Genomic DNA, 56392 nt, shown 5'->3' with positions numbered 1-56392 from the left:
CCGCGAGGCAGGCCAGGCGCCGGCGCGCAGCGGAGGCGAGTTCACCGGCGGGCCCGGTGGCGACGCCGTCACCTCGGAGCAGTTCAAGCGCATGACCGCAGGTCAGCGCAACGAGCTGTTCAAAACCAACCCTGACCTGTACCGCAAGCTCGCGGGCCGCTAGCCCGCCCATCCATCCAGGAGCCCACCGTGGCACTCACCGACTCCCCGAAGCTCTACGCGCCCGAGGTCTGGGAGGACATGGCGCAGGCCGAGTTCACCGGCCGGGTCGTCGTGGCCAACGCCGCCCTCTCCAACGACACCCTCGTCGGCGAGCCCGGCGACACCATCGACTTCCCCGCCTGGGACGCCCTCAGCGACCTGGACGACCTGGCCGAGGGCGTCCCGATGACGCCCGAGGCGATGACGCAGTCCGCCACGAAGGCCACCATCAAGGAGGCCGGCAAGGCGGTCGAGATCACCGACAAGGCGATGCTCACCGGCCTGGGCAACCCGCAGGACGAGGCGATCCGCCAGTTCGGTGTCCTGGCCGCGCGGAAGGTCGACGCCGACCTGATCGCGGCGGCCACGGCGACCGTCGCCAACGGGCGGACCCGCCCGGACGGCACGGTGGTCGGCAACAGCGCACCGCTCACCCACACCCTGGCGGCCGGCCAGACCGCCATCACCTGGGACCACCTCGTCGACGCCACCGCGAAGTTCGGAGACGACTTCGAGCTCGACGAGGTGTACGGCCTGTTCATCCGGTCCGACGCCAAGGCCGCGATCCTCAAGGACGACCAGTTCATCCAGGCGGCGCAGACGCAGTCCGGCAACGACATCGTCCGCCGCGGCTTCATCGGCCAGGTCGGCGGCATGAACGTGTTCGTCACCGACCGGCTGCCCGCCCGCACCTCGCTGATCGTCAAGCGGAACAGCCTCGGCGTGCTGTGGAAGCGGCGGCCGATCGTCGAGCAGGACCGGGACATCCTGAAGCGCACCAACGTCGTGACCACGAACCTGCACTACGCGGTGAAGCGGATCAAGGACAAGGGTGTCCTCGTCCTCACGACGGCGGCGGCCTGATGGGCGTCGGGATGCTCCGCCGCTACCACACGCAGGCGCCGGAGCACGTCAACGAGCCCGGGGACGTGGAGGCCTCCAAGGAGGCCCAGAGGGTCGACGAGATCCCGCCCCACGACCCGCCCCCGCCGTCGGACCCCGACGGCCCGGCCCCGGACGACCCGCCGCCGTCGGAGCCGCCGGCCGGCAACGCCTCCCAGGAGGTGTGGGCGGAGTGGGTCATCGCCTCTCGCCCCGACCTCGACGAGGCCGAGGTGCGGGCGATGAAGCGTGACGAGTTGCGCGAGCAGTACGGGCCGCGGCCCGAGTGAGTCGTGGGGGCGGTCGGGTCACCTCCGGCCGCCCCCGCCAACCCCGCCCAGGGAGGGCACGTGGCGTACGCGACCATCGAGCAGCTCAACAACAAGCTCGGCAAGACCCCGGTCAACGCGCAGCAGCTCCTCGACCGGGCGAGCCGGGACGTGGACCGGGCGCTGCTCTGCGCCGTCTACGACCCCGAGGACCAGGACGTCGTTGACGCGCTGCGGGAGGCGACGCTGGAGCAGATCGCCGCGAACCTGGAACACGGCAACGTCACCGGCGGGGCGGGGGCCCGCCGTGGCGGGTTCAACCTCGGCCGGCTCGCAGTCCAGCCGTCCGCCGACCCAAACGACCAGCCGGTCCGAATCGGCGGCCTCTGGGAGCAGGCATGGACCATCCTTCAGTCCGCCGGCCTGACCGGTCACGGGCCACAGAGCAGGTGAGCCGTGGACTGGACCGAGTTCGTCGCGCTGTACATCCCTTCCCCGCGCACCATCCGGGTGGAGGCGCTCACCGGCTCCGGCGCGTACGGCGACGTGTACGCCGACCCCGTCGACGTGGCCCCGTGCGTCGTCGACGACACCAACCGGCGCGTGACCGTCCAAACCCAGGACGCCGAGGGCGCTGAAGCCGTGTCGGCGACCACGGTGTTCGCGCCGCCGACCACGATCGCGCCGCCCGGCTCCCGGGTGCAGCTCGACTCCGGCCGGGTCACTCGGGTGCTCGCCACCTCGTTCCTCGACGCTCACGGCTGGGACTTGCCGGAGCACGTCGAGCTGTCCCTGGAGTGACCGATGGCAGACGACTTCGAGCTGGCCTGGGATGGCGACAAGGTGCTCGCCCTGATGCAGGACGCGTCCTTCGACGGCACCGAGGTGGCCGCCGAGCACCTGCTCCAGGTGTCCAGTGGCCTCGCCCCGCATGAGGAGGGCGACCTGGAGCGGTCCGGCGAGGTCAGCTCCGACCGGGCGTCAGGCCTGGTCGCGGTCAGCTTTGACCGGTCCTATGCGGTGAAGCAACACGAGGACATGACCCTGCGGCACGACGACGGGCGGCAGGCGAAGTACCTGGAGGAGCCGATGGGGACCGAACGCGACGTCATGCTGGCGCTGATCGCGAAGGCCGCCCGTAAGCCCCTGGGCGGCTCCTGATGGCGACCGGTGACGGCTGGACCTCCCGACTGCTCGCCGGCCTCGCCGAGCACCTGGCCGCCGCCGGAATCGGCACCTGGCGGCCGTCCGGCAGCTACCAGGCGGGCGAGGTGGGCATCTACATCCGCGCCATCCCCACCAGCCCGGACCGGATCATCACGCTCGCCCCGTACGTCGTCGCTTCCCCGCCCGGGATGGCCGACGTCACCCAAGGGGTTCAGGTCCGCTGTCGAGGGACGAAGGACCCGAGGACGGTCGAAGACCTGGGCGACGGCATCTTCGACGCGCTCGACAGCGCCCACGGCCTGACCTGGGGCGGCATCCCCATCGTGCAGGTGTACCGGCAGTCCTACGCGGCGCTGGGCGCCGACGCGAACGGCCGGTGGGAGACCAGCAGCAACTACTACGTCGAGGCCATGCGCCCGACCAGCAACCGCACCGACTGACCGGAGGAATCACGTCATGGCGACGACCCCCACCGACCGCAGGACCATGCTCGCCCGGCGTCTCCGGGTCGACATCGACACCGCCGCCTTCCCGGCCAGCCAGTACCAGCGGCTGATGGGCGTGCAGGAGCTGAAGCCCGTCGACGAGCTGCGCACCGAGTCCGACGAGGCGTACGAGGACGACGGCGCCGCCCGCGAGTCGGTCACCGGCTACAACTGGCGGCTGGAGGTGAAGATCCTCCACTCGACGAACGCGGCCGGCACCGCGCTGGACCCGGTGCACGCCTTCCTCCAGGCGAAGTACCACGCCGCCAAGAACGGCGTGGCCAACGGCGAGTTCGGGGTCCGCTGGTACGACCGCAACGGCGTCGGGGACGCCCGCGAGGGCCGCGCCTACGTCAAGCAGTGGAGCCCGGACGGCGGCAACGGCGGCGCGCAGGACACCGTCTCCGTCGTCATCCAGGGCCAGGGCCCGCTCGACGCCCAGGTGGTCAACCCGGCCGCCGACCTGACCCCGGCCGTGACCGGCCTGGCGCCCGCCGGCGGGCCGACGGCCGGCGGAAACCTCGTCAACGTCTACGGCACCCACTTCACGGATGCGACGGCAGTGGACTTCGGCGCGACCGACGCCGAGGACTACGTGGTGGTCAGCGACTCGCACATCGTGGCGACCGCCCCGGCCGGCGTCGCCGGCACCGTCCAGGTGTCCGTCACCACGCCCGACGGCACCAGCCCGAACGTCGACGCCGACAACTACACGTACGCCTGATGGCCAACAAGCTCGCCGACCTCGACGAGTACTGGAGTCCCGGACTCACGCTGACCGTCAAGGGCCGGGAGTACACCGTGCCCCTGGCGTCGGCGGAGCTGGGGCTCTGGTGCCGTCGCATCGCCCAGATCACCGGCGACGTGCACGCCGCCTCCACCGAGCAGGAGATGCAGGGCGTAGTCGCCCGGATCGACGCCCTGCCGCAGCTGCCGGGCGGTGACGACGTCAGCCTGCCGGAGCGGGTCCTCGGCCCCGTCTACCAGCAGATGGTCGCCGACCGGCTGCCGGACGCCTACATCCAGTTCTGCGGCCAAGCCGCCTACATCTGGATCATCGGCGGCGAGGAAGCCGCCGAGCGGTACTGGACCTCCGGAGGCCGCCCGGAAGCATGGGGCCCGACGAACCGAGCGGGGCGTCGGGCCGCTGGGCGGACCAGTACGGACGCGGGGAACGGGACCCGCACACCGGCCTCTACGAGTGGTACGAGGTCCCCGACGACGTCCGGCGGGAGCGGTCGGGCGAGGCGGTCTCGTGGGAGACGCTCCTGAGCCACTGGCGGCTCATCGAGGCCGACCTGCACGACGTGTACGGCATCGACGTCGAGAACCGCGGCCTGATGCGCCGCCGCTCGTGGCGGTGGCTGGAAGCCCGGATTACCGGCCTGCTGGTGGCCGACACGCGCCTGTATCGGGCGCTCACGCCGGAGCCGGAAACACCCACCATCCCGGGCCTTCCCGGGGCCTGAGCCCGGAGGGAGGGCACCGTGGCGCTCAAGCTCGGCGAACTGGTGGCCTACCTGAAGGCCGACGACACCGCTCTCGACCGAACCCTGAAGGCCGCTCGCGGGAAGATGGAGCAGGCCGGCGAGCAGGCCCGGCAGCACGGCCCGGTCATCGGTGCCGCGCTCGCGGCCGGTATCGGCGCGGGCCTGCTCGGCGGCCTGGAACTGGAGGGCGCACGGGCGAAGCTGGCCGCGCAGATTGGCGACCCGGTCCTCGCCAAGCAGCTCGGCGAGGTGGCCGGCGAGGTGTACGGCCGCGGCTTCGGCACGTCCGCCGCCGACGCGATGCTCGCCGCCCGGTCCGTGATGCAGGCAGGGCTCCTGCCGAAGGGTGCCGATGCTGCGGTCATCGAGGACCTCACCGTCAAGGCCCAGGCCCTGGCCAGCACCTTCGACCTGGACGTCACCCAGGCGGCCCGGGCGGCCGGCCAGATGGTCAAGACGGGGCTGGCCAGCAACGCGGCTGAGGCATTTGACCTGCTGACCCGTGGCTTCCAAACCTCGGGAGACCAGGCCGGGGACCTCCTCGACTCGATGTCGGAGTACTCCACCCAGTTCCGCAAGCTCGGACTGTCCGGAGCGGACGCGATGGGCCTGATGAATCAGGGCGTGCAGGCCGGCGCCCGCGACCTGGACGTGGTCTCCGACGCGCTGAAGGAGTTCGCCATCCGCGCGGCTGACGGCAGCAAGACCAGCGCCGCCGGCTTCGAGGCGATCGGCCTGAACGCGCAGAAGATGACCGCCACCTTCGCCGCGGGCGGCCCGGCCGCCCGGGAGGCCCTCGGCACCGTGCTGGAGCGGCTCCAGGCCATGAAGGACCCCACCGAGCGGGAGGCCGCCGCCGTCGCCCTGTTCGGCACGAAGGCCGAAGACCTCCAGGGTGCCCTCGCCGGCCTGGACCTCGACACTGCTGCCGCCTCCCTGGGCAAGGTTGGCGGAGCCGCCGGCCGGATGGGTGACCAGCTGGAGCAGTCGGCCAGCCAGAAGCTGGAGGCGTTCAAGCGCAAGGCCCAACAGGCGCTCGTCGAGAAGCTGTCCGAGGCCCTCCCGACCATCGAAAAGGTCGTGGGCTGGCTGGACAAGCACTCCGGGATCATCGGCCCGCTCGTGACCGGTCTCGGCGCGCTCGCCCTGATCGTCGGCGTGATCCTCGGCATCTACAAGACGTGGATCATCCTCCAGACCGCCCTCAACATCGTGATGATGCTCAACCCCATTGGCCTGATCGTCATCGCCGTTCTCGGGCTGATCCTCGTCTTCGTCGGCCTGTGGATGAAGTTCGAGGGCTTCCGAAATTTCTGGAAGGAGACCTGGGAGGTCATCAAGACGGCCGCCCTCGCTGTCTGGGATTTCCTAGTCGCCGCAGCGAAGAAGTGGTGGGAGACGTTCTCCGGCTTCTGGACCGGCGTCGGGCGTTTCTTCAAGAAGCTGTGGAACGGCATTGTCGACGGCGTGAAAGCGGCCTGGGAATGGATCGGCAACACCTTCGATAAGGTCGTCAAATTCGTGTCCGGGCTGCCGAAAAAGATCGGCAAGGCTGCCGGTGGTATGTGGGACGGAATCAAGAACAGCTTCAAGAGCGCCGTGAACTGGATCATCCGGAAATGGAATGACCTGTCGTTGACGATCGGCGGCGGCTCGATCATGGGCGTCGGCATCCCCAGCGTCACGCTGCACACGCCGAACATCCCGATGCTCGCCAAGGGCGGCCACATCCTCGGCTCCGGCACGGCCCTCGTCGGTGAGCGCGGTCCCGAGCTGGTGCACCTCGGCCGCGGGGCCACCGTGCAGCCGCTCTCGTCCGGATCGGCCATGGCCGGGCTGATGCGGCTCCTGGTCAGCGGCGAGTTCCGCATCCGGGGCGGCGACCTGGTGCTGGTGCTGCGCGAGCAGGTCGCCTCGCTCGGCGGCGACGTCCAGAAGTCCATCGGCAGCAACACGTAGGGGGTGGGTGTGTCGTACCTGACCGGCGATTCCCTGCTGGTGCGGATCCGGATCGCGTTCGGCGCGACCATCAGCGCTGACCCGGCAACGTGGGCGTGGACAGACGTCACCGACTGGTGGCATGTGCCGGGCGAGGTGCCGATCAGCTGGGGCCGGTCGGATGGCGCCGACCGGCCCGAGACCTCGAAGATCAGGCTGACCCTGAAGAACACCGACGGCCGGTTCACAAGCAACCATCCGATGTCGCCGTACTGGCCGCACGTGGTCACCTGGACGCCCATCGCCGTCGACGTCGACCTCGGAGATGGAGCCGGCTGGCGCAACCGATTCAGCGGCTACATCCGACGCTGGCCGGTGGAGTGGCCCAGCGGATCGTCCCGCCAGGCGCTCGCCACGATCGACGCGGTGGGGATTCTCGGACGGCTTGGCCGCGGCTCCCCACCCTCCCAGTCCCCGATGCGCCGCTCCTACACCGCCAGCCAGCCCGTCGCGTACTGGCCGCTGGAGGACGGGTCGACGGCCGCCAGCGTCGCCTCCGCCCTCGCCAGCCAGCCACCGATGACCATCACCGGCCTGGTGTCCACCGGCGAGATCCCCGACGATCAATGGTGGTCCGGCGACACCCAGTGGGGCACGTCCACGCTCGCTGACGTGTCCGCCGGAGGGCAGCTCACTGCGCAGATGCCGGCGGACGCTGTAGCCGCCACATCGACCGCGTGGTCGCTCCTCGTCGCCACCGGATCCGACATCGGCCAGGCAGCCGGCGACCAGGTGATCGTGGAGGTGGAGACCCCCACCGCCACGCCGTACGTCCGCTGGCAGGTCCGCTACATCAAGGCACTCCTGCGCACCCAGGTGGTGGGCATCAACGCTGCCGGTGCGGCGACCGTCGTGCACGACGGCAACGGGGTGACCGTGGGTCTACAGGTGGTGTCCCTGGCGGTATGGCAGGACGGCCCGTCGGTGCGGTGGGGCTACGACTACTCGTGGACCAGCAACCAGTGGGGCGCGACCGGCACGGTGGCCGGCACGTCCGGCGGCCTGGCCCGGATCAGGATGAACCCGACCGGGCAGACGCAGGCGATTGGCTGGGCGTACGGCCACCTCGCGGTGTGGCCGGTGGTCCCGCCCCCGGCGACGACCGGCCCGGCCCGCCGCGACCAGTACGGGCGGTTCGGCGGCGGGTCGCTGGTGTCCTACGACGGTGAGGCCGCCACCGACCGCCTCGCTCGCCTTGCCGCCGAGGACGGGGTGCCGCTGGTCATGCCGGCAGTCCCGGTGGACGGGATCCGGCGGATGGGCCCGCAGCCGGCCGGCACACCCGTCGACCTGTACCTCGATTGCGAGCAGGTCGACCACGGGCTGCTGTACGAGGACGGCTTCGGCCTCGGGTACCTGCCGAGGCACCACCGGTACAACGCTGACCCCGCGCTGGTGCTCGACGCGGATGATGGGCAGCTCGGCGCGGATCTGGCCCCGGCGTCCGATGACCAGCAGATCCGCAACCAGTGGACTGTCGAACGGCCGAGAGGCAGCTCGGCGGTGGCGGTCGACTACACCTCGGTCGACGCCCAGGGCCTGGTCCCTGCCTCGTCCACCGTCAACGTGTGGACCGACGACATGCTGCCCGATGACGCCTGGTGGCGGCTGCATCTGTCGACGACTTCGGGCCTGCGGTATCCGCAGCTGGGGATCAACGTGGCGGCGCACCGGGAGCTGGCGTCGGCGTGGTGCGAGGTGCGTCCTGGTGGCCGGGTGCAGGTGGTGAATCCTCCGCCGCAGGCCCCGCCTGGGGTCATCGATCAGCTGGTGGTGGGGGCGTCGGAGACGATCCGTGGCCGCCGGCATTGGCGGGCGGTGCTGAACACGGTGCCGTCTACCCCGTGGCAGGTGGCCACGGTGGACGGGCCGCAGCGGATAGGCGCGGCCGGCTCGACCCTCGCCGCTGGTATCACCGCGTCGGCGACGTCGCTGCTGCTGTCCAGCACCGCCGAGACTGGTGCGTGGACGACCGCCGCAGCCGACATGCCGCTGGACATCAGGGTCGGCGGGGAGCAGGTCCGGGCGTCGTCGATCGCGTCGTCGATCCTCGACACCCTCGACCGGACGGTGTCGGGCGGCTGGGGGCCGACGTGGTCGGTGGTGATGGGCTCCGCGGCGGCGTTTTCGGCGGACGGGACGCGCGGCGTGATCGGGCTGACTGGCACCGGCCGACACGGGGCGGTCATCGACCTGGGCAGCGCGGATCAGGACGTGATCCTGTCCATCCGATCACCGGCGACCGCTACCGGCGGGTCGATCATCCACGGCTGGATGGCCCGGTACGTCGACGCGGACAACCACTACTACGTTGAGGCGCAGTTCCGCACCGACGGGCAGATCTGGTTGTCCCTGAACGTCCGCTCCGGCGGCGTCAACACCACGTACACGGGTCCCACCGCCGTGCAGGCGTACACGGCGGGCTCCACCTACCGGCTGGGTGTGCAGCTCATCGGGTCGACGTACCGGGCCCGGGTGTGGCCGGGCGGCACCCCGCCCGCGTGGCAGGTCAGCCGTCCGGCGACTGCGGCCCCCGCCGGCACGCGCGCCGGGCCGCGGGCGCTGCTCGCGGCGGGCAACACCAACCCGCAGCCCGTGGCCGTCAGCTACGACAACGTCGAGGCGCTGATACCGCAGCGGGTCACCCTGTCCGCGCGCAGCCTCAACGGGGTCGCCCGCGCCTGGCCGGCCGGCACCGAGGTGGACGTGTGGCAGCCGGCACACGCAGCCCTGTGAGGAGGAGCGGTGGCGACTGACTGGCGGCCGGGGATGCGGCTGACCAAGGCGCGACTCGATGACGGGTCGGCCGTGACGTGGACGACCAACAGGACGATCCGGGCGGAGCAACTGCGCACTGCGTACGGCCGCGACATCCGGGCCGGCGACGACCTCACCTCCACCCGGATGAACCCGTAGGGAAGGCGACATGCGAGCAAGGAACATGCAGGCCCTCACCGAGGCGGTCAAGCGCCGACACCCGGGGGTGGTCGTCTACGGCATCGGCGACGCGGCCCACAAGCTGCGGGCGTCGGACCACAACGAGGACGACCTGTCGGGCAGTAGGGCTGCGCAGTCGGACGGGGACAGCGACCCGGAGCACCGGGCCATCGACGTGATGCTCGGCCCCGCGTTCAGCAAGGCCGACGCCGACCGGCTGGTGGACGACCTGGTCAGCGACCCGGCGTCGCGCGCCCGGCTGTTCAACATCATCTGGAACGGCGGCATCTGGTCCCGCTCGTGGGGATGGACCAGGCGGACGTTCGGCGGCGACCCACACCGCGACCACCCGCACATCGCAGGGCTGGCCGCGGACGACGAGAACGGCGCCGGGTGGCCGGCAGTCGACGGAGGAGGAGGTACCGACATGTTCTGTCGGCACGGGGACACGGGCGAGCACGTCCGGCGCTTGCAGTACCAGCTCGGCAACGTCAACGCCGAGATCAAGAAGCTGGTCGGCGCGGTCGACGGGCGGTACGGCGACGCGACGGCGCGCGGGCTGGCCACCCTGGTCAAGCTGCACAACGGGCGGACCGTCGACGGACGTAACTACGGGGCGACGGAGTCGATCTACCTCGACTTCCAGCTCGCGAAGAAGTGGGGCGGAGGCGGTCAACCCGGCCCGCAGGGGCCCCAGGGTGACCCGGGTCCGAGCGGCGTCACCATGCCGCAGGTGCTCGATGAGCTGACCCGCCGCCTGGCCTCGTGAGTGCCTCGTCCGACGGCGCCCGCCCGCCAGCCGGCGACTTCCTGCTCTGGCGGGAGGTCGACCGCCTGGACCGCCGCGTCGACGAGGTGGCCGCGCGAGCCGAGCGGCTGATCGTCGAGGCGCGCGCGGAGCTGGGTGCCGACGTCGATCGCATCAGCGGCCGGGTCGACCGCCTCGACGAGCACGGGTCGCGGGGGGTGGAGGCCCTGCGGCTGGATCTGCGGAGCCTCCGCAAGGACCTGGAGGAGCACGAGGTGATGCACGCCCAGGCGGCCGTAGAGCAGAAGGCTGCGAGACGCTGGACGATCGGCCTGGTCGCCGGCCTCATCGCTCCGCTGTATCCGCTGATCATCGCTGCGGTCGTCCGATGACCGCTGCCGCCTCGGGGGCGGCAGCGGCTATCAACGGCCGTCGTGGCGGGTCTTCCGCCAGATACCGCCCGTCGCCTCACCCTCGGCGTAGATGCTCTCCAGCACCGCCCGCGCCCCGGCCTCGTCCGGGCGCTCCCAGCGCCGCGGCTCCTGCTGCCGCGCAGGGCTGTTCAGCAGCACCTCCCAGATGCCTGACCCGTCCATGCGCTCGATGAGGCGCACCATCGCCTCCGCGACGGTCGGGTCAGGCCCGTACAGCAGGGCCGACTCGCGGACCTGCGGGTGACCTGCCATGACTCAACCCTAGGAGCATCGTGAAGATCTTCGGTCGTGAGCCCACCCTCTACATCCAGGCCCTCTCGGCGCTGCTGGGCGTCTTCGTGACGTTCGGTCTGCCGGGCCTGTCGGCGACGCAGGCCGCCGCGATCGTCGCTGTCCTATCCGCGCTCCTCGCCGCCGTCAACGCGGCGATGGTGCGTCCGGTCGCCCCGGCTGCGTTCGCCGGCCTGGTGACGGCCCTGGCGGTGCTGGTGGCCGCGTACGGGATGGACGTGTCGCAGGAGACCGTCGGCGCGGTGCAGGTGGCGGTGGTGGGTGTCCTGGCGCTGCTGACGCGCACGCAGGTCACGCCGGCGGCCGACCCGCGGCAGTCGATTCGGGTCTGACCGTCCCGGTAGGATCGATGGCGCGGTGCTGCCGGTGACGTCCCGGTCAGGCACCGACCAACGTGCAGCGGCCCCGCTCTCCCGGTTCGGGAGGGCGGGGCCGTTTCGTCGTTCCAGGCTGGACGCGGGAGGTAAGCGGTTTCCTGGGTGCTGCCGGGTGGGGGCCCGGAGGCCCCCGGCCCGGTCAGACGAGGCAGGCGAGGGCGTCGATCTCGGCCTGCTTGACCTCGTAGCGGTGGCAGCCGATGCAGGCCTCGTACTTGCCGCCGTTCGGGTGCCGCCGGACGATGGCGCCCGGTCCGCCGCAGCACTCGCATCCCTCGGGGGCCTGCTCGCCGATCTCCCGCTCCGTCATGTCCGTCTCCCTCGCTTGCCTGTGCCCATAGCCTAGCGCACGTGGTTGACAAACGTCAACCGATAGGGCCAGGTCAAGCCGAAAAACTCGCCGCGTACCACGTTGACGCACGTCAACCGGACCCATATCGTGGTGGGCATGACCAGCCCGCCGCGCGACCCAAAGATCCCCGACCTCGTCTCCCTCCAGGAGGCGGCCGACATCCTCGGCATGAGCAAGCAGGCCGCCCTCAAGCGGGCCGAACGTGGCCAGCTCCTCGGCGCGCGGGCCGGCAACGCCTGGGTGTTCCGCCGCGCCGTCGTCGAGGCCGCCCGGCCCGCGCCGACCCAGGAGTAGGAACACGCTTACCTGGCCGCGCTCCCCCGGTACGCGAAGCGCCCCCGCACGGCTCGGCCGGCGGGGGCGCTGTCGTGCGTCGGGGTCAGCTCGCTGCAGCGATCCGCTCGGCCCGGACGTCCCGGATCCGCCGCTTCGCCGTCGCCTCGCTCACCTCGAACTCGTCCATCACGTGGCGCACGACTGTGGCGTACGGGTGGCCGCGGTCGAGCATCGTGCCGATCACGTCCTCGATCGTCGCCGGCTCCTCCTCGTCCTGGGCGCCGTCGAGGTCGAGGTCCTCCTCCTCGTCGACGGGCACCGCGGCCGGGGCGATGGACCGCACCCGCCGGCCGTCCGGGAGGGTGATCAGCCGCCCCCACCAGCCGGTGTCACGGCCGGTGTCATCGGTGTCAGACACCGCGCTGACCTGCGCGTTGACACTGATATCAGGGTCATCCCCCTCGGTGGGGGAGGGGAGGCCCCGGGTGCGCATCCACCAGTCGTGAAGGGTCGCGCCCGCGATCCAGACGACGACGACGATGCCCAGGGCGATGGGGCCGCCCCAGCCGCGCTGAGGCTCCTCGGCGGCGGCAAGCAGGGTGGTGGTCAGCATCAGGCAGCTCCGAACAGGAGGGAGGGAAGCGGAACGATGAGCTTGGTGGTGATGTCGAGCAGGGTGCGGGTGAACTGTCCGATCAGCCCTTCCGGCAGATCGGACATCAGCCCGAGGGGAATGGCGACCAGCCACATGCGCAGGTTGAGCCGGTAGAGCGGCGACTGCGGGAAGGACAACGTCGCGAACCTGCCGAGCTTCTTGCTGGACTTGACGGGCAGCAGGCAGCCGAGCGCGTAGATCCACAGCAGGGCGATCAGGAACCCGACGACCGCGTTGATGCTCGCGCCGGCGATGTAGGCGTCACCGGTGGAGTCGAGGAGCGCCTGGATGACGTCTCGGAGGGCACCGACGGTGGCCCGGTCGAGGGGGCTGCCGTCGAATCCTTCGCGGATCGCCGGCACCGCGAGGATGAACGCGATTCGATCGCGGATGCTGTTCGGGCCGATCGACATGTAGTCGACGATGACGGCCAGGAGCAGCACGATGACGACGCCGGTGGGCGACATGGTGTGGGTCATGTCAGGCCCCCGACCAGTCGAGCAGCACCGCGCCGGTGCGCGCGTCGCACACCTCCAGGCGCGGGCTGTCCATCGGCTCGTTGGCGGCGAGGGCCTCACGAGTCAGCGCCTGGAGGTGATGGACGAGGGCCATGTCGAGGCTGGGCCCGTCGAGGTCCAGGGTGACGACGTAGTTGCGCTTGTGCAGCACCTCGTACTGCCCGTCGTAGATGCGCAGACGGTAGGTCAGGGCGGCCATCAGGCGTCCATCTCCAGGTGCGTGAGGGTCGGGAACAGCGCGACGCCGAGGAGCACCATGGCGCCGGCGGCCACCCAGGCGGTGGTGGTGTGGCCGGTGAGGATGGCCGTCAGGGCGGCGACGAGCGAGGCCAGCACGCCGCCGGTGAGCGTCCAGGCGATGGTCGTCCACGGCACGCGGCGGGGGGCGGCCACGACGACCGGCTGGATGCCGGCCTGACGCAGTTCCCGGACCCGCTCAGCCAGCTCGGGCAGCGTTCCGGCGGGCACCGTGACGGTGCGGCCGGCGAGCGCCCGCAGCGGCGAGTCTGCGGGCACGTGCCCGCGGATCAGATGGGTGGTGGGCATGATGGTGTCCTTCCTTCGGGGAGATCCGGGGCGCGGCGCGATGTCCAGTCGGTGAGCCGCGCCCCGGGCGCTACTTCTGGGCCTCGGCCCGGGTCTTCTTCCACTCGTTGGCGTAGGTCTTGCCGACCCCCGCCAGCGCGGCGAGCTTGCGGTCGGACGGCGCCCGGCCGTGCTCGGCGACGTACGCGTCGTAGGCGGCCTGGGTGCGCTCGGCGTCGGTGCCCGCGGTTGGCGCGGCGGGCGGCTTCGGCGCTGCCCGCCCGGTCAGCCGGCGGCCGACCTTCGCGGCCACCGATGCCCGCTTCGGGCGGGCAGTCGCGGGCACTGCGGCCGGTGCCCGCGCGGGCAGTTCGGCGGTGCCCGCCGGGGCTGGCTCTGCGGGCAGTTCGCGGGCAGTGGCGGAGGTGCCCGTGCGGGCAGCCTGCGGGCGGGGCGCGGGCAGAGGCGCGGGCACCTGACTGCCCGCCGCCGGCCAGACGCCGAGTGCCCGCTCGGTCAGCGCGATCCGTGCCATCCGAGGCGCGATGCTCTCGCGGGCGGCGGCCATCTCCCGCTGGAGCCGGCGCGCGACCTGGATGCCCGGGTCGTCCTCGTCGATGGCACCGACCGGGGCACCGCGCAGCGCGGTCCACGCCGCCCGGAGACGCCCGGACTGCCCGGCAGCAGCGCGCTTCGCGGCCCGGTGGTCGTGGTACCCGGTCCACGCGGTGCGCGGGTCGCGCACGTTGTGCTCGATCGACCACCGCGCCGCCTTCCACGTGCGGATCGGGAATGCGCGGCGGCGCTTGCGGTCGAACACGGCGCCGGTCTCGTCGACCAGGTCCTTGCGGAGTAGCTGCACGTGCTGGGCGCGGCGGGTGTGCAGGCCCCACAGCCACGGCGACAGCAGCGACGCCATGCCGCTGCCGACCGCGAACGGCGTCGGCCGCCAGCCCTCGTCGTCGAAATGGCTGTAGTTCATCGCGGCGACGACTGCGGCGATGGCGTAGGCCCGTCGGCGCATCTCGGCGGCGGTGCCCGTCGCGCCCTGGAGCAGCGCGTCGTGGGCGTGCCAGTTCACGTAGAGGCTGATCGACTCGACGGTCGCTGCGTAGACCAGGGCGACGGCTGCCCGGACGACCGGGGTCCAGCTCGCTGGCGTGCGGGTGAAGGCGTACGCGGTCTGGCCGCCGACGGCGGCGAGGTTGACCAGGAGCAGCGGGGCCACGTACCGGGCGGTGGTCGCCAGGGCGGCGAGCTTGCGGCGGCGCCGGGCGCGCGCCTTGGCCTTGGTCTTGGCCTGCTTCCGTTCGGCGCGTGCCTGCTCGCGCTTCTGCTGCCGGCGGGCGGCGCGGTTCGCGTCGGCCTGGTCGCGGTCGAAGGCGGCGCGGAGTCGGCGCTGCTCGTCCTCGGCGCGGGCGGCGGCGGCGATCTCCTCGGCCGTCAGCCTGGGGCGGATGAGCTTCATGCCGCCCATCATGGCGCGTCTGGCGCTTCTGGCGCAACTGTCGCGTCTGACGTAGCGTGTCGGGCGTGGCTATGAGTGGCGCGACTGGCGTGAGACGATCCCAAGGGAGACGCCGTCGGACCGGGGAGCGCAGGGTGAGCAGCAGCGTGTGGATCAGCCCGAAGGAGGCGGCCGAGCTGCTGGAGGTCTCCGAGCGCACCGTGCAGCGGTCCCTCCAAGACCCGGACCAGCGCGCCCGAGAATGGGGCGGCGAAGGTGAGGGCTGGCGATTCAAGCCGCTGTCGACGCGCGGCGCCTACCAGCTGCGCAGATCGGCCGTCGAACGCAAGGCGGGCCAGCCCGAGAAGTAGCGCAGACGCGAAGCGGCCCCGCTCCAGCTGGAGCGGGGCCGCTTGCTGTCACATCGTCGGCCGGTTGGATCCGGGGCAGGTGCCCCGGCTTCCCATCGCCTGATGCGGCGGGCAGGAACTGCCGGGGGCTACACCGACACGGGCTCCGCACGCGGAGCATTGAGACTGAGGTGCCATGACTGGACTCCCTGGGGGATGCGGTAGTCCGGGTGAGGGTCAGTCTCGGGCTCGCCCATCGAGCCGGCCGCCGAGGTCGCGCGCAGGTACACCACCGAGCCGTCGCTGGCGGTGATCCGGAGCGCGGCGGCGACCGGCGACTCGACGCCAGCCTGACGACACAACTCCCACGACCGGAAGACGTCCGGCCGCGCGGCGTCGAGCAGCTGGTGCGCGAGCACGAGGATGCGAGCGGCCCGCCACTTCGGCGGCAGCGGCTCGCTGGGCAGCGGCACCGGCGTGGCGTCACGCGGCGGCACAGCGCCCCACAACAACGCGGCGGACCCGGAGCCGTGCACGGCCTTGACCCCGGCAGGGGACTGACCGCCCGGCTGGACGTCGGCGCCGTACCTCTCGACGGCGACGATGTCCGGGTGCTCGGCGGCGCGGAGGAGGGCCTCCACCACGTCCAAGGCCTGGGATACCTGCACGGTTGCTCTCCTGATCAGTCGGGATCTTGGCAGCTCACGGGCCGGGCCAGTCTAGCGGCGGCACCGGCGGGGCTCGGCTCCAGCACACCGGGGTCACCTCCTGCTCTTGGTTTCGGCGGGCCACTGGCCGGCCTGCCGCCTCCGACACTCCGGCATCGGACAGACGCACCGCCAGCCCACCTCGGCCATCGGGATCCGGCTGCCGCCGCAGGTGTGCCCGACGTTGAGGATCGTCGGCGCGCACCCGAGGCAGCGCGACGCGGTGACGTTGTCGAGGCTCACCGGCGGCCCATCTCGTCGACGAGCAGCGCGGAGAACGCCGTCGCCCACTCCCAGCAGCGCTTGCGGGTGCCGCAGCGCGGGCACCGGCCGTCGACCTGGCGGTGCTCGTCGAGGGTCCGACGCCACCGCTCGACGGTCTGGGCGGCGACCGCGCTCACGGCCGGGCGCCGGCCGCCGCGGCGAGGACGTCGACGGACACGAGCAGCTCGAAGCACCACGGCGCGGTGCAGTCGGCGGTCGGCCAGCTGCACTCCAGGCCGTGTCCGTAGACCCAGGCGTACGCCTGGTCGTGGGACTCGTGGACGCTCACGATCCGGATGTCGTGCTGCGTGTGGCCGGGGACGCCGGGGCTGGCCTGCCACTCCCCGGGGCGCACCTTCACCCGGTCGCCGGCAGTCGGCATGGGCCGCGCGGTCACCGGCTCGGCCCGTCGTAGAGGTGCGCCGCCTGGCGCTGTCGGGCGAAGGCCAGCAGCCGCTCCTTGGCCGCACGCTGGTCGTCGACGTTCCACCGCTGGCCAGCCGTTGGTGTCACCGCCGGGCGGCGACGTCGGAGCAGATTCCAGACGACCATCTTGTGCCCTCTCGTGATGAGCGGGGTGCGACGACGGCGGCGATCTACCAGGCCGCCGCCGCCGCTACCCGGGGCGCGGTGCTCGCTGACGGTGGTGCCGTCGCTCACGCCGTGCCCGGCTGGAGGATGCGACCGCGGCCGAGATGGGTGCTGGGAGTTCGCGCCATCGCATCCGCCGGAATAATTCGCTCCGGCATCTGTCACCCTGGCATCGTTCGCCCAAGGTCACAAGGGACTCACCGTCGGTAGACGCAGAAAAGGGCCGGCACCAGGTAGGTGCCGGCCCCTCGTCGAACGTCAGATGTGGTCGAACGCCCCCGACTTCGCGCCGCCGAGGAACGCGACCCACTCGGTTCGGTTGAACACCTGGATCGGTGCGTCCGGGCCAGCCTTGCTGTCGGCCAGGGCCACGTCGCCCGACCCGTCGCTGGCGGTCGAGACGTAGAGGCATCCCTCGTTGCCGCCGGACTCCGGCGACTTCATCCAGCTGGTGAACCGTGGGTCGGTGTGGTTGGTGAACTGCTGCGGGTCGGACATCGAGTCTCCTTACATCGTGGCGGCCAGCTCCCCGGCCGCCTCGCGGATGTACGCCGCGCTGTCCGCGTCAGACAGGGCGGCCTCACGCAGCCGGTAGTGCAGCTGCGCATACCCCGACACCTCGTCGGGCTCTGTGACCAGCAACGAGCGGGTCACGTTGTCGACCACGACGATCGGCGGATCGTCCATGTCGGGGTAGGTCACGTGGGCGTACGGCGCCCGCGGCGCGTACCCGGCGGCCAGCTGAGCGCCCACCGGCACGACCCGCACGCTCACCTGCTCGCCGTTCATCAGCTCCAGGAGGTGGTGCAGCTGCTCCAGCATCACCTCGGCCGGCACCGGCCGCCGACGGATCGCCTGCTCCTCCAACACGAGCTGGTACTGCACGTGGCCGGTGCCGATGGTCTGCCGCTGTCGCTCTATCCGGCCGCGCACGATGCAGTCCGGGTCGGCGACCGGCCCGTCGCCGGTCACGGCCACCACGCGGTGGCGGGCGTACTCGGCGGTCTGCACGATGCCCGGCAGCAGTAGGCCCGCGTACTCGCGGATCGTGCTGGCCCCCGCCTCGACGAGAGCGTAGGTGCGCTGTCCGTCGCCCATCCGCGTGTACGCCGGGACATCCCACCATCGGCCGGTGACTGCGTCCTCGGCGAACCCCTCGACGAGGGACCACATGTCGCTGCCGCGCGCCACATCGAGAGCGTCAAGCAGCCGCCGCACGGAGAGCAGGCCGGGCTTGCGGTGGACGTCGCCGAACGGGTTCTCCGTGCGGCTGATGACGGAGGCGGAGACGCCGCTCTTGCGGCTCAGCTCGGCGTGGTTGTAGCCGCGTTCGAGCCGTAGGGCGAGCAGTGCGGCGCCGAGCCGACGCTGCCTGGCCAACGGGTTGGGGTGCACCCTTGCCCTCCTTGCCGGTTGGAATGATGCCGGTCGGCACGGCTGAGCGTACTCAACGGAGCTGCCGTCGTCGGTGCGTCCGGATACCCTGGGCGTGCCCCTCGACGCGGGTCGGGCGGGGCGGTTCCACCCGGGGGACCCGGCCGCGTCAGCCGGGTCCCCCGGCCCGCAGGAGGGGCCCTGGGGCCCCCGGGCCCTGGTCCCCCTGCCGCAACCTCATCCGTAGCGTGCGGGCGGTGATCGATCCCCACAGTGATCGGCCGGCCTACCGTCAGCTCGCAGACGCGCTGAGGGCCCGGATCACCGCTGGCGAGTTCCGCCCCGGCGCGCTACTGCCGTCGATCCGGGCCATTGAGCAGGAGTACGGCGTCGGCCGGGAGACCGTGCGCCGGACGCTGGCCGCGTTGCGGCTCGACGGCCTGGTCGTGACCGAGCGGGGGTACGGCACCCGGGTGGTCGACGAGCAGCCCCTTGTCCAAGTGCCTGTGCCGCGGGGTGCCCGGGTGCGATCGCGGATGCCGACGGAGGCGGAGCGCGCGCAGCTCGACATCGAGCCGGGCGCGGTGGTGCCGGTGGTGGTGGTCGTTGTGGGTGGTCGGGTCCGGGGGGTGTACGCGGCCGATCGGACCGAACTGACCTTCTCATGATCGGCGATCTTGTGACGTGTCGCCGCATGTGACGCGGTTATTGCAGAACGCAACAACTTGCGGGATACGCAAATCCCACGCCGGTGCCACCCTTATGCAAGATGCATCCGGCAAGCCCCGAGAATCGACACTCAGTGATCAAGGTCGGGCCTTAGGCCGGACGGAGTAATTACGGCGCGTGGCGCATACCACGGGACACCTTAGCCCGCACGGGGACCAGTCCCGTCAGCCGTACCGCCCCAGCTCATCGGGTCTACCGTTTCGCTTCGCACGGGTGTTTCATCGGAGGCTCACTCCACACCAAGAGACCGGGGGGCCTCTCTTGTCGCACACCACCCTGCCACCTAGTCCGTCCACCGCCGGAAACGCCCTGGTCCTCGCCGCCATCGCCGCAGGAACCCTCACCGCCTGCTGGTGGATCCGCCGAGAGAGCGACCGCCTCGCCGCTGCGGTGGGCGTCCGCAACATGGTCGACCCCGAGACGGCCGCCGCCGCCCACCGCATCCACCTGCGACTCCTCGAAGGCGGTGCCCAGAAGAACTGACCCACATTTGAATACCAGCACGTCGGTGACCTCCGGGTCGGCCAGCAGCGGGGCGAGCGGACCGGCACCCACCAGGTCGTCGTGCACCTGGTCGGCCATCCGCAGCACGGCGGTGTCGCCGAGGACGGCGGCGGTGGGCTCCGCCCGTACGGCGGACACGATCGCGGCGGGGGTGACCGGGGCCGCCGCGGCCGCGATGCGCTGTCGCACCCGGGCGGCGAGAGTCTCGCCCTCGGACGGCCCGGTCATGCCGCACCCGCCGCCGGCGCGCCGGTCAGCTCGGCCACGATCCGCTGGCAGAGCGCGGCCAGCGGCCCCCGACCGTGCGCGGCCGGTGCCTCGCCCCGCTCCAGCCCACGGGCCACCGCCGGTTCCGGGCGCAGCGTGCCGGCCAGCGGCAGCCCCAGCGCCCGGGCCACCTCCGCCGCTCCGAGCCGGCCCGGGGCCGGACCGCGCACGATCACCGCCATCGCGGCGCAATGCGGGGCGGCGGCCGCCACCACCCGCGCCGCCGCGGCGGTGGCCCGCAGCTCGGCCGGGACCACCACGTAGACCTGATCCGCCGCCTGCAACGCGGTCACGGCCGCGTCGTCCAACTGCCGGGGCAGGTCCACCACCACAAAATCCCGGCCTCGCCGGGCGGCGTCGACGGTCGCCGCCATCGCCTCAGCGGGGAGGGCGAGCAGGTCGCCCCGGTCCCAGGAGAGCACCACCAGATCGCCCCGGCTCGGCAGGGCCCGCACCAGCGCCGGCGCGTCCACCCTACCGTCGGCGCCCGTCAGCGCTGGCCAGCGCAGCCCCTCCAACTGCTCCCAGCCGAGCACCAGATCGAGCCCGCCGCCGAGCGGGTCGGCGTCGACGAGCAGGGTGCGCAACCGGGCCCGGGCGGCGGTGACGGCGAGCCCGCCCGCCAGGATGCTCGCTCCGGCCCCGCCCCGCCCGCCCAGGACGGCGACGATCCGGGCGCCGCCCCGCTCGACGCCCTCCGGCCCGCACTCGGCGAACCGGTCGACCAGCCAGGGCTCGGCGGCCGGCAGCGTCGCCACGTGCTCCGCGCCGATCAGCTCGGCGACCTGCCAGCCGGGATCGAGCTCCCCGGACCGGCCGACCAGCACCATCCGTGGCCGCTGCGGCAACCGCGCACGCAGGCACGGCTGCGCCTGGTCGGCGCCGACCAGCACCAGCGGGGCGGGCAGCCAGCGGGTACGGGCCGCAGCGGGGTCGGCGGCGACCTCCACCTCGACGCCGCCCGCCGCGGCGAGCCGGAGCAGGTCGTCGAGCAGGTCGCCGTCCGAGGTGACGAGCAGCGGCAGGGGCCGGTGCGGCGGGACGGAGGTACGGGGTGGCATCGCGGCCTCCAGCGGTGGACTCGGGGTTGCTGACCCGAGACCCTGCTCCGGCGCCACGCCGGTCGCCGCCCCGTCCCCACAGCCTGTGGACAACCGCGCGCCCTGTGGACAACGCCCGCCGAGCGAGTCGATCTGCTATGGACTTCGGCGAACAGCATGGGTGCTGAGCTGCGGGAACACCCCGCCCGACCGCGACGGGGCTCCGGCAGGCTCTAAGAATCGATAGCCTGCGCTGTATGCACCGCAGTCGCGTGTACGCCGTCCTGATCGACGCTCCTCGTGCGGAGGCTGCCCGGGCGGTGGCCTTCTGGTCGGGAGCCCTGGGTGTCCCAACCGAGTCCGACCCGTCGTACCCGCAGTTCATCGGCCTGCACGACGCCCTGCCCGGGCTGGTCATCGCCGTGCAGGAGGTCGACGACGAGCCCCGATTCCACCTCGACTTCGAGACCGACGACGTCGAGGCCGAGACCGCTCGCCTGGTCGCCCTCGGCGCCACGCAGGTCGCGCAGTGGCAGGAGTGCCACGTGCTGCGCGTACCCGGCGGCCATCTGGTCTGCGTCCTGCCGGTGGAGAGCCCGCAGGAGGTCTTCGACGCCGAGGCCAAGACCTGGCCGTGACACCTGTGCCGGCTCGGAGAACCACCCGGACGTGCCAGCCGGATCAGTCGGCCGCCGCAGCCCACGAGCGACCGGAAGGGCGGGCATCGCCGTCGCGGCGTTGCACCCGAGAACGGCACCCGCTGGCAAGATTCGGGGCCGCACCGGCCCAGGGCAGGCGTCAACGAGGCTCAATCGTTATACGCCCATCCCGGGCGACTCCACCGCCGGGTCCTGGCGCCGTGGACGGCCCCGCCGCCTCCGGGCGCCGGAGTTCGTGCTGGGACAGCGCCCTGCGTGAGGTCAGGAACAACCTGTGACCTGCGTCGGAGCGCTTGCGCGGGAAAGGGACGACCCCCGTCGGGGGGAAAGTGACCTGACGTAGCGGCGAGTGTGATCAAGTGCCATACCGCGTGGTCAGACGCATCGGCCGTGCCGTCGAGCATGATCGAGTCGGACCACGCGGTACGGCGTTCGCTGACGATCCGCTGATTACGGGCGGCTGTCCGGGTTGCGCACGGCTTGCCGCGTCCTAGACCGAAATCCGGTGGCAAGCCGCGGAGCGGCGCGGCAGCCGATCGCCCCAACCTCGGCGGCCGTGGCCACTCACGCGATCGTCCACGCCGGGCGGAACGCGCCTGTCAACATTCTGACTGCCGGTAGTTAGCTACCCGGTCCGCATTGTCGTACGCTGCTCCGGCGGACAGGGCCAAGCGGTAATCCGTCGCAAAGCTATAGAGGCTCGAATCCTCTACCCGCCACCAGGGAGCAACAGACCCCCTGACCTGCGAAAACACAAGTCAGTGGCCTTCGTCGTCTCCTGCGACGGTTGGCCGCTGTTTGCCTTGTCTGACCGGCTGTCGGGCACGCAACGGGCACGGGTTGGAGTCGTCCCCGATCGGAGGCGGGATCGTGAAGATCTTCATCAGCTGGTCGAAGCCAGCCAGCAAGAGGCTCGGTAACCTCCTCCGCGAGTGGTTGCCCGACGTTCTTCAGCAGGTTGATCCTTGGATGTCGAGCGAGGACATCGACAAGGGCCAGCGGTGGCCTATCGAGGTCAGCGCGAAGCTTGGCGAGTTGGACCAAGGCATCCTCTGCGTCACGGCAGAGAACCTGCGTGAGCCCTGGCTCAACTTCGAGGCCGGGGCACTCGCCAAATCGTTGGATGATGCACGCGTGAGGCCAGTGTTGCTCGACCTCAGGCCGTCGGACGTAACCGGCCCCCTCGCACATCTTCAAATGACTGAGGCCAGCGACAAAGAGGACATGCTCCGGCTGGTCAAGTCATTAGATGACGGGTGCGCGAGCCCCGTCGGTCCGGCGCGCGTAGAACGCACCTTTGAAGCATTCTGGCCTGACTATGCTGAGAAACTAGAGGCCATTCGATCCTCTCCCAGCAAAGGGAAGACACCGAAGCAGCGGAGCGCGGAAGATCTAATGTCCGAGGTCCTGCTGCGTGTGCGCGAGCTTCAGCGCACACTCGACGGAAGTCGGCGGCGGCGGGTCGAGGAGGTCGTGCTTGGTGATGGTCGACTCGCGGCGCCAGGCTCACTCGTTGAGCACCCTCGGCTGGGACTCGCTCGCATAATCGGTGTGCTGCGGGTCATGGGGCCAGATAGCCCGATTGTCAGGCTGCTAACCGACAAGGGTGAGGAGAAAATTCCGGCCAGCGAACTGCGGCGTCCCGCGCACCCCGCGCATTCCGCTCGCTCTGATGCCGGGATACCTGAGGACACTGTTGGGAATCGAGTTGTGCTGGATGATGCGGACGCTGGTTGACCCTAATCTCCTCGTCGGGCAGTTGTAGACCTTTCAGCCTCCGCGGCTGATCTCCGAGGAGGGACCAGGTTTGAGGCGGAGCCCCGAGGTCTTCGAGTCCTTGGTTGTCCCCAAGCGTGGCCGGCCTGCCCGGCCGATGCCGGCCGGAGGCCGCCAGCAGGCTGGGTCGGCCGGCGCGGCCCGCTTTGCGGGCCGCCTTGATCCTTAAGAGACTGTTTCGGCAATGGTGGGCTCAGCCTCATCAAGGCGCACGCATTACGAGTCGGTCGCAGGCTGCTCGTCGGCGTAGTCCTGGCTCTCGTCCACCTGTGCCCACAATCGCCGCTGGTCGCCGGTTTGGCTGCTCCGTTGGCTGCTCGCTGCGGCACACGCGGTTTAGGAATTCTCGAAGCTGTCATTTCGGCGGCCCTGCCACCTGCCGTTGCTGCTGGGCAGACACCTCAGCCGCCGTCAGATCTTGACCGTCGTTGCCCGTCTGCTACCGCAGGATCGGGCACGCCACGTCCTCGGCGCAAGGTCTGGGCGGCGCGCTCGCCCTCGGCGTGGCGCTCTAGGATATCCGAACCCCTTGACCCCCAGGCAACCAACACGGCTCATTGACCTGTGTCGCCGAGTGCAGCTAACTGCGTGGCTAGTCCGCAAAGGTCCGTGGACGTCCACTGGCGCACGTGCTGATCGTCACCCAGTTAGTCACTCACGACTGCGAGGCCGCTGGGACTCCGCCATCACGTACAGCCGCCAAGCGACCTCGTTGATCGAGCGAAGCCATCGCCGGCCCACTGCGCCGGGTTCGGAGGGCGACAGCTCCGCACTGGCGACCCGGTCCATCATCACGCATAGCTTCCCGTGCTTCTCTACGTCGAAGAACATGAGACAATAGGCCGAGAGCCGTAGCACTTCATTCCAGCTGTTTCGCTCCCGGAGCATGCGCGGCCAGATATCGAGCTTCTCCATGATGTAGAACTCGTCCGACCACGCTCTCGGGTGAGCGCGAGCGTAGTCCGCCCAGAACTCACTTCGGCCGGTGTGGCGAACTGACGGCGCCATAGCAAGCAGGTCGAGTAGTAGTCGAACGTCCGGATGGTCAAGCGGGGTTCCGTCCATCAGACCAACCTATCGATGGGTCGGGCCATCGCCGGTCAAGCCGGGCCTGTCGTAAGTCGGACAGCCAACACTCGCTGTAAGTTCTCGCGCTCCTGCGGCGAGGGTCTGTCCACGACTGCGGGCTCGGGCGGCTGTCCGCGCTCGCTGCCTCCGCACAAGGTTTAGGAAGGGTATAGCGCCCCCACCACACGGGTCTTCTACCAGGACAAACGCACGACACCTTTCCATCGGCAACCTCGCTCATTCCGCGCATGTTCTGGATCTTGCGCGTTCAACTGTCAATTACTCACCGTGCTTGATACAAGCGGTTGATGCCATGGGCTCGCACCGGTGCTGCTCGTTCGGGTTACGCGGGTGACGGCGGGCGAGGGTGCATAGGCCGATTTGGTTCGGTGAGGATCTATCATGTGGCGATGAGTCTATGTACGGCCCCGGTTCGGGGCCATCGGACAGCCAGCGCAGCCGCGGCGTGCCCTGCGTGTAGCAGCCGACGCTATGGCTACTCCCCGCCCCGGCCCTACCCGCAGCCGGATTACACACCGCCGAGCAGGAGCGGGGGCGGCGCGAGCAGTGGGGGCGGGTCCATCAGCGGCAGAACGCGGCCGCGTTGGTCGCCGAGTACCTCCTCCGTGACCTACACGCCTGCCGAGGTGCGGGCACTGACCCCCGTTCGCCGCACCGTCGAGTTGCGCGCGCGTCAGGAACCAGACCTTTGCGACGTCTTCCTCTGCCACGCATGGGATGACCGGCGCGGTGCTGCTACGGAATTGCACAACCTGCTGGCAGCAAAGGGCGTGTCGGTCTGGTTCAGCGAGAAGGACATTGTGCTCGGCCAACCGTTCATGCGGGAAATCGACAGAGGTCTGGCGAAGTCGCGTACGGGTCTCGTCCTAGTCACCCCTGCGCTACTGAAACGCGTCGACAGCCGGGGCGTCTCTGACAAGGAGCTCTCGGAGCTCCTTCAACGTGACCTGCTGATCCCTGTCGTGCACGAGACAACCTACGACGAACTCCGGAAGGTTAGCCCCTTGCTTGCCTCCCGAAACGGGTTGAACACGGCGGACGATTCTATGGCAGACATTGCCACCAAGATCGCCGAGCTGGTCGCCGTAGAGGACGACCTGACCGCGCCGCTCACATCGGCGAACTAGGCGTCCGGCGGCGTGGCCGGGCGTCGCTCCACGTCGCCGGCGCCAAGCTCACCGCTGTCGGAAACCCTACTCAAAGCTCGACGTCCGTTGCTCCTTCTTGCTGGACTTGATCAACTGAGTGGACCGCGATGACTGTAGAAAAATCCTTTCCAAACCTACTCGATCAGGCAGAACGAATGTCGAGCAAGGGTCAGCAGTCATACATGCGTCTCACCTATTCGGGTCTTGTTGCAGCACTCTTGGCCTCGATCGGCGGTGCGATCAACATCGACCGGAAGTTCGGTGACGACGTTGTCGATCTAGGGGGCGCGCTCGCGGGCCTGGCATTTCTTGTGGGCATTTTCCTGGCCTACTACCTTCTTAGCACCAAGCCCGAGCGGGCATGGTATGAGGGCAGAGCTGCGGCGGAGTCCATCAAGACCATGTCCTGGCAGTACTGCGTCGCCGGTGGCGCTTTTGGCTACAATACTCCTGCGCCTGCCGATAGGTTGTTCCTCGACCGTCTCAAAGAGACAGATCGGACGGCGAGAGCCGCCCAGCTCACCCTAACTGGCGTAGGCAGTCAAATCACCAGCGAAATGCGATCCCTCCGGGCTGCACCACTTGCGGATCGTATGGCGCGATACCGCACTGATAGATTAGAGAACCAAAATAGATGGTACGCAAACAAATCGGCGTACAACCGTCGGCAGGCCCGCTTTTGGTTCGGCATTGCCATCACCTTGCAAGCAACTGGCCTAGTGTTTGCCACACTTAAGACCTTCGACGTTGTGGACATCGATTTGCTCGGCATAGTTGCCACTGCTGCTGCAGGCGCGAGTGCTTGGCTGCAAACGAGAGATCACCAAAACCTCGCCGAGTCTTACGCTGTCACTTCTCGCGATTTGTCGCTAGTACTGACTAAAGCTGACTCGATGCCGCAAGGGGCAACAGAAGAGGAATGGCGAATATTCGTAGGGGATGCCGAACATGCAATCTCGCGCGAACATACGCTATGGCTTGCTCACCGCAGTGCTTCGAGTTCATGAGGATCGACTCTAGATAAGCGTTCGGCTTAGATGGTGATCAAGCTACAAGAATCCACAAGGTCAGGTCGAATTCATGGCTGAACCACCCGGCAGCATTCCTAAGAGCTGCTTCATGATTGCTCCAATTGGTCAACCGACGAGCGACACGCGAAAGCGCAGCGACCAAGTCCTCAAGCACATTGTCCGGCCTGTCGTCGAGGGATTTGGCTACACGGTCGACCGAGCTGACGATATAGATCACTCGGGTCAGATCACGAGCCAGGTGATTAACAGGATTGCGGATGACGATTTGATCGTGGCCGACTTGACCGACCTAAATCCCAACGTGTTTTACGAGCTGGCCCTTCGACATGCCCTCAAGAAGCCGTTCGTACAGATCGCCGAGATTGGCACGATACTTCCCTTCGATCTGCAAAATCAGCGCACAATCCTCTTCGACCATCACGACTTGGACAGCGTGGCAGAGGCACGTGAGCGGATTTCCAATTCGATTACTGCCCTAGAGGCCGGCTCTCCCGTTGAAACGCCCATGTCTTTCGCTGTTGGCCTTCAGGATCTACGTGGATCCGCCGACCCGGAAGAGCAAGGAATTGCTCAGGTTGTCGAGACGGTCGGACGCCTTGAGTCGATGCTCATGAAGGAGTTTAGGGGCAGCCGCGCTCCGGCGCCTCACCTTCAGGACCTTCAAACGATGCGGAGGTTCATTGAAGGTCTTGCCAAGCAAGGCCGATTGCTGCCATCGGATGAATTCGATCTAGCCTCCGTTGGCACGAGCAAGGCATTCGATGCGTGGCTCAAAACTCTGGTCTTCTCGGTGCCGTCACAGCAGAAGAACCTCTTTGATGAAGACCCGCCTTTCTGATCGATCGTCGTCCCGTCTGCCGTCGACCCGCCCTCGTAGGGAGCGGGCCGCCGCCGGCCCGCCTGTCAAGCGAACCTTGACGGCTCGTACGGACGCTGGCGGGTCGGGCGGCGGTCTGCTCGGCTTGCCCGGGTCGATGGCAGGCGGGATGGCCTACCGCAACCACCCCCGGACCGCGACGCGCCGGCGGTGCCCCGGCCATCCTGGAGCCGGAGCGCCCCCGCCGGAGGCGCAGTAGCCGCAACCCCGCGACCGCCGCCAGCTCGCCGACGCGGCCGGCGTGACCTCCCCTACGCCCGCGCGGGCTCGTGGCCGCGCGGCCCGGCCGGCTGCCGGGCCCACCCCTGACCGGTCACGGTCTGTCGTTCTGCGGCGGCCCTCCGGGGTTCGCGCTCTCCGCGCCAGCCGCCGGGCGTCAGGCGTGACGGCCGTAGAGCGACAGCAGACGCCGACGTACCTGCCCTCGCCGAACGGGTCGGCAGCTGCCGGCGCGCGCCCAGGCGGCGGCGCGTGCGGCCCGTTCAGGGCTACCTTGAAGAGGTACAGAGACCCCCTACGGTCGGCGCTATCCGCACGTGTCGGTCTCAGGACGGACGCTATCCGCACACCTGACGAAGTCGTTCGACCGCGACGAAGATTTGCTGCTCGGAACCAGGCCGGCTCGGCCGCCACTCAGCGAGTACGGGCCAGACGGCGTCAACGAGTCTGGCGAGGTCTTCCGCAGTGGTCGGCTGGGGCAGCGCGTCAAGCACGGCAACCGCGTCCACGGTTGCCTGATGTCGGTGCGCGTTCGTCGGTGTGTTTAGCCAACCGGGCGTGTTCCGCCACTCATGCACGCGCTCGTACACCTCGGCTGCGGCGGCTCGGATCAGGGCCGCTTGCTGGCGGGGTGCGAGCCCTGTGCGGGTGTAGGGAGGATCGGCGGGTTCCTGCGGCGGCGTGTCGGCGTCGCGCATGGCGGCGATCGTACCGGCGCCATGATCAGAGCGGTTCGTGCGCGTGCGGACGACCAAGTCGGGCGATTAGCCGGCGGCGCTGGTCCACTCCAGGGTGAGGATGGAGTAGAGCAGGGAGTCGCGCCAGGCGTTGTTGGTGTAGACGTGGTCGCGGAGCCGGCCTTCGTACTGCATGCCGAGCCGCTTGGCGACGGCGATCGAGGCGGCGTTGTCGGGGCCGATGGCGGCGGTGATGCGGTGAAGTTTGAGCTCACGGAAGCCGTAGTCGACGATGGTGCGGGCGGCGTCGGTGGCGTAGCCGTGGCCCCAGTGGTCGGCGCCGATGGCGTAGCCGAGCTTGGCGGCCTGGTGGCCGGTGAGTCCAAGGCGCGCGAAGCCGATCATCCGGTCGGAGGTGTCGGCGACGGCTAGGTAGTACTCGGTGCGCGGGGTGAGCTGCGCCCGCGCGACGGCTCCTTCAACCATGGCGACGGTGGCAGCTTGGTCCCGGCTGTCGAAGGAGAGCCACTGGGTTACTCGGTCGTCGCCGACGATCGCCAAAGCGTCGGCCGCGTCATCGGGTCGCAGTTCGCGGAGGGTGATGACGCGGCCGGGGATGGTGATCGGGTACATGTGCTGATGGTGCCTTATCGAGGCAGGGCGTTGGCCGGGGTGTGGGTGAAGTGCTCGATGCCGTCGATGAGTTCGCGGGCGTCGTTGGCGCGGCCGGCGCGGGTGATCGCCTGGTGGACGCGACGCACCGAGTGCATGATGCCGTTGATGCGCTGCTCGGCGGGAAGGTCGAGCACCGGGGCCAGGGCGTCGGCCGCGGCGTCGACTTCGCCGTTGGTGATGCGGGCGATGGCGAGGTTGGTGTGGGAGCCGGCCTGGTCGCCGAAGGCCCATGCGGGGTCGTAGCGGTCGGAGTATGCCTGGACGGCGCGCAGGGCGTAGTGCTCGGTGGCTGCGGCTTCGTCGGGAAGCCAGGCGAGGGCGTCGCTGGCGTAGTAGAGGGTGCGGGGTTGGTTGAAGGTGCAGATGCCGCCCATTTCGTCCATCTCGTCCGGGCGTACGCGCGACCAGGTGTCTTCGGCTTCGGTGATGGCGGCCTTGGCTTGTTCGGCATTGCCGAGGGCGGCGTAGGCGCGGGCGGCGCTGACGGGTAGCCAGACGGCGGAGGTGCCGCCGGCCTGGGTGGCGTACTCGCGGCCGGCTTCTGCGTAGCGGACGGCCTCGGCGTACCTGCCCGCCCAATAGGCGACCAGCGATTGAAGTCCACGCAGCCACGCTTGCAGGCCGGGGTGCCCGGCCTGGTCGGCGCAAAGGACGGCGGTGCGGGCTTGCAGCATGGCGGAGTGCGGGTCGGCCATGTCGTGGGAGACCTTGGCGAGTAGGCCGCTGGTGATGCCGGCGAGGAAGTGCAGGTCGCGCGACTGTGTGGGTTGCTGGCGGCGTTCGAGCAGGGTGAACAGGGTGTCTTGCGTCTCGACCAGGTCCGGGAGGATCTGGCTGACGGGGCGCTGCGGGTAGGCCAGGGCGAGGCGCTGCACATCCTCGGCGAGTTGGTCGATGGCGGCCGGCGAGGTGGCTTCGGCGGCGAGCATGGCGTACTGGCGGGCGCGTTGTGCGGCCATGGCGAGGAGGTTCCTTTCCGGGCCGGCGCCGGTGAGTTCGACAGCGAACTCTGGCCCCGGCGCAGGGGTCAACTGGTGGGGAGCCCAAGGGCGCTGCAACTCGTCGACTGGCTTGCCGAACATGGCCTGCAACGCGCGCCGGGTGGCGGGGGTCGATGAGGCCAGGTCCCGTTCACCGCGCGCCAGCCGCCCGAGGTGCCTCGCGCTGATCGCCGCGCGCGGGTCCATGCGGGAGAACTCGTCGGCCAACTCCTCGTACGTGCGGTCGCTCTGCTGGATGAGGTGCTCCAGCACGGTGCGAGGTTCGCGGCGTTCTCGGGCCATCGTCGATGCCTTTCTGATGGGCTGTCTCCACGCTCGCCGGTGTGAGGTCCTGAACTCAATGCAGGTCCTCATGGTGTCCGCTCGATGTCCGCCAGAGGTGCTGATTCGGTCCTCGATCGGTCTTCTGAACCGGGTGTTGTATCTCCACCATGGACACGTCACCCACCGCAATTGTGCACGTACAAGCCGCTGACGTGTGCGGGCCGAACCGGCGAAAGGCGGTGCGGCAGCACGGGGGCCCGGGTGTCAGCGCGGTCGCGGGTGGCGGCGGCCGGGTCCTTCGCTGCGTGGACGGAGCACGCCCGCAGTCGGGACCGCGTCTGGTGCCGACGGCCGCGGTTGCCTGCCCTGCCTGTGAAGGGCGGGGTTGGAAGATGGCGAGCCCTCGACGCTCCCTACGGGTGCCCAGCGATCCGACCCGGTTGCAGCGGCGGGACTGCCCGGATTGCACCGGCACCGGGAGGCAGGCGCGGCCTGCGGTGGTGGCGGTTGCCGTAGGGCTCGCGTCCTGAGCAGGGCACCGGGGCGGGTGCCGGCAGGCCATCGCGGTGTCGGCCCGTGGCCAAAGCCCGCCCGCCTCGGTGCCCATCCACCCATGGAGGCGAGGGCTGATGAAACCGAAGCCTGGCGACGTGGTCCGTGTGGGCGGCAGGGCGTCGGTGCAGTTCGGTGGGGATCGGGCTTTGGTCTTCCGCGTGATCAAGGTCTGCGACAAGCCGACGTACCACGGGTGGGTCTGGTTGACCGGCTACGTCCTCGACCGTGCCGGTAAGGCCGTGGACCGCCGAGAGATCTACGTGCAGCACGACGGCCTACGGCTGATTGGCGCCGTCGCAACAGCGGACGCACAGCGCCTTGCGCAACCTACGAGCCAAGCGGAGCGGCAGAGGCCGCGCAGGACGGCAAGAACGACGGTCTGAACGTTGACAGGAGGCTACGGTGACCACCTTCGCCGTGGGAGTGTTCCGGGCGGCATCACGACTGGCACGGCTGCACCCGGATCAGGTGAGGCGCTTCCGGTTCCGGCGTGCCCGGATCGGGCGGCGTGGACTCGACGAAGATCAGGTTTACGCGTTCGTCCGGGCGGTCGTCGACGATCTGACCGCCAGGGAGGCGGCGGAAGCGAGCCTCCGCGACGAGAACGCGCGACTGAAGCGCGCGCTACGTGACTGGCGAAGCAGCGTTGCACGTAGTGCTGCCCGGCAGGTCAATGCGGGCCGATGGACAGAACCTGAGCAGCGCAGATAGCCTGTTGACAAGCTGAGTTGTCGTCTGGGGTGAAACGGTGCCGATCGAAGTTGCGCCGCCGAAGTACGTGGTGATCGTCAACGCGGTGCAACAACGCATCCAGGACGGCACCTACCCGCCAGGCTCGATGCTGCCCAGCGAAACGGAACTGATCCGCGAATTCGGCGCGTCCCGACCCGTCGTCGTCAGAGCCCTTGATTTGTTACGGCAGGACGGCTGGATCGACAGCCGGCAGGGCAAGGGCCGCTTCGTCCTGGGGCGGCCCGCCGGCGCCACTCATCGGGAGCGTGAACGCCGGTACGGGGTGCTGGAAGACGACGAGCGGGCCGGCTCCACCCTGCTCGCCGCCGGGGAGGTATCTGCTCCGCCCCGAGCCGCGGCAGCCCTGGGCCTGGAACCGGGCACGCTGGTGGTCGCTCGTCGCCGTCTGATCGCTATCGACGGCCTCGGCCCGGTCGAACTTGGTACCGCCTTCCTGCCCGCCGATTTCGCCGCTGGTACGGGCGTGGCCGGCCCGAATGCCCTACCCGAAGGTCTGCTTCGGCATGTGGCGGCCCGCAAGCGGGTTCGGTTCGATCACGTCACTGAACGGATCTCGGCTCGTCTGCCCGACGACCAAGAGGCGCAGCTCTTGCAGATCGCCGCCGACGATCCCGTACTCACGGTGCTCCTGTCTGTCTGCGACCGGACCGGAAAGCCGCTGCTAGCCGTAGATCTCTTGCTGCCTGCCCGCCGGCACGATCTCGAAGACGTTTATCCGCTCGACTGATCTAGACAGATACATCACTTGACAAGTTAAGTTGCCGGCACCTATCTTTGGTCCCACTTAACAAGTCAACTGGTTGAGTTGACTGGACGTTGGAGGTCGTCTGATGGTTCCGATGACGTTGAAGGTGCCGGTCCCGTCCGAGTACGTGTTCCCCGCCGGGGCTCTCTGCCTCGGGGTGTCGCCGCAGATCGATTTTGAGCGGCGTGGTGAGGCGGATAACCAGGCGCGGGACAAGGAGTCCGGGGAGCGGGTCTGGGTGGTGCGGGTGATGGACCTGGACCCGGAGGCCGGGAAGTTCGGTCGGTCGACCGAGGTGAAGGTGAAGGTGGTCGCGCCGCAGCAGCCGGTGCCGCCGCCGTCGACGGTGCCGGGTTATCCGCCGGCGGTGGAGTTCGAAGGCTTGACCCTGACCCCGTATGTGGATTCGCAGCGGTGCAAGCCGGGCCGCTCGTCGGGTGACTGCCGCTCCCGCATGGCGTACTCGCTGCGGGCCACCGCGATCCGCCCAGCGTCGACCGTTCCCGGCTCGGTGGCGGCCTGACTGGTCGCTGTTTGGCGCGCGGGGCGGGTCGTTTCCCCGCCAAGAGTCCCGGCCCGTCCCGCGCTCTCCATCCCTCACGTGTGAAGGAGGGCGTGATGCCCACCGTAGTTCCCCCTGCCCTGCCCTGCCCCGTGGGCCGCTGCTCGTCGGGGTGGTGGTCCTGATGTCCCGTACCCGTCTGGCCGGCCTACGCCACGCCTACCGGGAGGCGGAAGCGGCCCTCCGGTCGGCGCTGCGGTTGCCGCCGGCTTCGGCGCGGGTGTGCGCGATCCGCTGCCCCCGCTGCGAGCAGTGGGTGAAGCCGCGCCGCTTCGACCTGCGTCGCATGTCCTGCCGCTCCTGCATCGCCACCCTGGCCCGTCCCGGCAGGGGTGGTGACCTGTGCCTCTGATCAACATCATCCCGGGCGACAAGATCCCCGTCGCGCCGATGAACGTGCGCCTTCCGGCGTGGCGGGTTCCGGGCTGGCTGCTGATGTTCTGGTGGCTGGCCCGGGGCCTGTTCCGCCTCACCTTGCTGGCGGTGCGGTACTGGTGGCTCACCGCCCCCACCATGGCCGCTCTGTGGGTGCGGGCCGAGTATGGCGGCCGGGTCCTGGCCGTCGTCGTCCTGGCGGTCGCCGTCGGGTGTGTCGCCTGGTGGCGGTGGCACCCGTCGTCGTGGCTGCGCTTCGGCTTGTACCCGGTCGTCAGCCGCGTCCGGGCCCTGATGGTCTACCGGCGGCGGTGGGCGTCGGTCATGGCGACGTGTGGGCTGGCGACGGCGTTCGCCGGTGACCGGTACGTGCCGCAACTGCTGCGGGTGCGCTGTGACCGGTACGGCGATGAGGTGACGGTGCGGATGCTGCCCGGTCAGATCCCGGACGACTGGGGGCAGGCCGCGGAACGCCTCGCCTACGCCTTCCGCCTCCGTCAGGGTCAGGCCCGGTCGACGGACCGAGCGGATCAGATCGTGCTGCGGTTCCTGCGTCGTGACCCTCTCGCCGCTGTCGTCGGTCCGCTGCCGGTGCCGGTGGTGCCTGAGCTGGGCGGGCTAGCGCTCGGTGTGTGCGAGGACGGGCAGCTCTATGGGCTGCGCTTGACCGGCTCGCATGTGTTGATCGCGGGGGCGACGGGCTCGGGCAAGGGCTCGGTGCTGTGGTCACTGATCCGCGCACTGGCCGGCGGCATCCGGTCGGGGTTGGTGGAGCTGTGGGCGTTCGATCCCAAGGGCGGGATGGAATTGGCGGCCGGGGTGCCGCTGTTCGCCCGGTTCTCCTACGACGACCCCGACGGCATGGCCGGCGTCCTGGAAGAGGCCGTCAAGCGGATGCGGCTGCGGGCGGCCCGCCTGCGTGGGGTCGCCCGCCAGCACACGCCGACGCCGGATGAGCCGCTGATCGTCCTGGTGGTCGACGAGCTGGCGGCGTTGACGGCGTACATCACCGATCGGAAGGTCCGCGATCGGATCAAGGAAGCCCTCGGCCTACTCCTGTCCCAGGGCCGCGCGGTCGGCGTGCACGTGGTCGCCGCACTTCAAGACCCACGCAAGGACGTACTGCCCTTCCGGGACCTGTTCCCGACCCGCATCGGGCTGCGGCTCACCGAGCCGGAGCAGGTGGACATGGTCCTCGGCGATGGGGCCCGCGACCGGGGCGCGCTGTGCGATCGCATCCCCGAATCGACACCCGGTGTGGGGTTCGTCGTCCTCGACGGCGTCCGCGAACCCGTCCGGGTCCGGTTCTCCTACCTCACCGACGACGACATCCGCCAACTCGGCCGCACCTACCGGCGGCTCTGCGACGACACCGACAACGACGAGCAGGAGGTGACCCGGTGAAGGCCAACGCGGATCGGGTGGAGGGCGTGGTCCTGGTGCTCATCGTCCTCACCGTGGGCGGGCTGGCCGGGGCGGCGTCGTTCACCCACGTCCACGACTGGACCATGGCCAACTCCCCGACCGGTACCGGGGACTGGTTCGGCTGGGCCAACGCCGCCATCTCCGAACTCCTCCCCTTGGCGGCGCTGCTGACGATCAGGCGGCGGCGCCGCACCGGCGGGTCGGTCGGGTACCCGATGTTCCTCCTCGTCTGCGCCGTCGCCCTGTCCCTGTCGGCGCAGCTCGCCGTGGCCAAGCCGGGCGTGTCCGGGTGGCTGCTGTCGGCCGTGCCGGCGCTGGCGTTCCTCGGCCTGTCCAAGCTCATCTTCTCCACCACCCCCGCCGCCCCGGCGGCGGTGCCCGTCGACAAGCAGGCAGACGCCGACGGCTGGGGCGACGTGCCGCCCGGCTACGACCCGACTGAGGAACGGCCGCCCGTCGACGTCGCCGACGAGGACCGAGCGGTGACCTTCGCCGTCGTCGACGAGGGCCAGGCGGTCAACGCCGCCGTGAAGGCCACCGACGAGCAGCCTCGACCGGCGGCTCTCCGCTCGGTTCCCGTGGTGCCGGTGGAGCGGCGGCCGGGACTGGTGCCCGTGCCGGCGGCGGCGTTCGCGCCTCGCAACGGCAGCGTCTTCGGCGGGGAGCGTGACCGGTGAGCCAACTCGAACTCCTCCCCACGACTCCCGTCGAGCAGCCCCGGCCGGGGTCGCGGGCGGACCGGATGCGCAAGCCCCTGGCCAAAGACGCGCTCAAGCAGCTCGCCGAACAGAACGGCGTGTGCGTCCGCCCTCTCGCCCTGCGGCGCACCGACACTGCCACCGGTCTGACCGAGGTGGTGGAGGTGCCCTGCGGGGCGACCCTCGCGGCGAAGTGCAAGCCGTGCGCGGAGCGGGGTCGGCGGCTGCGTATCCAACAGATCCGCGAGGGCTGGCACCTCGCCGACGAACCCGCCGTCCGCCCCGACCAACCCGGTGAAGACGTCCTCGCCCTCGTGCGGGTCCGGGCACACCTGGAGTTCGAACGCGAAGCAGCGCAGTACCAGCCGATGACCCCCGACGAGCGGGCCGCTCAACTGGCCGAAATAGACGCTGCCATCGCGGAGCTGGATGAAGCGCTCGCCGAAACCAGCCTGCGCGGCCACCTGACCCCGAAAGAGCGTGACGAGCGGCCCCGGCGCAAGCGGTCGACCCGGCGGCGGCAAGATTCGCCCGACCTGCCACGCCTGCCGGTCGACCCGCGCACGGTCGGCCGCGCCTACTCGGGCAAGGCGGGCAAGACGCACCGGCCGTCGATGCTCATCACGCTCACCCTGGGCTCGCACGGGCCGGTGCACTCCCACCTGCGGCGCGGCGCCTACGTCGCCCCGTGCGAGTGCGGCCAACGGCACGGCCCGTATGACGACGTGCTCGGCACCCCCGTCGACCCGACCAGCTACGACTACCGGCGGGCCGCCCTCGACTCGATCCACTTCGCGCGGGTCCTCGACCGGTGGTGGCAGAACGTCCGCCGCGCCGCCGGCTGGAACGTCCAGTACGCGGGCGCGGTCGAGCTGCAACGACGGCTCGCCCCACACGCTCACTTCGCCATCCGCGGCACCCTGCCCCGCCGGCTGCTCAAGCAGATCGCGGCGGCCACCTACCACCAGGTGTGGTGGCCGCCCTTCGATGAGCTGGCCTACCCGGTCGACAAACCTCCGGTCTGGGACGTCGACCGACAGACGTACGTCGACCCCAAGACGCGCGAGTCGCTGCCCACCTGGGGTGAAGCCCTCGACGCCCTGGAGGAGCCCGACAGCCGGCCCGCCTACGTGGCCCGGCTCGGGCGTATCGACGCCCGGGGCATCGAGCAGGGAACCAAGGACGCCGAACGGTCGATTCGCTACGTGACCAAGTACGTCACCAAGGACCTGACCGACCAGGCCAAGCCGCGCTCCGACGCGCAGAAGGCGCACTTCGACCGTCTCCACGCGGAACTGGCCGTACTGCCCTGCTCACCGACGTGCGCCAACTGGCTGCTGTACGGCGTCCAGCCAGACGGGGTCAAGGCGGGCTTGACCCCCGGACGGTGCACCGGGAAGGTCCACCAACGCTCCACCCTCGGCTTCACCGGCCGGCGGGTGCTCGTCTCCCGGCAGTGGTCCGGCAAGACCCTCGCCGACCACCGTGCCGACAACCGGTCCTGGGTGCGCGCCATCCTCGCTGGCGGCATGGCCGACACCGAAGAGCACGACCAGGCGGCCGACGAGGCGGACGGGTCGAAGCGGTACCGGTTCGAACTCGCCCGCCCGGAAGACCCGGACGTGCCCCCGCTGGAACACCGGCTCCTGCGGGCGATATCCGCCCGCATCCGTTGGCGCTCTGACCTCGACACCGCCCGGATACGAACAGCCGCCGCCGTTTCGGCAACCCATCAACCTGCCGCGTTCGCGGCCTGAACCTCTGGGGAGGAAATCTTGTCCATCGTCGTGCCGTTCGCGCCTCGGCAGGCCGGGCCTCGTGCTGGCGAAGTCGCCCCGGGCGACTGCCCGCCGCAGCCGGTCCGGGCCGTCTACACGGTCAAGGAAGTGGCCGCGCTGCTGTCCCTGTCGGTCAGCTCGGCCTATGCGCTGGTCCGGGCGGGGCAGATCCCCGCCGAGCGGCTGGGGCGGCGCTGGGTGGTGCCGCGTAGCCGTTTCCACGCCTGGCTGGACGGTGCCTCCGGTCAGCTTTCGGCAACGGGTACCGACGCGCCGCGCGGGGGCTGGTGATCGTGGGCTTCGTGAGCAAAGACGCCGGCCGGTACGTACCGGGCGAACTGGCGGGACTCGGCCGACCGGCAGAAGGCGAAGACGTTCCGCACCAAGAAGGAGGCGAACGCGTTCCTGGCCGAGGTGGAGGGCGCCCTCAACCGGGGGACGTACGTCGACCCGCACGCCGGGCGGATGCGGTTCGGCGAGTTCGTGACGCGGTGGCTCGCCGGGCGGTCGGTGGAGGCGCGGACAGCCGAGCGGACGAATTCGATGCTGCGGGCTCACCTGCTGCCGCAGTGGGCGGAGTGGCCTTTGGCAAAGATCGACTACCTGGCGGTACAGGAGTGGGTGACCAACCTTGGTCGGACTCTGGCGCCGTCGACGACGGCGAAGCACCTTGGGATGCTGTCGATGATCATGCAGACGGCGATCCGGGCGCGGCTGATCGCGGTGAACCCGTGCGAGGGGGTGCGGGTGCCGCGTAACCGGGCGCGGGAGGCTCGCGCCGGCACGATCAGCCGGGAGGCGTTCTTCGGCCGGCTGCTGCCCGCCGTGCCGGCCGAACACCGGGGCATCGTCTGCGCCGCCGCTGGGGCGGGGCTGCGCTGGGGTGAGTGCGCGGGCCTGCCGTGGGAGGCGGTCGACCTCGATCGGGGGTTGCTGCACGTCGCCCAGGTGGCGGTGGAGACGCACGGCGGGATCGTGCTGCGGGCGTACCCGAAGACTCGGGCCGGCGTGCGGACGGTGCCGATGCCGCCGTTCCTCGTCGACGAGCTGCGGCGGCGGCGCGGAGCCGCGGTGCCGGACGGGCGGGCGTTGGTCTTCGCCGATCGGGACGGCGGGCCGCAGCGGCGGTCGAACTTCCGGCGGCGGGTGTGGCTGCCGTCGTTGGTGCGGGCCGGGCTGCTCGGGCGGGTGGCCGAGGTGGTGCCGGGCCGGTGGGTGGCGTCGTGGCCGGACCGGGACGGCCGGGAGGATCGGGCGGAGTTCGCCGACGAGGCGGCGGCGGTGGGGCAGGTGGCGGCCTCGGCGTTCGGCGGGCTGCGGTTCCACGACCTGCGGCACTCGTACATCACGTGGTTGGTGACGGACGGGGTGCCGGTCAACGTGGTGCGGCGGGTCGTGGGGCACGAGAAGGCGTCAACGACGCTGAATCGTTACACGCACACCCCGGACGACTACGCCGACCGGGTCCGGCTGACGTTCGCTGACGATTCGCTGACTTTCCGTCCGTCGCCCCGCCCGGTCGGCCTCGGAGAAGTGCCTCTACCAGGTCGGGAGCGCTTCCGGGAAAGGGACGACCCCCGTCGGGGGGAGACGGGGGTCGTCGAAGGTTCGGCTCCGGGGGGGTCGAGCCGAACCCACTCAGCGGTCACGGGGGGTGCAACCGCCGAGGGTCTGCCTGTTGTACGAGATGTGAACACTCGTCGCATCCACAAGTCTGCCTGAGCGGACCTGTATACGTCGAGTGGTGTTGCCTCCACTCCCTGCGAATTAATGTTCGCAGAGTGTGACCATTGTCACGATGCGCGAAGGTGGCGGGGGCCGGCCCGCAGGTCCAAGGGGTCACCGGGCCCCGGGCACCCGCCGACCATAGACCATCCGGATAGACTTTCGCGCCGTGGGCCGAAGTGCCGCTTTCTTCGATCTGGACAAGACCGTCATCGCCAAGTCGAGCGCCCTGGCGTTCGGTCGGCCGTTCTACCGGGACGGCCTGATCACCCGGCGTGACGTAGTCAAGTCGGCGTACGCGCAGCTGATGTTCCGGCTGGGCGGCACCGACGAGCAGACCATGGCCAGGACCAGGGACTACCTCGCCGCGCTCTGCAAGGGCTGGCAGGTGGAACAGGTCCGCCAGATCGTCGCGGAGACGCTGCACGAGCTGATCAACCCTTACGTGTACGCCGAGGCGGCCGCCCTAATCGAGGAGCACCAGGCCGCCGGGCGGGACGTCGTCCTGGTCTCCGCCTCCGGCGAGGAGATGGTCCGGCCGATCGGTGTGCTGCTCGGGGTCACCGACGTGATCGCCACCCGGATGGGCGTGGTGGACGGCCGCTACAGCGGCGAGGTCGAGTTCTACGCGGCCGGCCCGAGCAAGGTCGACGCGGTCGGCGAGCTGGCCGCCGAGCGCGGCTACGACCTGGCCGACTCGTACGCCTACTCCGACTCGTACAGCGATCGGCCGCTGCTGGAGTGCGTCGGCCATCCCTCGGTGGTCAACCCGGACCGGCAGCTGCGCAGGCTCGCGGCCGAGAACTCCTGGCCGGTGCTGGAGTTCCGGCACCCGATCCCACTCGGGCGGCGGCTGCGCGAGCGCCCGGCCGTCCCGGTCGCCGCCGCGGCGCTGGGCGTGGGCGTGGGTGTCGCCATCGGCATCGCCTGGTACGGCCGCCACCGCCGCACCCGCTCCGCCCCCGCGCCCGCCTGAACGAACGTCCGCCCGCGCGCCCGCCTGAACGAACCTCCGGCCCGACTGAACGAACCTCCGCCCGCGCGCCCGCCTGGACGGATCTCCGCCGAAGCGCCCGCCTGAGCGGATCTCGCCCGCCTGAGCGATATCCGCCCCGGCACCCGCCTGAGCGGAACCCGCCGAAGCGATCCAGACCCGGCGGGTCAGGCCGCCGCGAGGACCTCGTCGCCGATGGCGGTGAGCTGGTCGGCGCCGACCTCCACCGCCGCCGTGTAGTGGCGCAGCCAGGAGCGCAGGCCGTCCGGGGTGCCGGTGGCGAAGGCGCCGGCCGCGCCGACGTACTCCGGCTCGCGCTCGTGGTGACCCACGTCGACGGCGAGCAGGCCGCGCGGGTCGAGCCCGCTGGACAGCAGCACCAGCCGGGCGGCGCCCCGGGCCACCACCCCGGACGGCCCGGCGAAGGGGCGCAGGTTCAGCAGTTCGCCGTGGACGACCGCGGCCAGCACCAGCGGCGAGACCTTCGTGCCGCCGGCGACGAGCCCGGCCAGCGCGTCCAGCCGGGCGGCGACGACCGGATCGGCCACCGGCCGGCCCAGCTCGGCCTCGCCGACGACGTCGCGGGCGGCGAGTACGTGCAGCTTCGCCAGCGCCTGCCGGGGCGCCTTCGGCCAGAGCTCGGACAGCCCCGGCAGCGCCCCGGCGACCCGCAGCGCGCCCTGGACCACCGGCTCGGTCACCGTTCCGGCGCGGACCGCCTCGCGCTCGCGGGCGTACCCCTCCAGGGCGGCGCTGGCCACCGCGGACCGGAGGCTGACCTCGGCCGCGACCTGGCCGCCGTGCCGGCGCAACGCGCGGTGCCCCAGGGCCTGGTCGAAGCGCTCGCGGGCCCGCTCCACGGCGGGGGCGATGTCGGCGAGCGCGAGCAGCGGGGCGAGCGGGTCAGCGGTCACCCCGTCACGCTATCGACTGCCCGGCCCGCCCCGCCGCCGAGCCGCCCGGAAGCGACCGCCGCCACCCGCGAGCCGTCGGCCGGCGCGCCTGCCCGGACAAACGGCGTCGACGCGGCGGCCCGCGTCGCCGTCCGGCGCGCCGTGGGGGCCGCTCGGCGCGCGTCGGCCGGACCGGCGCTCGCCCGTGCTGGCCGCCCCGGCTAACCTCGTGCCCTAGAGAGACGCAGGTCACCCGAGCGACGAGGGAGCACGGCATGAGCGAGGCATTGGCCAATCTGCTGAACGAGACGCGCCAGTTCCCGCCGCCGGCCGAACTCGCCGCGCACGCCAACGTCACCGCCGACGCGTACGCGGACGCCGACGCCGACCGGTTGGCGTTCTGGGAGCGGCAGGCCGGGCGGCTGACCTGGGCGAGGCAGTGGGACCAGGTGCTCGACTGGTCGAAGCCCCCGTTCGCGAAGTGGTTCGTCGGCGGGCAGCTCAACGTGGCGTACAACTGCCTGGACCGGCACGTCGAGGCCGGCCTGGGCGAGAAGGTCGCCATCCACTGGGAGGGCGAGCCGGGCGACACCCGGACCATCACGTACGCCGACCTGCACCGGCTGACCTGCCAGGCGGCGAACGCGCTGACCGACCTGGGCGTCACCGCCGGCGACCGGGTGGCGATCTACCTGCCGATGGTCCCCGAGGCGGCGGTGGCGATGCTGGCCTGCGCCCGGATCGGGGCGACGCACAGCGTGGTCTTCGGCGGCTTCTCCGCCGACGCGCTGACCAACCGGATCCAGGACGCCAGCGCGAAGGTGGTGATCACCGCCGACGGCGGCTACCGCCGGGGCAAGCCGTCGGCGCTGAAGCCGACCGTGGACGAGGCGGTGGCGAACTGCCCGTCGGTCGAGCACGTGCTGGTGGTGCGCCGCACCGGCGAGGAGGTCGCCTGGTCGGGGAAGGACCGCTGGTGGCACGAGACCGTGGAGACCGCCCCGGCGGAGCACGCCGCGCAGCCGTTCGACGCCGAGCACCCGCTGTTCATCCTCTACACCAGCGGCACCACGGCCCGCCCGAAGGGCATCCTGCACACCACCGGCGGCTACCTGACCCAGACGTCGTACACGACGCACGCGGTCTTCGACCTGAAGCCGGAGACCGACGTCTACTGGTGCACCGCCGACATCGGCTGGGTGACCGGGCACTCCTACATCGTCTACGGCCCGCTCTCCAACGGCGCCACCCAGGTGATGTACGAGGGCACCCCGGACACCCCGCACAAGGGCCGGTTCTGGGAGATCGTCGACAAGTACAAGGTCAGCATCCTCTACACCGCCCCGACGCTCATCCGCACGATGATGAAGTGGGGCGAGGACATCCCCGCCGGCTACGACCTCTCCTCGCTGCGGCTGCTCGGCAGCGTGGGCGAGCCGATCAACCCCGAGGCGTGGATGTGGTACCGGCAGCACGTCGGCGGGGGTGAGCTGCCCATCGTGGACACCTGGTGGCAGACCGAGACCGGGGCGATCATGATCTCGCCGCTGCCGGGCGTGACGGCGGCCAAGCCCGGCTCCGCGATGACGCCGCTGCCCGGGATCGTCGCCGACGTGGTCGACGACCAGGGTCGGTCGGTGCCGAACGGTGGCGGTGGCTACCTGGTGCTGCGCGAGCCGTGGCCGTCGATGCTGCGCACCATCTGGGGCGACGACAACCGGTTCATCGAGACGTACTGGTCGCGGTTCGAGGGCATGTACTTCGCCGGCGACGGGGCGAAGAAGGACGACGACGGGCACATCTGGCTGCTCGGCCGCGTCGACGACGTGATGCTGGTGTCCGGGCACAACATCTCCACCACGGAGGTGGAGTCCGCGCTGGTCTCCCACCCGTCGGTGGCCGAGGCGGCGGTGGTCGGCGCGACCGACCCGACCACCGGGCAGGCCATCGTCGCGTTCGCCATCCCGCGCGGCACCACGGACACGGCGGGCGACGCCGGCGAGAAGCTCATCGCCGAGCTGCGCAACCACGTGGCGAAGACGCTCGGCCCGATCGCCAAGCCCCGGCAGATCATGCTGGTGCCGGAGCTGCCGAAGACCCGCTCCGGCAAGATCATGCGCCGGCTGCTGCGCGACGTGGCGGAGAACCGCTCGCTCGGCGACGTCACCACGCTCCAGGACTCGTCCGTGATGGACCTGATCTCGTCCGGCCTGGGCGGCGGCAAGTCCGACGAGGACTGACGCAGACGTACGCTCCGATGGGTGGCGGTCCCACGCGGACCGTCACCCATCGTCGTCTCTTACGGGTGCGGCACCGGGCGGATGCGCGCTGTCACATCGGTCGGTCGGGTGAGCCGGGAGAACTGAACGGACACAGGCAGTCGTCGACCCCTGTCATTCGCCTGTTTTCTGATTTAGGTTCACGCTGGTCGGGTCGGTTCGATGGACGTCACATCGATGGAGGGCCGGCCGACTTCCTCCTCCCCCATGCCCGAGAAACGGAGCGGCATGAACAGAAATCCGCAATCCGGGTCGCGTCGACGCCTGCTCGTCGCGCTGCCCGCCATCGCCCTCGCCGCCACGTCACTGACCGTGACGGGTGGCGCGGCGGCGGCGGAGCCCGGTCCCGCCCGAGCCACGATCGGCGCGGACGAGTACTACATCAACTACGCCGAGCCCGCCGTCCAGCCGGACAGCACCGGCCGCGAGGTCAAGGGCAAGGGTGGTGTTTACGCCCCCGCGGTCGAGAAGGCCCGGGCCTTCGACCGGAAGTTCGCCCGCGGCAACCCGGTCACGGCGCGCAAGCTCGCCGAGACCGAGGCCAAGGCGATCAAGACGGGCACGAGCCCGCGGCAGATCAAGCAGGCCCCGGCCGCCCAGACCGCCAAGCTGCTGACGCTGCTGGTCGAGTTCAACGACCAGGCCAACGACGACTTCACCGACGTCATGGTCCCCAAGACGGTCTTCGAGGACCGGAGCTGTGTCCCCGGCACCGTCCAGAACGGCCCCCTGCACAACAACATCCCGAACCCGGCGAGCCTGCCGCACGAGGACAACAACTCGATGTGGGTGCCGGACTTCTCGCCCACCCACTACGACAAGATGCTCTACACCAAGGAGGGCATCACCGAGCGAGTCCGCCCGGACCTGACCGGGCCGGACGGCAAGCCGGGCGTCAGCCTGGCCGGCCGGACCATGCACAACATGTACCTGGAGATGTCCAAGGGCGCGTACACGGTCGACGGGCAGGCCAGCCCGTGGATCAAGGTGCCGCACTCCGAGGGCTGGTACGCGGCCTCGCGCTGCTTCCAGGACGAGAACGGCAACTGGGTCGCCGGCCGCGAGCAGGCGATGAACGGCCACCCGGACAACCCGCAGGGCGCGGGCCGGCTGGCCACCGACGCGATCGGCACCCTCGCGCAGATGGACCCGGACTTCCCGTGGGCCGACTACGACATCGAGGACCAGGGCGACCGCGACGGTGACGGCAACGTCTTCGAGCCGGACGGCGTGATCGACCACCTGGTGCTGGTGCACGCCGGCCAGGGCAAGTCCCGTGGCGGCGGCGCCGAGGGCACGTACGCCGTCTGGGCGCACTCGTCGTCGATCGCCGGCGGCTACACCATCCCCGGCACCGACCTGCAGGTGTCGAACTACATCGTGCAGCCGGAGGATGCCGGCGTCGGCGTGTTCGCCCACGAGTTCGGCCACGACCTCGGTCTGCCGGACCTCTACGACACCTCCGGCAACGCCGACTCGGACGTCGACTTCTGGGACCTGATGGCCTCGGGCTCGCACTCGGGTGAGATCTTCCAGGCGCTGCCGACGCACATGGGCCTGTGGGACAAGTGGGTGCTGGGCTGGGCCGACCCGCTGACCCTCGCGCCCGGCGCGGACCCGCGCGACGTGCAGCTCGGCCAGACCTCGCGGACGCCGCGCGGCACCCAGGACGGCATCAAGATCAACCTGCCGAACAAGGTGATCACGCTGGCCACGCCGCACAGCGGCGCGAACATGTGGTACTCCGGCGCCGACCAGGACTGGGCGGACGTCAAGATCGCCCGTCAGGTGGCGGTGCCGGCGGCGGCCGACGCGAAGTTCTGGATGTGGAACAACTTCGTCATCGAGGCCGACTGGGACTACGGCTTCGTCGAGGTCTCGACCGACGGCGGCGCCAGCTGGGCCGAGCAGAAGGTCTACGACTCGACCGGCAAGCTCGTCACCACGAACGACGGCTACGCCGACCCGAACGGCCGCATGGTGGACTTCGGCAACAAGAAGTACGGCCTGACCGGTGACACCCACGGCTGGCGGCACGACTACGTCGACCTGTCGGCGTTCGCCGGGCAGACCGTGCAGGTCCGGCTCCGCTACGCCACGGACGAGGCGTTCGTGGAGCGCGGCTGGTTCGCCGACGACTTCTCGGTGACCGGCGGCGGCGCCACCACGTGGAGCGACGACGTCGAGGGCGGGGCCAACGGCTGGACCGCGACCGGCGGCACCTTCGTCGACACCACCGGCGCGGGCTGGCGCATCGACAGCGGCACCTCCACCCAGGCGCACTACTACCTGGCGGAGTGGCGTAACTTCGACGGCTTCGACAACGGCCTGAAGTACACCTACGACACGGTGTACTCGCACGAGGCGTGGAAGGTCGACAAGGTCTCCTACAACGCCCCGGGCATGCTGGTCTGGTACCGGGACACCGCGCTCGGCGACGTCAACCACGTCACCGGACAGCTGACCTCCCTGCCGAGCTACGGCGCCAAGGGTGGCCTGCTGATCGTCGACTCGCACTTCGACCCGTTCCGCCGCACGGGTGAGGCGGCCGCGAAGGACCCGTCGGTGCTGGACAACCTGCCCAGCCGCCCGCAGTCCGGGAACGCGGCCTTCTCGCTCAACCCCACGTACCCCTTCCGGGAGTGCCTGGAGGCGGCGGACGAGCCGTACAGCGAGTACTGCACCGACTTCGGCGCCCAGCCGGCCGTGCCGGCGTTCACGGACGCCAAGGGCTGGTACCCGGGCATCGAGATCCGCGACGGCGCGGCGTACGCCCGGGACAGCGACGCCTCGGTGGTCATCCCGTCGAAGGGCAACGCGCCGTATACGACCCGGGTCACCAACCCGGACGGTACTCCGGCGCCGGCCTACTACGGGGTCACGCTGGGCGGCGGCGCCATCGTGCTGGGCACCGGCAACCCCGGTGACCAGGGCGTGTCCTACGGCGTCACCATCACCATCAAGCACGCCGCGAAGGACAACTCGTACGCCACGGTGCACGTCACCCCCGCGAGGAACTGACCCCAGGGTCGACTGACGGGACACACGGCGGGGCCCGTTCGGAGCACACTTGCTCCGGGCGGGCCCCGTCCGTGTTGCGGGCGCTGTCGTCCGTCCATCGGGGCCCGTGACGAATTCCGGGCCTCCGACGCTCCCCGAAGGGGACCTCATAACCCCGGCCACGCAGAGTGATCGTGGCCAAAACGTAACGTGAACTGGAGTTCGTCGGACGCGCCCTTTGGTCGGCATTTATGCGCATATGCAAGCCGCAAGGCGTGTCCCCATTAGGTATTTGACCCGTGACAAGCGCGTATCCCCTCTGTCAGGGTGAGTAACGCATCACATGACAGCCGTCGCCTCGGCCACGCCTGTCATGTAACAGATCCACAAAGGAGGAGGACCTTTGAGGAGACGAGTCACAGCCGGTCTGGCCTCGGCCGCGGCCGCGCTGCTGGCGGCGGGAGTCGTGTCGACGCCGGCCTCCGGCGCACCGGCCGCGGACCCGACCCCCGGTTCCGACAAGGCGAAGCACGGCAGGGACAACCTCCCCGATCCGAAGTCGGATCAGCAGCGGGAGCTCCGGAAGAAGGCCATCGCCGACCTGCTCTCCGGCAAGGCCAAGCTTCAGACGCGCAACGGCTCGAAGGTCATCCAGGTCAAGGACGACCTGTTCGTCGAGTACCAGCAGGCGCCGAAGACCGACCCCATCTTCACGATGCTGGTCGAGTTCGGCGACCAGACCGACCCCCGGACCGGTGGAACTGCCGGCCCGGCGCGCAACCAGATCGCCGAGCCGGACCGCAACTGGGACGGCAACTCGACCGACGACAACAGCACCCTGTGGCGGCCGGACTTCAACCGGGCGCACTACCAGGACATGATGTTCGGTCCTGGCGAGTCGATGCGGGACTTCTACTACAAGCAGTCCGGCGGGCGCTACACCGTCAACGGCGACGTCAGCGAGTGGGTCAAGGTTCCGTTCAACGAGGCCCGCTACGGCAGCAACGCCATCCCCGAGTCCGACGGGTACTGGAACTTCGTCAAGGACAGCGCGACCGCCTGGTACCAGTCCCAGGTCGCGGCCGGCAAGACGCCGGAGCAGATCAAGCAGTACCTGGCCCAGTTCGACATCTGGGACCGGTACGACTTCGACGGCGACGGCGACTTCAACGAGCCCGACGGCTACGTCGACCACTTCCAGGCGGTGCACGCGGGCGAGGGTGAGGAGGCCGGCGGCGGCGCCCAGGGCGAGGACGCCATCTGGTCGCACCGCTGGGCGGCGTTCCCGAACCTGGCCGGCAGCGCCGGTCCGGACGCGAACAAGGCCGGCGGTGTCCAGATCGGTGACACCGGCATCTGGATCCGTGACTACACCACGGAGCCGGAGAACGGCGGCCTGGGCGTCTTCGCCCACGAGTACGGCCACGACCTCGGTCTGCCGGACCTCTACGACACCGCCGGCGGCGACAACGGCGTGGGCTTCTGGAGCCTGATGTCCTCCGGTTCGTGGCTGAGCCGCGGCAAGGACGACATCGGGTCGACCCCGGGCTACATGGACCCGTGGTCGAAGCTCTACCTGGGCTGGCTGAACTACTCGGTGGTCGAGGAGAACAGCGGCACCACCAGGGTCACGCTCGGCCCGGCCGGCGACAGCGACGGGCCGAAGGCCCAGGCGGTCGTCGTCAACCTGCCGGCACAGACCCAGACCACCAGCTACAACACGCCGTTCGGCGGGTCGTACGAGTGGTGGGGCGGCAGCGCGGACGACCTGAACACCACGCTGACCCGTCAGCTGGACCTGACCGGTACGACGTCCGCGTCGATCACCGCGAAGGCCTGGTACGACATCGAAGAGGACTACGACTACCTCTACGCCGAGGTGTCGACCAACGGCGGTGCCACCTGGACCGCGCTGGGCAACTCGTCGGTCGACGCCGGTGAGACCGGGGTCGACGGCTCGACCAGCGGCGCCTGGGTGGACCTGGCCTACGACCTGTCCGCGTACGCCGGGCAGACCGTGCAGTTCCGCTACCGCTACCAGACCGACGGCGGCGTGCACCTCGCCGGCGCGTTCCTGGACAACGTGTCGCTGGTCAAGGGCGGCGCCGTCGCCTGGACCGACGACGCCGAGACGCTGGCCGCCGAGTGGACCGCCAAGGGCTTCACCCGGATGACCGGCTCGGTGACCGACTCGTACCCCCGCTTCTACATCGCGGAGAACCGGTCCTACGTCGGCTACGACGACACCCTGCGGACCGGCGGGTACAACTACGGGTTCAACAACACCCGCCCGAACTGGGTGGAGCGGTTCTCGAACCACCCGGGCATGCTGGTCTGGTACGTGAACTACGCGTACGGCGACAACAACACCTCGGAGCACCCGGGCTACGGCCTGAACCTCCCGGTGGACGTCCGACCGAACAAGATCACCGTCGACGGCCAGGGCACCATCACCAACCGGCGCAACGGCTTCGACGCCACGTTCAGCCTGTACGCCAAGCCGGCGCAGACCTTCCACCTCAACGGTGTCCCGGTCACGCTCCCGGCGCTCGCTCCGCAGCCGGTCTTCTCCGACACCGGGGCGAACAAGTACTGGACGTCCGGCAACCCGTGGAACTCGGTGAAGGTGGCCGGTTCCGGCACCCGGATCGAGATCCTTCAGCAGGGCACCAACCCGACCGACGACATGGTCGTCAAGGTCAGCAACTGACGATCGGGGCACGCGTGGGGCCGGTGGCGGTGACGCCACCGGCCCCACTTTTTCGCGTACCCGATCATCCCTATCGAAAGCCGCCTCTTTCTCCCCCGGGGGTGACCGTTCGCGCTGCTCACGGCGCTGGTGAACGGCGGGGATGTGACGGTGAAAAGCATTCCCAACAAAACTTTGCAACAAATCGACGCACGCGTCTTCCCACCGGTCACACGAGTGTCTATGTTCACCATTGGTCCCACTAGTGGGACCGGTCACACCGGCCCGTACCCCCGTTGGGCCGGTTCCCTCACACCGGAGGTACCACGTGCGCAAAGTCGCAGTGGGTCTGCTCGGGCTTTCGCTGACGGCGACGGGACTGGCGGTCGGCACGTCCGCCAGCGCCGCGCCGCAGCCGAAGATGCCGACGGCCGCTCCGTCGGTCTCCGAGCCCGCCCATGTCGACCACGACCTGCCGAACCCGCTGGAGGACAAGCGTCGCGCCCTGCGTCAGGAGGGCCTGAGCGACGTCCTCTCCGGCCGGGCCAAGCCGCAGAAGGTCAACGGCAGCACGGTCGTCAAGGTCGGCAAGACCCAGGCCGAGGGGGCTGCCGCCCGCTCGACCCGGGCCAACGCCGCCACCCAGACGGAGGACCAGTACGTCGAGCTCTCCCGCGAGAAGACGGACCGCATCTTCGTCATCCTCGCCGAGTTCGGCAACGAGCGGCACCCGAACTACCCGGACCAGGACACCGACCCGGACACCGCGGGTCCGACCCGGTTCGACGGGCCGCTGCACAACGAGATCCCGGCGCCCAACCGGGCGGTGGACAACTCGACCGTGTGGCAGGCGGACTACAACGCCGACTACTACCGCAAGCTCTACTTCGGCACCAACCCCGGTGACGAGTCGGTGAAGCAGTACTACGAGGCCCAGTCCTCGGGTCGCTACAGCGTCGACGGCAAGGTCACCGACTGGGTGAAGGTGAAGTACAACGAGGCCCGCTACGGCCGCTCCGGCGGCTACCCGTGCGCCTCGAACGTCTGCACCAACACCTGGGCGCTGGTCCGCGACGCCGCCAACCAGTGGGTCGCCGACCAGAAGGCCGCCGGCCGCACCGACGCCCAGATCGCCGCGGACCTCAAGGCGATGGACCAGTGGGACCGGTACGACCACGACGGCGACGCCAACTTCAACGAGCCGGACGGCTACATCGACCACTTCCAGATCGTCCACTCCGGTGGCGACGAGGCCGACGGCGACCCGTACCAGGGCGAGGACGCCATCTGGAGCCACCGCTGGTACGCCTTCGCGTCCGACCAGGGCTCGACCGGCCCGTCCGGCAACCCGGCGGGTGGCACCCAGATCGGCAACACCGGCATCTGGATCGGCGACTACACCATCCAGCCGGAGAACGGCGGCCGGAGCGTCTTCTACCACGAGTACGGCCACGACCTCGGTCTGCCGGACGACTACAACGTCACCAGTGGTGGGGACAACAACAACGAGCACTGGACCCTGATGGCCCAGAGCCGGCTCGGCGCCAAGAACGACGCCGGCATCGGTGACCGCGGTGGCGACCTCGGCGCCTGGAACAAGCTCCAGCTCGGCTGGCTCGACTACGAGGTGGTCGTCGCGGGGCAGAAGCGGACCATGACCCTCGGCCCGCAGGAGTACAACAGCGACGAGGCACAGGCCGTCGTCGTGGTGCTCCCGAAGCGTGACTACACGTTCGAGCACGGCGCGCCGTTCGAGGGCACCAAGCAGTTCTTCTCCGGCAACCAGGACGACCTCAACAGCACGATGACCCGGACCCTGGACTTCACCGGGAAGTCGTCGGCGTCGCTGTCGATGAAGGGCCGCTACAACATCGAGGCCGACTACGACTACCTGTTCTTCGAGGCGTCGCTGGACGGCGGCCAGAGCTGGGTCACCCTGCCCGGCACGGCCAACGGCCAGCCGCTGAAGGAGATCTCGGCCGGCCGCTACGCGCTGGACGGCAGCAGCGGCGGCGAGTGGGTCGACGTCGCCATTCCCATGGACGTGGCGGCGGGCAAGGTCGCGCAGTTCCGGCTGCGCTACCAGACCGACGGCGGTGTCTCCGAGGGCGGCTTCTACGGTGACGCGATCACCGTGACGGCCGACGGTCAGACCGTCCTCTCCGACGGTGCCGAGACCGGCGCCGCGGGCTGGACGCTCGCCGGTGGCTTCGAGACCGCCGAGAAGAGCTACACCAAGGCGTACGACAACTACTACATCGCGGGCACCCGGCAGTACATCTCGTACGACAAGTACCTGAAGACCGGCCCGTACTTCTTCGGCTACTCGAACACCCGCCCGGACTACGTGGACCACTACGCGTACCAGGAGGGTCTGCTGATCTCCTACTGGAACACCCGGTGGGCGGACAACGACACGTTCGAGCACCCGGGCGAGGGTCGCAACCTGATCATCGACGCGCACCCGCGGCCGATCTACAACCTGACCGGCCAGCCCTGGCGGGCCCGCGTCCAGGTCTACGACGCGCCGTTCAGCCTGAAGAAGGCCGACTCGTTCACGCTGCACCTCAACAGCCAGCCGCAGTACATCCGTGGCCAGGCCGCGCAGCCGCTGTTCGACGACACCCAGCAGTACTGGTTCCCGGAGCTGCCGAACCACGGCGTCAAGCTCCCGGCCACCGGCACCAAGATCAAGGTCCTGGAGAAGGACGGCGTCTACACCAAGATCCGCATCTCCTGAACCGCTGATCCCGCACCACCCGCACCACGCGATGCCCGGGCAGGTCTCCTGCCCGGGCATCGCCCGTCTCCACGCCGGCCGCCCGCCGGCACCCGCGCCCCGGCACGGCGGCTTCAGAGATCAGCCGAGTCGGGGAGTTACGTCGAGCGATCCCGACCACCTCGCGGGTCGGCGACGGAACCGACCGGTGTGGGGGTCCTAGGCTGTTGCCATGACCGAGCAGCGCGGCGGGCCCGTCGACGAGTCCTGCGTCCTCACCGAGGGGCCGTGGACGCACCGCTTCGTCGGCGCCAACGGCAGCCGCTTCCACGTCGTGGAGGCCGGCACCGGCCCGATGGTGCTCTTCCTGCACGGCTTCCCGGAGCACTGGTGGGCCTGGCACGAGATGCTGCCGGCAATCGCCGACGCCGGCTTCCGGGCCGTCGCGGTCGACCTGCGCGGCTACGGCGCCAGCGACAAGCCGCCCCGGGGGTACGACGGCTACACGCTGGCCGCCGACGTCGCCGGGCTGATCCGGGCCCTCGGCGAGCGCTCCGCCACCGTGGTGGGCACCGGCGTCGGCGGCATGATCGCGTGGACGGTGGCGTCGTTCCACCCGTCCCTGGTCCGCCGGCTGGTGGTGCTCGGCGCTCCCCACCCGCTCCGGCTCCGGGCCGCCATCTTCGCCGACCCACGCGGGCAGTTCGCCGCCGCCACGCCCACCCTCAAGTTCCAGCTGCCCCGCTACGAGCACGTGCTGACCCGCGACGACGCGGCGGCCGTGGAGGAGATGCTGCGCCGCTGGGGCGGGCCGCGCTGGGTCCACGGGCCGGGCTTCGAGGCGTACGCGGGGCGGTGCCGGGAGGCCATGCGCATCCCGCAGGCGGCGTTCTGCGCGCTGGAGGGCTACCGCTGGGCGTTCCGCTCGGTGCTCCGCCTGCACGGTTACCGCTTCGTCCGGCTGATGCAGAAGCCGCTCGTCACGCCGACCCTCCAGTTGCACGGCGCGCTGGACGAGGCCTCCCTGCCGCGTACCGCCCAGGGCTCCGGCCGGTACGTGGTCGCGCCCTACGAGTGGCGGCTCCTGGACGGCGTCGGGCACTTCCCACACGTGGAGGCCGGCGACGTGGTGCTGGGCGAGATCCTGCGCTGGGCGAAGTCCTGACTCAGACCCGCTGCTCGCGCAGGTCGGCGACCTCCGTGGCGGGCGCCCAGCCCTGGTAGACGCCGAAGTCGAAGACCTCCAGCCCCATCGCCCGGGCCACCGGCCAGCGTCCGCCGGTGTACTCCACCCGCAGCCAGCCGTCGTGCTCGCCGAGGACGATGAACGGCTGCCCCTGCCAGGTGCAGGTGGTCCGCACGTACGCCAGGTCGTCGATCTCGGTGGCCGGCAGCACCCGGACGTACCGGCCGGGGCGGATCTCCTCGAAGCCCTCGCCCGGCTCCGGCTGGTAGAGCCGGACGTCGTCACCGTCCGGGCTCGCCTGGTACTCCCGGCCCTGCCAGCGGGCCACGTAACCGTCGCGCGTCACTGCTCACCGACCTGTCGCCACCGCAGCGCGTCCGTGTCGAGGATGGCGACCACCCGTTCGGTGCCGTCCGCGCCGATCCGCCACAGCTGCGCGCCGTGCGGCAGCCGGGCGCTGTCCACCTTGAACTCCGCCACCACGTCGCTGCTCTCGCCCGGCGCGAACCCGTTGCCCCGGAACGGCGGGCGCTCGATGACCCAGCCCTCCATGGCCCGCATGGCGGCCTCGTTCTGCCCACCGTACGGGATCCGGTAGAGGCTCGGCCGGTGCGCGGGCCAGCGCAGCACGTAGATCTCGCCGGCGTCCCGGGCGAAGGGGGAGTCCGGGTAGCCCAGGCCGAGCGCGTCGTGCAGCTGGGCCGGGGTGGTGAGGTGGGCCAGCTCGCCGGCCCGGTGCACAAAGCCGGAGACCCGGTCGTAGCCCCGCTCCAGGTAGTACGCGAGCTGGCTGGGGGCGACCGCCTTCTGCATCACGATCGGGCGCGCCGGGTCGGGCGCGGGCGGGGCGTAGCGGGGACGGCTGACCGGCTCCTCGGCGGCGGGCGGCTCGGCCTCGGCCCCGGTGTCGTCGCCGAGCCCCACCTCGGCCGCCCAGTTGGCCAGCCCGACGATCTGCTCGCCGGGCAGCTTCGCCCCGACCGGGGTGCCCGGGTTGACCGCGAACGACCAGGACTCGTCCGGCCAACGGCGGATCAGCTGGACGAACCTGACCTCGATGGTCTCGACCGTCGCGTCGGTGTGGTCGGCGAGCCGCTCCGGCGAGGTGTGCACCACGACGAACGTCTCGCCGTCCAGTTCCTCCGTACGCCAGACGAAGCCGGGCTCGCCGGGCCGGCTGCCCGGCGCGGAGTCGGCCGCCACCGGCAGCAGCACGCGGGCCAGCAACAGGGTGGACAGGAACGTGTCGGTGCTGCCGGCGCCGGCGGCGTCGAGGAGGTTCTCCTCGACCTCGTTGGCCGGCTGGAAGCCGACCGGCACGGACCCGGCATCCGGCGGCACGTCCCCGGCGACGGGCCCGGCTCCGGGTCTGGTCGTCGGCTCGTCGGTGACCGGCGGCCCGGGGTCCTCCCCGACCGCGACCGGCGCGCCGTCGGGAACGCCCGCATCGGTCGACACCGGCGGGGCCGGCGGAGCGGGCTCAGGGGCGGCACCATCCGGTGCGGGTGCGGGTGCGGGTGCGGCGACGGTCGCCGGCGCCTTCTGCGCCGCCCGGTTGCCGAGCCAGGCCGAACTGACTGGCGCCGCCGGCTCGCGGGGCGCCGCCGGGTCGACGGGCGCCACCGGCTCGCCCGGCCAGGCCGGGTTCATGGGCACGGTCGCATCCCCGGTCGCCGCCGGAGCGCCGGACCATCCCGGTTCGACGGGCGCCACCGGGACGCCGGGCGCGGTCGGCGCGGGTGCGGCGTCGGTCGGGCCGGCGGACGCGGACGCGGCCACCGGCTCCCGCCGACGCCGGACCGGCTCGAACAGCGAGACGGTCTCTTCGGCGGCCGGGGCGGGCTCGGCGGCGGCCGGGGCGGGCTCGGCGGCGGCCGGGGCGGGCTCGGTGAGGTCCCGCGACTCGATGACGGTGCCCTCGATGACGATCGGCGTGAACCCACGCCGGGAGGAGGGCGGTCCGGACACCGGCTCGGCGTCCGACGCCGCCACCGGCTCGGGCTCGACCGGCTCCGGAGCGGGCCGCCGTCGTGGCAGCGCCTGGGTGACGTCCTCGGCCGGCTCCGGTCGGGGTCCGCCGTACGCCGGTGGTGGCGGGGCGGGCTCCGGGGCGGGGGCCCGGAGGTCCCGGGTGGCGTCCTCGTCGGGACCACGCGGCGGCAACACCTGCGTGGCCTCGCCCCCGGGCGCCGCGAAGGCCCGGCTCGGCTCACCGTCGGACACGGCAAAGGCCCGGCTCGGCTCACCGTCGGACACGGCAAAGGCCCGGGTCGGCTCACCGTCGGACACGGCAAAGGCCCGGGTCGGCTCACCGTCGGACACCGCGAAGGCCCGGGTCGGCTCACCGTCGGACACGGCAAAGGCCCGGGTCGGCTCGCCGTCGGACACCGCGAAGGCCCGGGTCGCCTCACCGTCGGTCGGGGCGCTCGGGATCGGGCGGGTCGGCTCCTCCGGCACCGGCTCCCCGAGCGGCCGGCGGCGGGGAAACGGCTGGCTGCCGGGGGCGATGCGGGGCGGCGGAGCCGCCCGCTCGCCGGAGCGCAGCGCCTCCTGCCGGAAGGCGGCCGCGCGACCGGAGGCCGGCTCGAAGAACGACCGGTTCGGCCGCTCCGGGGCCTCCCCGGCCGGGCGGCCGTTGGTCGACGGCGAGGGGTGGGCGTCGGGCGTGGGCAGGCCCCTCGGGCGCTCGGTGAGCGGCGCGGGACGCGGCGGCGGGAGCCGGTCGGGGGCCGCCACGCCGTCGAACCGCGCCGGCCCGCCGGCCGCCGGGTCGCCACGTCGCGGGTCGAAATGGTCCGCCGGGAACGTGGGCGGGACGGCCGGGTGGGCCGGGTCCGCCGACGCGGCGGGTCGGGCGGGAGCGGGGATCCGGCCGGTGGTCGGCGCGGTGGTGGGCTCGGGCCGGAGCGTGCCGTCGGACCGGGCCACACCCGTGGTCGGCCGGGTGTCCGGCCCGGCCGGCGTGCCGTGACCGGCTGCCTGGGCCCGCGCCCGGGCCGCCGTCTCCACCCGTTCCAGCCGGGCCCGCGCGCCCATGGTGCGGCCGGGCAGCCGGACGTCGCCCCGGGAGAGCTGGGCGACGAACCAGGCCGGCAGGTAGCCCTCGATGGGCAGGCCGGGGTTGACCGCCAGCCACCACTCGTGGTTGGGCCAACCGTCGGCCAGTTCGGCGTACGAGGTGCGTCGGACGGCGCCGCCGTTCTCCCCGAGACAGGCGCGTACGGCCGCTGCGGAGGTGAACGCCAACACGTGGGTGCGGCCGCCGGTGGTCCAGGTGCCCCAACCCATCGGCGCCGTGCCCGCGAGGGCCTCGGCGGAAACCGGCAGCAGCAGTTCGGTCCGGGCCAGGACGCGGAAGTAGAGCTGTTGGTCGCTGGCGCGCAGCGCGTCCCGCATCGCCGCCTCGGCGTCGGTGGCCGGCTCCCACTCGGTCACGGCCACCCCTCCTCCCGCGAACAGGCCATAGGTATCGCGTACAACCTACAAGGTGGAAGCGTGATCACAATCGCTGGCCGGAGGCGCTAACATCCCGTTCCGGAGTCGACACGATACGGAGGCGGTCGATGTCCCGGTTCCTCGCGCGCCCGCTCCTCGCCGTCCTGACGACGACGTTGCTGACCGCCGTCCCGGCCGCCCCCACGGTCGCCGGCCGCCCGGCCGGGCCCACCCCCGGCCCGGTGCCGGCGGGCCGGTCCGCACTCGCGCCGAGCGCCGCGCGTGCG

59 protein-coding genes and 1 pseudogene (1 of these 60 cut by a window edge) are annotated in these 56392 nt (G+C 70.6%); 39 read left to right on the top strand and 21 right to left on the bottom strand.

Translation table 11 applies throughout. The features are described 5' to 3' along the window. The 15 genes in view from AB0G13_RS06180 to AB0G13_RS06110 are tightly spaced (at most 60 nt apart) and all read left to right on the top strand, a layout consistent with a single transcriptional unit that may run on beyond the window. Positions 1-163, top strand: partial view of a hypothetical protein gene (locus AB0G13_RS06180; protein WP_357869645.1) — the end only. The gene continues 545 nt to the left of window position 1, outside the view; only the last 163 of its 708 coding nucleotides appear in the window; its start codon lies off the left edge, out of view; the stop codon is at positions 161-163. A 26-nt stretch (positions 164-189) separates the two neighbouring features. Further along, positions 190-1065 (top strand): N4-gp56 family major capsid protein, encoded by an 876-nt coding sequence (locus tag AB0G13_RS06175; protein WP_357869642.1) that lies wholly within the window; start codon positions 190-192, stop codon positions 1063-1065. After that, on the top strand, positions 1065-1373 hold the full coding sequence (locus AB0G13_RS06170; protein WP_357869639.1) for a hypothetical protein: 309 nt from the start codon (positions 1065-1067) through the stop codon (positions 1371-1373). Before AB0G13_RS06175 ends, AB0G13_RS06170 begins: the two co-directional genes overlap by 1 nt. A 60-nt stretch (positions 1374-1433) precedes the next feature. Continuing rightward, entirely contained in the window at positions 1434-1805 is a 372-nt protein-coding gene (locus AB0G13_RS06165; RefSeq protein ID WP_357869637.1) for a hypothetical protein, read from the top strand. A 3-nt stretch (positions 1806-1808) separates the two neighbouring features. After that, positions 1809-2153 (top strand): hypothetical protein, encoded by a 345-nt coding sequence (locus AB0G13_RS06160; protein ID WP_357869634.1) that lies wholly within the window; start codon positions 1809-1811, stop codon positions 2151-2153. Positions 2154-2156: 3 nt separating this feature from the next. After that, positions 2157-2513: a hypothetical protein gene (locus tag AB0G13_RS06155; RefSeq protein ID WP_357869631.1), complete on the top strand. Its 357-nt coding sequence runs from the start codon at positions 2157-2159 to the stop codon at positions 2511-2513. Next, the gene (locus AB0G13_RS06150) at positions 2513-2959 is read left to right on the top strand and encodes a minor capsid protein (RefSeq protein ID WP_357869628.1); all 447 of its coding nucleotides are present in this window, start codon (positions 2513-2515) and stop codon (positions 2957-2959) included. The genes AB0G13_RS06155 and AB0G13_RS06150 overlap by 1 nt, the downstream gene beginning before the upstream one ends. A gap of 16 nt (positions 2960-2975) precedes the next feature. After that, positions 2976-3728, top strand: a complete 753-nt coding sequence (locus AB0G13_RS06145) for an IPT/TIG domain-containing protein (RefSeq protein WP_357869626.1) — start codon at positions 2976-2978, stop codon at positions 3726-3728. Continuing rightward, complete coding sequence (locus tag AB0G13_RS06140; protein ID WP_357869623.1) at positions 3728-4276, top strand: hypothetical protein; 549 nt, start codon at positions 3728-3730, stop codon at positions 4274-4276. Before AB0G13_RS06145 ends, AB0G13_RS06140 begins: the two co-directional genes overlap by 1 nt. Continuing rightward, positions 4273-4473, top strand: coding sequence for a hypothetical protein (locus tag AB0G13_RS06135; RefSeq protein ID WP_357869760.1), 201 nt, complete (start codon positions 4273-4275; stop codon positions 4471-4473). Before AB0G13_RS06140 ends, AB0G13_RS06135 begins: the two co-directional genes overlap by 4 nt. Before the next feature lie 18 nt (positions 4474-4491). Next, positions 4492-6453, top strand: a complete 1962-nt coding sequence (locus AB0G13_RS06130) for a phage tail tape measure protein (protein ID WP_357869620.1) — start codon at positions 4492-4494, stop codon at positions 6451-6453. Positions 6454-6462: 9 nt separating this feature from the next. Continuing rightward, on the top strand, positions 6463-9228 hold the full coding sequence (locus AB0G13_RS06125) for a hypothetical protein (protein ID WP_357869617.1): 2766 nt from the start codon (positions 6463-6465) through the stop codon (positions 9226-9228). Positions 9229-9237: 9 nt separating this feature from the next. After that, a complete protein-coding gene (locus tag AB0G13_RS06120; RefSeq protein ID WP_357869614.1) occupies positions 9238-9408 on the top strand; it encodes a hypothetical protein in 171 nt (56 codons plus the stop codon). Positions 9409-9418: 10 nt separating this feature from the next. Continuing rightward, positions 9419-10198 (top strand): hypothetical protein, encoded by a 780-nt coding sequence (locus AB0G13_RS06115; RefSeq protein WP_357869611.1) that lies wholly within the window; start codon positions 9419-9421, stop codon positions 10196-10198. Beyond that, a complete protein-coding gene (locus AB0G13_RS06110; protein WP_357869608.1) occupies positions 10195-10569 on the top strand; it encodes a hypothetical protein in 375 nt (124 codons plus the stop codon). The genes AB0G13_RS06115 and AB0G13_RS06110 overlap by 4 nt, the downstream gene beginning before the upstream one ends. A gap of 30 nt (positions 10570-10599) precedes the next feature. Here the strand turns inward: AB0G13_RS06110 and AB0G13_RS06105 are convergent, their stop codons facing one another. After that, on the bottom strand, positions 10600-10863 hold the full coding sequence (locus tag AB0G13_RS06105) for a hypothetical protein (protein ID WP_357869605.1): 264 nt from the start codon (positions 10861-10863) through the stop codon (positions 10600-10602). Between the two features lie 20 nt (positions 10864-10883). Here AB0G13_RS06105 and AB0G13_RS06100 point away from each other — a divergent pair, with 20 nt between their 5' ends. After that, entirely contained in the window at positions 10884-11234 is a 351-nt protein-coding gene (locus AB0G13_RS06100; protein WP_357869603.1) for a hypothetical protein, read from the top strand. A gap of 184 nt (positions 11235-11418) precedes the next feature. On the opposite strand, the gene AB0G13_RS06095 is transcribed toward AB0G13_RS06100, so the two are convergent. Then, the gene (locus AB0G13_RS06095; RefSeq protein ID WP_357869600.1) at positions 11419-11589 is read right to left on the bottom strand and encodes a hypothetical protein; all 171 of its coding nucleotides are present in this window, start codon (positions 11587-11589) and stop codon (positions 11419-11421) included. 138 nt (positions 11590-11727) lie between these two features. Between AB0G13_RS06095 and AB0G13_RS06090 the strand changes: the two genes are divergently transcribed. Beyond that, positions 11728-11925: a helix-turn-helix domain-containing protein gene (locus AB0G13_RS06090; RefSeq protein WP_357869598.1), complete on the top strand. Its 198-nt coding sequence runs from the start codon at positions 11728-11730 to the stop codon at positions 11923-11925. A gap of 85 nt (positions 11926-12010) precedes the next feature. Here the strand turns inward: AB0G13_RS06090 and AB0G13_RS06085 are convergent, their stop codons facing one another. The 5 genes from AB0G13_RS06085 to AB0G13_RS06065 form a co-directional block, all read right to left on the bottom strand. After that, positions 12011-12520, bottom strand: a complete 510-nt coding sequence (locus AB0G13_RS06085) for a hypothetical protein (RefSeq protein ID WP_357869595.1) — start codon at positions 12518-12520, stop codon at positions 12011-12013. Then, a complete protein-coding gene (locus AB0G13_RS06080; protein ID WP_357869592.1) occupies positions 12520-13029 on the bottom strand; it encodes a hypothetical protein in 510 nt (169 codons plus the stop codon). The genes AB0G13_RS06085 and AB0G13_RS06080 overlap by 1 nt, the downstream gene beginning before the upstream one ends. Positions 13030-13042: 13 nt before the next feature. After that, a complete protein-coding gene (locus AB0G13_RS06075) occupies positions 13043-13279 on the bottom strand; it encodes a hypothetical protein (RefSeq protein WP_357869590.1) in 237 nt (78 codons plus the stop codon). After that, positions 13279-13626 (bottom strand): hypothetical protein, encoded by a 348-nt coding sequence (locus AB0G13_RS06070; protein WP_357869587.1) that lies wholly within the window; start codon positions 13624-13626, stop codon positions 13279-13281. The genes AB0G13_RS06075 and AB0G13_RS06070 overlap by 1 nt, the downstream gene beginning before the upstream one ends. A 70-nt stretch (positions 13627-13696) precedes the next feature. Continuing rightward, complete coding sequence (locus tag AB0G13_RS06065) at positions 13697-15073, bottom strand: hypothetical protein (RefSeq protein ID WP_357869585.1); 1377 nt, start codon at positions 15071-15073, stop codon at positions 13697-13699. 134 nt (positions 15074-15207) lie between these two features. On the opposite strand from AB0G13_RS06065, the gene AB0G13_RS06060 reads away from it, so the two are divergent. Further along, entirely contained in the window at positions 15208-15423 is a 216-nt protein-coding gene (locus AB0G13_RS06060; RefSeq protein ID WP_357869582.1) for a hypothetical protein, read from the top strand. A gap of 128 nt (positions 15424-15551) precedes the next feature. Here AB0G13_RS06060 and AB0G13_RS06055 read toward each other — a convergent pair whose 3' ends face one another. From AB0G13_RS06055 to AB0G13_RS06035, 5 genes are all read right to left on the bottom strand, one after another. Next, a complete protein-coding gene (locus AB0G13_RS06055) occupies positions 15552-16070 on the bottom strand; it encodes a hypothetical protein (RefSeq protein ID WP_357869580.1) in 519 nt (172 codons plus the stop codon). Positions 16071-16348: 278 nt separating this feature from the next. Beyond that, positions 16349-16510 carry a hypothetical protein gene (locus AB0G13_RS06050; RefSeq protein WP_357869578.1) on the bottom strand — a complete coding sequence of 54 codons (162 nt, stop codon included), beginning with the start codon at positions 16508-16510 and terminating at the stop codon, positions 16349-16351. After that, positions 16507-16755: a hypothetical protein gene (locus tag AB0G13_RS06045; protein WP_357869575.1), complete on the bottom strand. Its 249-nt coding sequence runs from the start codon at positions 16753-16755 to the stop codon at positions 16507-16509. The genes AB0G13_RS06050 and AB0G13_RS06045 overlap by 4 nt, the downstream gene beginning before the upstream one ends. Before the next feature lie 467 nt (positions 16756-17222). Beyond that, positions 17223-17462, bottom strand: coding sequence for a DUF397 domain-containing protein (locus tag AB0G13_RS06040; protein ID WP_357869572.1), 240 nt, complete (start codon positions 17460-17462; stop codon positions 17223-17225). Positions 17463-17471: 9 nt separating this feature from the next. Further along, positions 17472-18359: a helix-turn-helix transcriptional regulator gene (locus AB0G13_RS06035; protein ID WP_357869570.1), complete on the bottom strand. Its 888-nt coding sequence runs from the start codon at positions 18357-18359 to the stop codon at positions 17472-17474. Positions 18360-18595: 236 nt separating this feature from the next. Between AB0G13_RS06035 and AB0G13_RS06030 the strand changes: the two genes are divergently transcribed. Then, on the top strand, positions 18596-19006 hold the full coding sequence (locus AB0G13_RS06030) for a winged helix-turn-helix domain-containing protein (protein ID WP_357869567.1): 411 nt from the start codon (positions 18596-18598) through the stop codon (positions 19004-19006). A gap of 556 nt (positions 19007-19562) precedes the next feature. Here AB0G13_RS06030 and AB0G13_RS06025 read toward each other — a convergent pair. After that, positions 19563-19799: pseudogene (locus AB0G13_RS06025) on the bottom strand (pilus assembly protein CpaF); the annotation flags it as partial. Continuing rightward, the gene (gene ssd / locus AB0G13_RS06020) at positions 19796-20899 is read right to left on the bottom strand and encodes a septum site-determining protein Ssd (RefSeq protein ID WP_357869565.1); all 1104 of its coding nucleotides are present in this window, start codon (positions 20897-20899) and stop codon (positions 19796-19798) included. The pseudogene AB0G13_RS06025 and the gene ssd, both read right to left, overlap by 4 nt. 236 nt (positions 20900-21135) lie before the next feature. Here ssd and AB0G13_RS06015 point away from each other — a divergent pair, with 236 nt between their 5' ends. Next, on the top strand, positions 21136-21516 hold the full coding sequence (locus AB0G13_RS06015; protein WP_357869562.1) for a VOC family protein: 381 nt from the start codon (positions 21136-21138) through the stop codon (positions 21514-21516). 891 nt (positions 21517-22407) lie between these two features. Continuing rightward, a complete protein-coding gene (locus tag AB0G13_RS06010; RefSeq protein ID WP_357869559.1) occupies positions 22408-23274 on the top strand; it encodes a TIR domain-containing protein in 867 nt (288 codons plus the stop codon). Positions 23275-23964: 690 nt separating this feature from the next. On the opposite strand, the gene AB0G13_RS06005 is transcribed toward AB0G13_RS06010, so the two are convergent. Further along, complete coding sequence (locus AB0G13_RS06005; protein WP_357869557.1) at positions 23965-24378, bottom strand: hypothetical protein; 414 nt, start codon at positions 24376-24378, stop codon at positions 23965-23967. A gap of 629 nt (positions 24379-25007) precedes the next feature. On the opposite strand from AB0G13_RS06005, the gene AB0G13_RS06000 reads away from it, so the two are divergent. The 3 genes from AB0G13_RS06000 (at position 25008) to AB0G13_RS05990 (ending at position 27419) form a co-directional block, all read left to right on the top strand. Next, positions 25008-25529 carry a toll/interleukin-1 receptor domain-containing protein gene (locus AB0G13_RS06000; RefSeq protein ID WP_357869554.1) on the top strand — a complete coding sequence of 174 codons (522 nt, stop codon included), beginning with the start codon at positions 25008-25010 and terminating at the stop codon, positions 25527-25529. A gap of 128 nt (positions 25530-25657) precedes the next feature. After that, positions 25658-26557, top strand: coding sequence for a DUF4231 domain-containing protein (locus tag AB0G13_RS05995; protein WP_357869551.1), 900 nt, complete (start codon positions 25658-25660; stop codon positions 26555-26557). A gap of 73 nt (positions 26558-26630) precedes the next feature. Further along, complete coding sequence (locus AB0G13_RS05990; protein WP_357869548.1) at positions 26631-27419, top strand: hypothetical protein; 789 nt, start codon at positions 26631-26633, stop codon at positions 27417-27419. A gap of 596 nt (positions 27420-28015) precedes the next feature. Here the strand turns inward: AB0G13_RS05990 and AB0G13_RS05985 are convergent. From AB0G13_RS05985 to AB0G13_RS05975, 3 genes are all read right to left on the bottom strand, one after another. Further along, positions 28016-28375, bottom strand: coding sequence for a hypothetical protein (locus tag AB0G13_RS05985; protein ID WP_357869545.1), 360 nt, complete (start codon positions 28373-28375; stop codon positions 28016-28018). A 66-nt stretch (positions 28376-28441) separates the two neighbouring features. Continuing rightward, on the bottom strand, positions 28442-28987 hold the full coding sequence (locus AB0G13_RS05980; protein ID WP_357869542.1) for a GNAT family protein: 546 nt from the start codon (positions 28985-28987) through the stop codon (positions 28442-28444). A 14-nt stretch (positions 28988-29001) separates the two neighbouring features. Continuing rightward, a complete protein-coding gene (locus AB0G13_RS05975; RefSeq protein ID WP_357869539.1) occupies positions 29002-30282 on the bottom strand; it encodes a hypothetical protein in 1281 nt (426 codons plus the stop codon). 969 nt (positions 30283-31251) lie between these two features. Here AB0G13_RS05975 and AB0G13_RS05970 point away from each other — a divergent pair. The 10 genes from AB0G13_RS05970 to AB0G13_RS05925 all read left to right on the top strand — a co-directional run bounded on the left by AB0G13_RS05970 (position 31252) and on the right by AB0G13_RS05925 (position 39886). Further along, positions 31252-31560 (top strand): DivIVA domain-containing protein, encoded by a 309-nt coding sequence (locus AB0G13_RS05970; protein ID WP_357869536.1) that lies wholly within the window; start codon positions 31252-31254, stop codon positions 31558-31560. A 37-nt stretch (positions 31561-31597) separates the two neighbouring features. Then, positions 31598-32329: a GntR family transcriptional regulator gene (locus tag AB0G13_RS05965; protein ID WP_357869533.1), complete on the top strand. Its 732-nt coding sequence runs from the start codon at positions 31598-31600 to the stop codon at positions 32327-32329. A gap of 103 nt (positions 32330-32432) precedes the next feature. Beyond that, positions 32433-32870 carry a hypothetical protein gene (locus AB0G13_RS05960; RefSeq protein WP_357869530.1) on the top strand — a complete coding sequence of 146 codons (438 nt, stop codon included), beginning with the start codon at positions 32433-32435 and terminating at the stop codon, positions 32868-32870. Between the two features lie 163 nt (positions 32871-33033). Next, a complete protein-coding gene (locus AB0G13_RS05955) occupies positions 33034-33261 on the top strand; it encodes a hypothetical protein (protein WP_357869527.1) in 228 nt (75 codons plus the stop codon). Next, positions 33252-34688, top strand: a complete 1437-nt coding sequence (locus tag AB0G13_RS05950; RefSeq protein ID WP_357869524.1) for an FtsK/SpoIIIE domain-containing protein — start codon at positions 33252-33254, stop codon at positions 34686-34688. Before AB0G13_RS05955 ends, AB0G13_RS05950 begins: the two co-directional genes overlap by 10 nt. Beyond that, positions 34685-35386, top strand: a complete 702-nt coding sequence (locus AB0G13_RS05945) for a DUF2637 domain-containing protein (protein ID WP_357869521.1) — start codon at positions 34685-34687, stop codon at positions 35384-35386. The genes AB0G13_RS05950 and AB0G13_RS05945 overlap by 4 nt, the downstream gene beginning before the upstream one ends. Continuing rightward, the gene (locus AB0G13_RS05940; protein WP_357869518.1) at positions 35383-37164 is read left to right on the top strand and encodes a replication initiator; all 1782 of its coding nucleotides are present in this window, start codon (positions 35383-35385) and stop codon (positions 37162-37164) included. Before AB0G13_RS05945 ends, AB0G13_RS05940 begins: the two co-directional genes overlap by 4 nt. A gap of 18 nt (positions 37165-37182) precedes the next feature. Then, a complete protein-coding gene (locus AB0G13_RS05935) occupies positions 37183-37476 on the top strand; it encodes a helix-turn-helix domain-containing protein (RefSeq protein WP_357869515.1) in 294 nt (97 codons plus the stop codon). A 123-nt stretch (positions 37477-37599) separates the two neighbouring features. Beyond that, the gene (locus AB0G13_RS05930; protein WP_357869512.1) at positions 37600-38907 is read left to right on the top strand and encodes a site-specific integrase; all 1308 of its coding nucleotides are present in this window, start codon (positions 37600-37602) and stop codon (positions 38905-38907) included. 172 nt (positions 38908-39079) lie between these two features. Continuing rightward, a complete protein-coding gene (locus tag AB0G13_RS05925; RefSeq protein ID WP_357869509.1) occupies positions 39080-39886 on the top strand; it encodes an HAD-IB family hydrolase in 807 nt (268 codons plus the stop codon). A gap of 185 nt (positions 39887-40071) precedes the next feature. Here AB0G13_RS05925 and AB0G13_RS05920 read toward each other — a convergent pair whose 3' ends face one another. Beyond that, entirely contained in the window at positions 40072-40818 is a 747-nt protein-coding gene (locus tag AB0G13_RS05920) for an oxidoreductase (RefSeq protein WP_357869507.1), read from the bottom strand. 254 nt (positions 40819-41072) lie between these two features. Here AB0G13_RS05920 and acs point away from each other — a divergent pair, with 254 nt between their 5' ends. The 5 genes from acs (at position 41073) to AB0G13_RS05895 (ending at position 52649) form a co-directional block, all read left to right on the top strand. After that, on the top strand, positions 41073-43037 hold the full coding sequence (gene acs / locus AB0G13_RS05915) for an acetate--CoA ligase (protein ID WP_357869505.1): 1965 nt from the start codon (positions 41073-41075) through the stop codon (positions 43035-43037). A gap of 267 nt (positions 43038-43304) precedes the next feature. Beyond that, complete coding sequence (locus AB0G13_RS05910; RefSeq protein ID WP_357869502.1) at positions 43305-46097, top strand: immune inhibitor A domain-containing protein; 2793 nt, start codon at positions 43305-43307, stop codon at positions 46095-46097. Between the two features lie 382 nt (positions 46098-46479). Further along, positions 46480-48786: an immune inhibitor A domain-containing protein gene (locus AB0G13_RS05905; RefSeq protein WP_357869499.1), complete on the top strand. Its 2307-nt coding sequence runs from the start codon at positions 46480-46482 to the stop codon at positions 48784-48786. Positions 48787-49108: 322 nt separating this feature from the next. Continuing rightward, entirely contained in the window at positions 49109-51505 is a 2397-nt protein-coding gene (locus AB0G13_RS05900; RefSeq protein WP_357869758.1) for an immune inhibitor A domain-containing protein, read from the top strand. Positions 51506-51716: 211 nt separating this feature from the next. Next, positions 51717-52649, top strand: a complete 933-nt coding sequence (locus AB0G13_RS05895; RefSeq protein WP_357869496.1) for an alpha/beta hydrolase — start codon at positions 51717-51719, stop codon at positions 52647-52649. 1 nt (position 52650) lies between these two features. On the opposite strand, the gene AB0G13_RS05890 is transcribed toward AB0G13_RS05895, so the two are convergent. Together AB0G13_RS05890 and AB0G13_RS05885 are read right to left on the bottom strand one after the other, a co-directional pair. After that, positions 52651-53016 (bottom strand): hypothetical protein, encoded by a 366-nt coding sequence (locus tag AB0G13_RS05890; protein WP_357869493.1) that lies wholly within the window; start codon positions 53014-53016, stop codon positions 52651-52653. After that, entirely contained in the window at positions 53013-56105 is a 3093-nt protein-coding gene (locus AB0G13_RS05885) for an SseB family protein (RefSeq protein WP_357869490.1), read from the bottom strand. The genes AB0G13_RS05890 and AB0G13_RS05885 overlap by 4 nt, the downstream gene beginning before the upstream one ends. Between the last annotated feature and the right edge of the window lie 287 nt (positions 56106-56392).

It is taken from the genome of Micromonospora sp. NPDC023633 (assembly GCF_040640035.1).
In the GTDB taxonomy this organism is placed as follows: Bacteria; Actinomycetota; Actinomycetes; order Mycobacteriales; family Micromonosporaceae; genus Micromonospora.
Note: the sequence above shows the minus strand (reverse complement) of the source record. Positions and strands in the feature narration are given on the sequence as shown.

What these genes read in the sequence shown, in the direction of transcription:
- AB0G13_RS06045 (WP_357869575.1), bottom strand. Translation starts at nt 16,755, where the DNA reads ATGCCGACTGCCGGCGACCGGGTGAAGGTGCGCCCCGGGGAGTGGCAG.
- AB0G13_RS06075 (WP_357869590.1), bottom strand. Translation starts at nt 13,279, where the DNA reads ATGGCCGCCCTGACCTACCGTCTGCGCATCTACGACGGGCAGTACGAG.
- AB0G13_RS06015 (WP_357869562.1), top strand. Translation starts at nt 21,136, where the DNA reads ATGCACCGCAGTCGCGTGTACGCCGTCCTGATCGACGCTCCTCGTGCG.
- AB0G13_RS05895 (WP_357869496.1), top strand. Translation starts at nt 51,717, where the DNA reads ATGACCGAGCAGCGCGGCGGGCCCGTCGACGAGTCCTGCGTCCTCACC.
- AB0G13_RS05985 (WP_357869545.1), bottom strand. Translation starts at nt 28,375, where the DNA reads ATGCGCGACGCCGACACGCCGCCGCAGGAACCCGCCGATCCTCCCTAC.
- AB0G13_RS05960 (WP_357869530.1), top strand. Translation starts at nt 32,433, where the DNA reads ATGGTTCCGATGACGTTGAAGGTGCCGGTCCCGTCCGAGTACGTGTTC.
- AB0G13_RS06070 (WP_357869587.1), bottom strand. Translation starts at nt 13,626, where the DNA reads ATGCCCACCACCCATCTGATCCGCGGGCACGTGCCCGCAGACTCGCCG.
- AB0G13_RS05995 (WP_357869551.1), top strand. Translation starts at nt 25,658, where the DNA reads ATGACTGTAGAAAAATCCTTTCCAAACCTACTCGATCAGGCAGAACGA.
- AB0G13_RS06145 (WP_357869626.1), top strand. Translation starts at nt 2,976, where the DNA reads ATGGCGACGACCCCCACCGACCGCAGGACCATGCTCGCCCGGCGTCTC.
- AB0G13_RS06065 (WP_357869585.1), bottom strand. Translation starts at nt 15,073, where the DNA reads ATGAAGCTCATCCGCCCCAGGCTGACGGCCGAGGAGATCGCCGCCGCC.
- AB0G13_RS05910 (WP_357869502.1), top strand. Translation starts at nt 43,305, where the DNA reads ATGAACAGAAATCCGCAATCCGGGTCGCGTCGACGCCTGCTCGTCGCG.
- ssd (WP_357869565.1), bottom strand. Translation starts at nt 20,899, where the DNA reads ATGCCACCCCGTACCTCCGTCCCGCCGCACCGGCCCCTGCCGCTGCTC.
- AB0G13_RS06170 (WP_357869639.1), top strand. Translation starts at nt 1,065, where the DNA reads ATGGGCGTCGGGATGCTCCGCCGCTACCACACGCAGGCGCCGGAGCAC.
- AB0G13_RS06140 (WP_357869623.1), top strand. Translation starts at nt 3,728, where the DNA reads ATGGCCAACAAGCTCGCCGACCTCGACGAGTACTGGAGTCCCGGACTC.
- AB0G13_RS06155 (WP_357869631.1), top strand. Translation starts at nt 2,157, where the DNA reads ATGGCAGACGACTTCGAGCTGGCCTGGGATGGCGACAAGGTGCTCGCC.
- AB0G13_RS05990 (WP_357869548.1), top strand. Translation starts at nt 26,631, where the DNA reads ATGGCTGAACCACCCGGCAGCATTCCTAAGAGCTGCTTCATGATTGCT.
- AB0G13_RS06080 (WP_357869592.1), bottom strand. Translation starts at nt 13,029, where the DNA reads ATGTCGCCCACCGGCGTCGTCATCGTGCTGCTCCTGGCCGTCATCGTC.
- AB0G13_RS06040 (WP_357869572.1), bottom strand. Translation starts at nt 17,462, where the DNA reads ATGTCCGACCCGCAGCAGTTCACCAACCACACCGACCCACGGTTCACC.
- AB0G13_RS05955 (WP_357869527.1), top strand. Translation starts at nt 33,034, where the DNA reads ATGTCCCGTACCCGTCTGGCCGGCCTACGCCACGCCTACCGGGAGGCG.
- AB0G13_RS05980 (WP_357869542.1), bottom strand. Translation starts at nt 28,987, where the DNA reads ATGTACCCGATCACCATCCCCGGCCGCGTCATCACCCTCCGCGAACTG.
- AB0G13_RS06005 (WP_357869557.1), bottom strand. Translation starts at nt 24,378, where the DNA reads ATGGACGGAACCCCGCTTGACCATCCGGACGTTCGACTACTACTCGAC.
- AB0G13_RS06115 (WP_357869611.1), top strand. Translation starts at nt 9,419, where the DNA reads ATGCGAGCAAGGAACATGCAGGCCCTCACCGAGGCGGTCAAGCGCCGA.
- AB0G13_RS06150 (WP_357869628.1), top strand. Translation starts at nt 2,513, where the DNA reads ATGGCGACCGGTGACGGCTGGACCTCCCGACTGCTCGCCGGCCTCGCC.
- AB0G13_RS06095 (WP_357869600.1), bottom strand. Translation starts at nt 11,589, where the DNA reads ATGACGGAGCGGGAGATCGGCGAGCAGGCCCCCGAGGGATGCGAGTGC.
- acs (WP_357869505.1), top strand. Translation starts at nt 41,073, where the DNA reads ATGAGCGAGGCATTGGCCAATCTGCTGAACGAGACGCGCCAGTTCCCG.
- AB0G13_RS06090 (WP_357869598.1), top strand. Translation starts at nt 11,728, where the DNA reads ATGACCAGCCCGCCGCGCGACCCAAAGATCCCCGACCTCGTCTCCCTC.
- AB0G13_RS06085 (WP_357869595.1), bottom strand. Translation starts at nt 12,520, where the DNA reads ATGCTGACCACCACCCTGCTTGCCGCCGCCGAGGAGCCTCAGCGCGGC.
- AB0G13_RS06105 (WP_357869605.1), bottom strand. Translation starts at nt 10,863, where the DNA reads ATGGCAGGTCACCCGCAGGTCCGCGAGTCGGCCCTGCTGTACGGGCCT.